This is a genomic window from Zongyangia hominis (assembly GCF_014385095.1).
In the GTDB taxonomy this organism is placed as follows: domain Bacteria; phylum Bacillota; class Clostridia; order Oscillospirales; family Ruminococcaceae; genus Zongyangia; species Zongyangia hominis.
Genome location: NZ_JACRTC010000001.1, coordinates 230,687 through 288,357 on the forward strand (window position 1 = coordinate 230,687; position 57,671 = coordinate 288,357).

At 57.9% G+C, this 57,671-nt stretch carries 50 protein-coding genes (2 of these 50 running past the window's edge); 33 read left to right on the top strand and 17 right to left on the bottom strand.

Features of this window, described 5'->3' with window-relative positions; all coding sequences use genetic code 11:
- On the bottom strand, positions 1-392 hold the 5' end (the start) of the coding sequence (locus H8709_RS01000) for an exonuclease SbcCD subunit D (RefSeq protein WP_262396511.1). It extends 808 nt beyond the left edge of the window; 392 of the gene's 1,200 nt are visible here — the first part of the coding sequence; it begins with the start codon at positions 390-392; the stop codon falls past the left edge of the window.
- A 270-nt stretch (positions 393-662) separates the two neighbouring features.
- Here H8709_RS01000 and H8709_RS01005 point away from each other — a divergent pair, with 270 nt between their 5' ends.
- From H8709_RS01005 to H8709_RS01015, 3 genes are all read left to right on the top strand, one after another.
- Positions 663-3,377: a cation-translocating P-type ATPase gene (locus tag H8709_RS01005; RefSeq protein ID WP_262396512.1), complete on the top strand. Its 2,715-nt coding sequence runs from the start codon at positions 663-665 to the stop codon at positions 3,375-3,377.
- 117 nt (positions 3,378-3,494) lie between these two features.
- Positions 3,495-3,782, top strand: a complete 288-nt coding sequence (locus H8709_RS01010) for an autorepressor SdpR family transcription factor (RefSeq protein WP_262396513.1) — start codon at positions 3,495-3,497, stop codon at positions 3,780-3,782.
- Complete coding sequence (locus tag H8709_RS01015) at positions 3,766-4,422, top strand: SdpI family protein (RefSeq protein ID WP_262396514.1); 657 nt, start codon at positions 3,766-3,768, stop codon at positions 4,420-4,422. The genes H8709_RS01010 and H8709_RS01015 overlap by 17 nt, the downstream gene beginning before the upstream one ends.
- 163 nt (positions 4,423-4,585) lie before the next feature.
- Here H8709_RS01015 and H8709_RS01020 read toward each other — a convergent pair whose 3' ends face one another.
- The 3 genes from H8709_RS01020 to H8709_RS01030 all read right to left on the bottom strand — a co-directional run bounded on the left by H8709_RS01020 (position 4,586) and on the right by H8709_RS01030 (position 6,773).
- Positions 4,586-5,998, bottom strand: a complete 1,413-nt coding sequence (locus tag H8709_RS01020) for a spore germination protein (RefSeq protein ID WP_392391636.1) — start codon at positions 5,996-5,998, stop codon at positions 4,586-4,588.
- A gap of 120 nt (positions 5,999-6,118) precedes the next feature.
- Entirely contained in the window at positions 6,119-6,571 is a 453-nt protein-coding gene (locus tag H8709_RS01025) for a hypothetical protein (protein WP_262396515.1), read from the bottom strand.
- Position 6,572: 1 nt separating this feature from the next.
- Entirely contained in the window at positions 6,573-6,773 is a 201-nt protein-coding gene (locus tag H8709_RS01030; RefSeq protein ID WP_262396516.1) for a helix-turn-helix transcriptional regulator, read from the bottom strand.
- A gap of 136 nt (positions 6,774-6,909) precedes the next feature.
- Here H8709_RS01030 and H8709_RS01035 point away from each other — a divergent pair, with 136 nt between their 5' ends.
- From H8709_RS01035 to H8709_RS01055, 5 genes are all read left to right on the top strand, one after another.
- Positions 6,910-8,043 carry a DUF362 domain-containing protein gene (locus H8709_RS01035; protein ID WP_392391637.1) on the top strand — a complete coding sequence of 378 codons (1,134 nt, stop codon included), beginning with the start codon at positions 6,910-6,912 and terminating at the stop codon, positions 8,041-8,043.
- Positions 8,044-8,045: 2 nt separating this feature from the next.
- Positions 8,046-9,212, top strand: coding sequence for a phosphopentomutase (locus tag H8709_RS01040; protein ID WP_262396517.1), 1,167 nt, complete (start codon positions 8,046-8,048; stop codon positions 9,210-9,212).
- A gap of 282 nt (positions 9,213-9,494) precedes the next feature.
- A complete protein-coding gene (locus H8709_RS01045; RefSeq protein ID WP_262396518.1) occupies positions 9,495-9,908 on the top strand; it encodes a cytidine deaminase in 414 nt (137 codons plus the stop codon).
- 13 nt (positions 9,909-9,921) lie between these two features.
- Positions 9,922-11,244, top strand: coding sequence for a pyrimidine-nucleoside phosphorylase (locus tag H8709_RS01050; protein WP_262396519.1), 1,323 nt, complete (start codon positions 9,922-9,924; stop codon positions 11,242-11,244).
- A gap of 35 nt (positions 11,245-11,279) precedes the next feature.
- Positions 11,280-11,927, top strand: a complete 648-nt coding sequence (locus H8709_RS01055; protein WP_262396520.1) for a GNAT family N-acetyltransferase — start codon at positions 11,280-11,282, stop codon at positions 11,925-11,927.
- A 396-nt stretch (positions 11,928-12,323) separates the two neighbouring features.
- Here H8709_RS01055 and H8709_RS01060 read toward each other — a convergent pair whose 3' ends face one another.
- The 3 genes from H8709_RS01060 to H8709_RS01070 all read right to left on the bottom strand — a co-directional run bounded on the left by H8709_RS01060 (position 12,324) and on the right by H8709_RS01070 (position 15,824).
- Positions 12,324-12,881, bottom strand: coding sequence for a DUF4364 family protein (locus tag H8709_RS01060; protein ID WP_262396978.1), 558 nt, complete (start codon positions 12,879-12,881; stop codon positions 12,324-12,326).
- A 197-nt stretch (positions 12,882-13,078) separates the two neighbouring features.
- Entirely contained in the window at positions 13,079-15,301 is a 2,223-nt protein-coding gene (locus tag H8709_RS01065) for a beta-propeller domain-containing protein (RefSeq protein WP_262396521.1), read from the bottom strand.
- Positions 15,273-15,824, bottom strand: a complete 552-nt coding sequence (locus H8709_RS01070) for an RNA polymerase sigma factor (protein WP_262396522.1) — start codon at positions 15,822-15,824, stop codon at positions 15,273-15,275. The genes H8709_RS01065 and H8709_RS01070 overlap by 29 nt, the downstream gene beginning before the upstream one ends.
- 44 nt (positions 15,825-15,868) lie before the next feature.
- Here H8709_RS01070 and H8709_RS01075 point away from each other — a divergent pair, with 44 nt between their 5' ends.
- Positions 15,869-16,369: a hypothetical protein gene (locus H8709_RS01075; protein ID WP_262396523.1), complete on the top strand. Its 501-nt coding sequence runs from the start codon at positions 15,869-15,871 to the stop codon at positions 16,367-16,369.
- 56 nt (positions 16,370-16,425) lie between these two features.
- Here H8709_RS01075 and H8709_RS01080 read toward each other — a convergent pair whose 3' ends face one another.
- The 3 genes from H8709_RS01080 to H8709_RS01090 all read right to left on the bottom strand — a co-directional run bounded on the left by H8709_RS01080 (position 16,426) and on the right by H8709_RS01090 (position 19,716).
- A complete protein-coding gene (locus H8709_RS01080; RefSeq protein ID WP_262396524.1) occupies positions 16,426-17,598 on the bottom strand; it encodes a serine/threonine-protein phosphatase in 1,173 nt (390 codons plus the stop codon).
- Between the two features lie 102 nt (positions 17,599-17,700).
- Positions 17,701-19,401: a [Fe-Fe] hydrogenase large subunit C-terminal domain-containing protein gene (locus H8709_RS01085; RefSeq protein WP_262396525.1), complete on the bottom strand. Its 1,701-nt coding sequence runs from the start codon at positions 19,399-19,401 to the stop codon at positions 17,701-17,703.
- 39 nt (positions 19,402-19,440) lie between these two features.
- Positions 19,441-19,716 (bottom strand): (2Fe-2S) ferredoxin domain-containing protein, encoded by a 276-nt coding sequence (locus H8709_RS01090; RefSeq protein WP_262396526.1) that lies wholly within the window; start codon positions 19,714-19,716, stop codon positions 19,441-19,443.
- 384 nt (positions 19,717-20,100) lie between these two features.
- On the opposite strand from H8709_RS01090, the gene H8709_RS01095 reads away from it, so the two are divergent.
- The 11 genes from H8709_RS01095 (at position 20,101) to folD (ending at position 38,891) form a co-directional block, all read left to right on the top strand.
- Positions 20,101-20,376, top strand: a complete 276-nt coding sequence (locus H8709_RS01095; RefSeq protein ID WP_262396527.1) for a (2Fe-2S) ferredoxin domain-containing protein — start codon at positions 20,101-20,103, stop codon at positions 20,374-20,376.
- Positions 20,377-21,876, top strand: coding sequence for a 4Fe-4S dicluster domain-containing protein (locus H8709_RS01100; protein WP_262396528.1), 1,500 nt, complete (start codon positions 20,377-20,379; stop codon positions 21,874-21,876).
- Between the two features lie 444 nt (positions 21,877-22,320).
- A complete protein-coding gene (gene potA, locus H8709_RS01105) occupies positions 22,321-23,373 on the top strand; it encodes a spermidine/putrescine ABC transporter ATP-binding protein (RefSeq protein WP_262396529.1) in 1,053 nt (350 codons plus the stop codon).
- Positions 23,370-24,185 (top strand): ABC transporter permease, encoded by an 816-nt coding sequence (locus H8709_RS01110; RefSeq protein ID WP_262396530.1) that lies wholly within the window; start codon positions 23,370-23,372, stop codon positions 24,183-24,185. Before potA ends, H8709_RS01110 begins: the two co-directional genes overlap by 4 nt.
- Positions 24,182-24,985, top strand: coding sequence for an ABC transporter permease (locus tag H8709_RS01115; protein ID WP_262396531.1), 804 nt, complete (start codon positions 24,182-24,184; stop codon positions 24,983-24,985). Before H8709_RS01110 ends, H8709_RS01115 begins: the two co-directional genes overlap by 4 nt.
- Entirely contained in the window at positions 24,982-26,196 is a 1,215-nt protein-coding gene (locus H8709_RS01120) for an ABC transporter substrate-binding protein (RefSeq protein WP_262396532.1), read from the top strand. The genes H8709_RS01115 and H8709_RS01120 overlap by 4 nt, the downstream gene beginning before the upstream one ends.
- Positions 26,197-26,508: 312 nt before the next feature.
- The gene (locus tag H8709_RS01125) at positions 26,509-34,059 is read left to right on the top strand and encodes a GH36-type glycosyl hydrolase domain-containing protein (RefSeq protein WP_262396533.1); all 7,551 of its coding nucleotides are present in this window, start codon (positions 26,509-26,511) and stop codon (positions 34,057-34,059) included.
- 111 nt (positions 34,060-34,170) lie between these two features.
- Positions 34,171-35,460 carry an EF-P 5-aminopentanol modification-associated protein YfmF gene (gene yfmF, locus H8709_RS01130; RefSeq protein WP_262396534.1) on the top strand — a complete coding sequence of 430 codons (1,290 nt, stop codon included), beginning with the start codon at positions 34,171-34,173 and terminating at the stop codon, positions 35,458-35,460.
- Positions 35,453-36,736 carry an EF-P 5-aminopentanol modification-associated protein YfmH gene (yfmH, locus tag H8709_RS01135; RefSeq protein WP_262396535.1) on the top strand — a complete coding sequence of 428 codons (1,284 nt, stop codon included), beginning with the start codon at positions 35,453-35,455 and terminating at the stop codon, positions 36,734-36,736. Before yfmF ends, yfmH begins: the two co-directional genes overlap by 8 nt.
- Before the next feature lie 183 nt (positions 36,737-36,919).
- Complete coding sequence (lgt, locus tag H8709_RS01140; protein WP_262396536.1) at positions 36,920-38,038, top strand: prolipoprotein diacylglyceryl transferase; 1,119 nt, start codon at positions 36,920-36,922, stop codon at positions 38,036-38,038.
- Positions 38,028-38,891 carry a bifunctional methylenetetrahydrofolate dehydrogenase/methenyltetrahydrofolate cyclohydrolase FolD gene (gene folD / locus H8709_RS01145; RefSeq protein ID WP_262396537.1) on the top strand — a complete coding sequence of 288 codons (864 nt, stop codon included), beginning with the start codon at positions 38,028-38,030 and terminating at the stop codon, positions 38,889-38,891. The genes lgt and folD overlap by 11 nt, the downstream gene beginning before the upstream one ends.
- A 56-nt stretch (positions 38,892-38,947) precedes the next feature.
- On the opposite strand, the gene H8709_RS01150 is transcribed toward folD, so the two are convergent.
- Positions 38,948-39,610: a hypothetical protein gene (locus H8709_RS01150; RefSeq protein WP_262396538.1), complete on the bottom strand. Its 663-nt coding sequence runs from the start codon at positions 39,608-39,610 to the stop codon at positions 38,948-38,950.
- Positions 39,611-39,952: 342 nt separating this feature from the next.
- Here H8709_RS01150 and rplU point away from each other — a divergent pair, with 342 nt between their 5' ends.
- From rplU to H8709_RS01190, 8 genes are all read left to right on the top strand, one after another.
- Positions 39,953-40,264 carry a 50S ribosomal protein L21 gene (rplU, locus tag H8709_RS01155; protein WP_262396539.1) on the top strand — a complete coding sequence of 104 codons (312 nt, stop codon included), beginning with the start codon at positions 39,953-39,955 and terminating at the stop codon, positions 40,262-40,264.
- 3 nt (positions 40,265-40,267) lie between these two features.
- A complete protein-coding gene (locus tag H8709_RS01160) occupies positions 40,268-40,582 on the top strand; it encodes a ribosomal-processing cysteine protease Prp (protein WP_262396540.1) in 315 nt (104 codons plus the stop codon).
- 4 nt (positions 40,583-40,586) lie between these two features.
- The gene (gene rpmA / locus H8709_RS01165; RefSeq protein ID WP_262396541.1) at positions 40,587-40,871 is read left to right on the top strand and encodes a 50S ribosomal protein L27; all 285 of its coding nucleotides are present in this window, start codon (positions 40,587-40,589) and stop codon (positions 40,869-40,871) included.
- A gap of 290 nt (positions 40,872-41,161) precedes the next feature.
- Positions 41,162-42,433, top strand: a complete 1,272-nt coding sequence (gene obgE / locus H8709_RS01170; protein WP_262396979.1) for a GTPase ObgE — start codon at positions 41,162-41,164, stop codon at positions 42,431-42,433.
- A 39-nt stretch (positions 42,434-42,472) separates the two neighbouring features.
- Positions 42,473-42,868, top strand: coding sequence for a Mini-ribonuclease 3 (locus H8709_RS01175; protein ID WP_262396542.1), 396 nt, complete (start codon positions 42,473-42,475; stop codon positions 42,866-42,868).
- 27 nt (positions 42,869-42,895) lie between these two features.
- Positions 42,896-43,768, top strand: a complete 873-nt coding sequence (locus tag H8709_RS01180; RefSeq protein ID WP_262396543.1) for a YitT family protein — start codon at positions 42,896-42,898, stop codon at positions 43,766-43,768.
- Between the two features lie 303 nt (positions 43,769-44,071).
- Positions 44,072-45,211 carry a glycerate kinase family protein gene (locus H8709_RS01185; RefSeq protein ID WP_262396544.1) on the top strand — a complete coding sequence of 380 codons (1,140 nt, stop codon included), beginning with the start codon at positions 44,072-44,074 and terminating at the stop codon, positions 45,209-45,211.
- Positions 45,208-45,510: a DUF3795 domain-containing protein gene (locus H8709_RS01190; protein ID WP_262396545.1), complete on the top strand. Its 303-nt coding sequence runs from the start codon at positions 45,208-45,210 to the stop codon at positions 45,508-45,510. Before H8709_RS01185 ends, H8709_RS01190 begins: the two co-directional genes overlap by 4 nt.
- A 62-nt stretch (positions 45,511-45,572) precedes the next feature.
- Here H8709_RS01190 and H8709_RS01195 read toward each other — a convergent pair whose 3' ends face one another.
- The 5 genes from H8709_RS01195 to H8709_RS01215 all read right to left on the bottom strand — a co-directional run bounded on the left by H8709_RS01195 (position 45,573) and on the right by H8709_RS01215 (position 50,133).
- Positions 45,573-46,781, bottom strand: a complete 1,209-nt coding sequence (locus H8709_RS01195) for an MFS transporter (protein ID WP_262396546.1) — start codon at positions 46,779-46,781, stop codon at positions 45,573-45,575.
- Positions 46,768-47,865: an ROK family protein gene (locus H8709_RS01200; protein WP_262396547.1), complete on the bottom strand. Its 1,098-nt coding sequence runs from the start codon at positions 47,863-47,865 to the stop codon at positions 46,768-46,770. The genes H8709_RS01195 and H8709_RS01200 overlap by 14 nt, the downstream gene beginning before the upstream one ends.
- A 14-nt stretch (positions 47,866-47,879) precedes the next feature.
- Positions 47,880-48,743: a PHP domain-containing protein gene (locus H8709_RS01205; protein WP_262396548.1), complete on the bottom strand. Its 864-nt coding sequence runs from the start codon at positions 48,741-48,743 to the stop codon at positions 47,880-47,882.
- 432 nt (positions 48,744-49,175) lie between these two features.
- Positions 49,176-49,547, bottom strand: a complete 372-nt coding sequence (locus tag H8709_RS01210) for a VOC family protein (RefSeq protein WP_262396549.1) — start codon at positions 49,545-49,547, stop codon at positions 49,176-49,178.
- Positions 49,548-49,806: 259 nt separating this feature from the next.
- The gene (locus tag H8709_RS01215; RefSeq protein ID WP_262396550.1) at positions 49,807-50,133 is read right to left on the bottom strand and encodes a hypothetical protein; all 327 of its coding nucleotides are present in this window, start codon (positions 50,131-50,133) and stop codon (positions 49,807-49,809) included.
- A 194-nt stretch (positions 50,134-50,327) separates the two neighbouring features.
- Here H8709_RS01215 and H8709_RS01220 point away from each other — a divergent pair, with 194 nt between their 5' ends.
- Complete coding sequence (locus tag H8709_RS01220; RefSeq protein ID WP_262396551.1) at positions 50,328-52,541, top strand: transglycosylase domain-containing protein; 2,214 nt, start codon at positions 50,328-50,330, stop codon at positions 52,539-52,541.
- A gap of 335 nt (positions 52,542-52,876) precedes the next feature.
- On the opposite strand, the gene ytvI is transcribed toward H8709_RS01220, so the two are convergent.
- A complete protein-coding gene (ytvI, locus tag H8709_RS01225) occupies positions 52,877-53,953 on the bottom strand; it encodes a sporulation integral membrane protein YtvI (RefSeq protein WP_262396552.1) in 1,077 nt (358 codons plus the stop codon).
- Positions 53,954-54,388: 435 nt separating this feature from the next.
- On the opposite strand from ytvI, the gene H8709_RS01230 reads away from it, so the two are divergent.
- The 4 genes in view from H8709_RS01230 to H8709_RS01245 are tightly spaced (at most 59 nt apart) and all read left to right on the top strand, a layout consistent with a single transcriptional unit that may run on beyond the window.
- Positions 54,389-54,832 (top strand): ACT domain-containing protein, encoded by a 444-nt coding sequence (locus tag H8709_RS01230; protein ID WP_262396553.1) that lies wholly within the window; start codon positions 54,389-54,391, stop codon positions 54,830-54,832.
- A 21-nt stretch (positions 54,833-54,853) separates the two neighbouring features.
- Positions 54,854-56,095 carry a homoserine dehydrogenase gene (locus H8709_RS01235; RefSeq protein ID WP_262396554.1) on the top strand — a complete coding sequence of 414 codons (1,242 nt, stop codon included), beginning with the start codon at positions 54,854-54,856 and terminating at the stop codon, positions 56,093-56,095.
- Positions 56,096-56,154: 59 nt separating this feature from the next.
- Entirely contained in the window at positions 56,155-57,048 is an 894-nt protein-coding gene (thrB, locus tag H8709_RS01240; protein WP_262396555.1) for a homoserine kinase, read from the top strand.
- Positions 57,049-57,065: 17 nt separating this feature from the next.
- Positions 57,066-57,671, top strand: partial view of an aspartate kinase gene (locus H8709_RS01245; RefSeq protein ID WP_262396556.1) — the 5' portion only. 603 nt of this gene lie beyond the right edge of the window; 606 of the gene's 1,209 nt are visible here — the first part of the coding sequence; it begins with the start codon at positions 57,066-57,068; the stop codon falls past the right edge of the window.

The following is a 57,671-nucleotide window of genomic DNA, read 5'->3' on the forward strand; positions in this document are numbered from 1 at the left end:
GGAATGAGCCAGAAATGGACCTCCCCATAGGCGTCGGGCAAGGTGATTTGGCGGATTTTGGAGGAAAAGATGGACTCCATATAGAGCCCCTGGGACTCGTAGAGGCGGCTGGCGAAGGCCAGGCGCTTGCCCCCATCGTGGTTGCCGGAGATGGCGATGACGGGCAGGTGCAGCTGCATGGTCAGGGTGCTGAGAAAATCGTCCAGCAGCACCACCGCCTCGCTGGGTGGGATGGAACGGTCGTAGAGGTCCCCCGCGATAACGACGGCGTCCACCTTTTCCCGCACGGCGATATCGCAGATGCGCCCGAGGATATAGGACTGGTCCTCCAAGAGGTTAAAATCGTTGAGGTTTTTTCCGATGTGAAGATCTGATGTATGTAAAATGCGCAAGGAGCGTCTCCTTTCTAAAAGACAATCTGTCCCAAGCGGTTTCCCGGCGGAATCATTATTCTGCTTCTTATTTTATCCTGTTTGTCCGCCCCGCGCAAGGAGTTTCCAAAGGGGCGCGGACAAAGCGGACATATTTGTCCGGCGGGGCGAATAAAATGGGACTGGCAGTAAATGCTCAAAGCCCTATGGGGGAGACTCCGGACGACGGCTCACCGCGCGGGCCGCCGCCTGTAAAAATATCTGCGGGCGCGGAGAAAAGGACGGCGTGAGATGAGAAAAAGAATGGAAAGCGGCGGAGAAATGCTTCCGGCGGCGGGCCTTTCCCAGGTACAGGCCCAAAACCGCCTGGAGGAGTTTGGGGAGAACGTACTCACAGGGGGAAAGAAGATCAAGGCCTCCCATATCTTTGCCGCCCAGTTTAAGGATGTCATGGTCATGATTCTGCTTGTCAGCACGGTACTGTCGGTGCTGATGGGGGAGGTGACCGAGGCCATCACCATCATTGTCATTGTGCTCTTAAACGCGCTCCTCGGTTTCTTCCAGGAGTTTCGGACCGAGAAGACGCTCGATAAGCTCAAAAATATGGCGGCGCCGGGAGCCACCGTGCTGCGCGACGGCGTGCCGGTCATGATCCCCGCCTCCCAGGTGGTGCGGGACGACGTGGTGCTCCTCAAGGCCGGGGACCGGGTGCCCGCCGACGCGGTCATTTTGGAGGCAAGCTCCCTGTACAGCGACGAATCCTTGCTCAGCGGCGAATCGGTGGAGGTGGAAAAAATCCCCTGTACCGATCTGTCCCTGCCGCCGGAGCTTCACCGCAGCGACATGGTCTATATGGGCACCGTCATCACCAAAGGCCGGGGCCGTGCGATGGTGGTCTCCACCGGCATGCAAAGCGAGATGGGACACATCGCCGGCATGCTTAGCGAAATCGAACCCGAGCCCACCCCGCTGCAAAAGAAGCTGGATGTGATGGGTAAATATATCGCCATCGGATGTCTGGTGATCTGCGCCGTGGTGGCGGCGACCGGTATCCTGCGGGGGGAGCCGGTCTTTGACATGGTTGTCACCGGCATCTCCCTGGCCGTAGCGGCCGTGCCTGAGGGCCTGCCCGCCATCGTCACCATCGCCCTGGCTCTCTCGGTGTCACGGATGCTCAAGCGCAACGCCTTAGTGCGCAAGCTCCACGCCGTGGAGACCCTGGGTTGCGCCGATGTCATCTGTTCGGACAAAACCGGGACCCTAACCGAAAACAAAATGACCGCCACCCACCTCTACACCACCGAGGGGATGATCGAGGTCACCGGCAGCGGCTATGAAAAGGGCGGCGAATTCCTCATGGGAGGAAGGCGGGTCAACGTCACCGCCATGACCGATGTCCAGATGCTCCTGCACATCGCCGTCGGCTGCAACAACGCCTCCATTTACACCGACGACCCGAGAGAGCCCCGGAACCGATCCTTTAACCCCTCCCGGGACGTTTGGCAGACGGCGGGGGAGGCCACCGAGACGGCGCTGCTCATCCTGGCGGCCAAGGCGGGGGTCTTCAAGGAGGACGAGGAGCGGGAGTACCGGCGCATCGACGAAATCCCCTTTGACTCCACCCGCAAGTGTATGTCGGTGATCGTTTCCAGCCGCAGCGGGGATACCCAGCTCTTTTGCAAGGGAGCCCCCGACGTGGTGCTAGAAAAATGCGGCTACTACTCCACCAACGGACGGACCCTGCCGCTGACTTCCGCCATGAAGCAGGAGTTCCTCAGGCAGAATGAGGAGATGGGCCGGCAGGCCCTGCGGGTGTTGGGCTTTGCTTACAAGACCTGCCGGGGCTCCGACCGCGCGGAGCAGAATTTGGTCTTTTGCGGCCTCACCGGCATGATCGATCCACCCCGGCAGGAGGCCTACGACGCGGTCCTTCGCTGCCGTCAGGCGGGCATCCGGCCGGTGATGATCACGGGCGACCACATCATCACCGCCTCTGCCATCGCAAGGAAGCTCAAAATCCTCACGGGGGACGGCATCGCCATGACGGGCGCGGAGATCGACGGGATGGACGACCGGGAATTTGAGCGCATTGTAGGCCGGGTGAGCGTCTTTGCCCGGGTGACGCCGGGGCATAAACTGAGAATCGTGCGGGCGCTTAAGAAAAACGGCCATGTGGTGGCCATGACCGGCGACGGCGTCAACGACGCCCCGGCCATCAAGGAGGCGGACATCGGCGTGGCCATGGGGATGAACGGCACCGACGTGACCAAGGAGGCCTCCTCCATTATCCTCATGGACGACAACTTCGCCACCCTGGTGGCCGCCGTGGAACAGGGCCGGGTCATCTACGACAACATCCGCAAATTTATCCGGTATCTGCTCTCCAGCAACATCGGCGAGGTGCTGACCATGTTCATCGGCATGCTCATGGGGATGCCGGTCATCCTGCTGCCCATTCAGATCCTGCTTATTAACCTGGTCACCGACGGCCTGCCCGCCATCGCTCTGGGCCTGGAGGGGGCCCAGGAGAACGTCATGCGCCGCAAGCCCCGCTCCGCCCGGGAGGGCATCTTTGCTGGCGGGCTTTTGGGGCTCATCATCTTCCGGGGGTGTCTCATCGCCCTGGCGACCTTGGGCTGCTTTGTCACCTTCTTTAACCTGACTGGAAACTTGGCCATCGCCCGCACCGGCGCGTTTTTGACCCTGGTGCTGGCCCAGCTCATCCATGTCTTTGAGTGCAAGAGTGAACAGAAGAGCCTGTTTCGTATCAACATCTTTGACAACTGGAAGCTCATCTTCGCCGTGCTCATTTCCGCGGCCATCGTGTTTTTGTCCATCTATCATCCATGGGGCCAGTTTATCTTCCGCACCATCCCCCTTTCCTTTATGCAGCTGATGATCGTGTCCGCCTTCTGCATCGCCGGCCCCCTGATTTCCAGTATCATTTACAGCTTTTCCTTCCGCAAAAAGGAGGAATTCGTCGTCACAGCCGAGATGCCCGAATAAGAACATCGTATAGGCAAGAGGTATTTAGAAATTTTTCTAAATACCTCTTGCTTTTTGTTGACTCCTATGATATTATCTATTTAGAAAATTTTCTAAATACTACGGGGAGGTAGATCCATGGGTTTTGCCGAGACATTCAAAGCGTTGTCCGACCCGGTGCGGCGGGACATTCTGGTGCTGCTTTCTCGGGAGGGAAAGATGGCGGCGGGGGAGATCTCCTCTCATTTTGAGATGACCGGGGCCACCATCTCCTACCACCTGTCCCAACTCAAAAAGGCGGGGCTCATCTTTGAGAGCAAATACAAAAACTTTGTCTACTATCAGCTCAACACCTCCGTATTTGAGGAGGTCATGCTCTGGCTCAGCCAGTTTAAAGGAGACGATCACCATGAAAAAAATGAATAGGCAGCTTCTCATTTCCCTTTTGCTTTGTCTGGTGCCCTTTGGAATGGGCCTGGCGTTTTATGAAAGGCTTCCTGAGCAGATCGCGATTCATTTTGGCGTCAACAACATGCCCAACAGCTTTGCTTCCAAGCCCTTCGCGCTCTTTGCCATTCCTGCCTTTTTGCTGGTCATCCATTTGATCGTCTGGTTCCAACTGGAAAACGACCCCAAGCGGCAGAACTATGCAAAATCGCTCCGGGGCCTGTCCTGTTGGCTGGTGCCGGTGATCTCCGTGGTCATGCAGACGGGTATCATCACTTATGCCATGGGCGTGCCCTTCTCTATGGGTTTTTATATCTCGTTGGGGCTGGGGGTGCTGCTGATGGTGCTGGGCAACTACCTGCCCAAATGCCGTCAAAATTATACCATGGGCATCCGCCTTCCCTGGACGCTGCACAGTGAGGAAAACTGGAACCGGACCCACCGGCTGGCGGGCTGGACCTGGCTGGGGGGCGGAGCGCTGTTGGTGGTCAACGCCTTTCTAAACCTTCCCTGGGTGGGGTTGGCCATCGTCCTGTTCATCGTCCTGATTCCGGCCGTATATTCCTACCTGCTTTCCCGAAAGCTGGGGAAGGATGGCGGAGACAAAGCCGCGGGATAAAAAGCGCGCAGCCCATCAAATAGTCGTGGCTTTTAGCCCTTAAAGAGCGGGCTGCGGCACCCGTACACAAAAGCCGCCGGGAATCAATGACGGCCACGAATGCCGAAAAAGCCGCCGCATCGAAAGATGCGGCGGCTTTTTCATCCAGCAACGGGCGCGCGGCTTACAGATGGTAGCCGCCCCGCAAGCGGTTGCGGATGAACAGCTTTTTGAAGGCCTTCCAGTGGAAGGGAAACAGGGGATAGAGATAACTCTTACCCGAGATGGTTTTATTGAGGGAGATGGCCAAGAGAAGGATGACAATGCCGGCGATATAACCGTAAAGGTCGAAGAAGAAGGTCAGCACCAGGGCCAGCATTCGCATGAATTTGAGGGCATAGCCCAACTCGAAGCTGGGCTGGGAGTAGCTGGCAATGGAGACAAAGGCCATGTAAAGCAGCGGCTCCTTATTAAACCAGCCCGAAGAGACGGCAAAGTCGCCCAGCACGATGGCGGCCACCACGCTCAAAGCGGTGGTGAGCATGCTGGGGGTGTTGAGGGCCGCCAGCCGCAACCCATCAATGGCAAACTCCAAGATGAGCAGCTGTACGATGAAGGGAACATAGATGGGGTCGGTGGGCAGGGTGAAGGTCAGCCACTCGGGCAACCACTGGGGATTTTGCATAAAGAGGAGGAAGGTGGGGGTGATGAGGAAGGTGAGGGCCGCCACCATCAACCGGGACAGGCGCAGGTAGGTGCCGGTGATGGGCGGGAAGTAGTAGTCGTCGGCCTCCTCCACAATGTCGAACAAAGAGGTGGGCAAAATCATACAGGCGGGAGAATTGTCCACCAGCACCACAATATTCCCCTCTAAAACCGAGGCGGCGGCGGTGTCGGGGCGCTCGGAGTACTTGAACTTGGGGAAGGGGTTGTACCACTTGTGGGGATAGAGGCACTCGGCCAGGCTCTGCTGGTTCATGGTCAGGGAATCAACCTGGATGGCCTGGATGCGGCGCTTGAGCTCGGCTAAGAAATCCGGGTCGCAGCGCCCGTCCATGGAGCAGACCACCACGTCGGTCTTGGAGGCCGTCCCCACCGAAAAGATTTCCATGGAGAGCTTGGGGTCCCGGATGCGGCGGCGGATGAGGGCGGTGTTGAAGACCAGCGTCTCCACAAAGCCGTCCCGGGAGCCCCGGAGGACTTTGTCCTGCTCGGGCTCGTCCACCCCGCGGGTGGGATAGGTGCGGATGTCCATGGCGATGCACTGGTCGTAGCCGTCGATGAACAGGCAAAGCTGGCCCGAGAGGATATTGGTTATAATTTTATCCACATCGCCCTCCAGCCCAACTTCCACATAGGGGACAAAGTCCTTGCAGAAGCCGTGGGAATCCTCGGGCAGATCCTCCGGGGTGATGGCGTAATAAAACTCCATCACCTTTTCCATGACCTCGTCCTTGACAAAGCCGTCCACAAAGAACATGCAGGACCGCCGCCCGCCCACCGTGATAATCCGGCGGATGATGTCGAAGTTTTTGTCGGCGTTCATGGCGCTTTTTAACAGGTCGATGGTCTCGTCGATATGGGTACTAATCCGCATCGTTTTCCCTCCCAGGTCGTAGATAAGAATATTCTGCCACCCGGAGGACGAAAATATTTACACGCGGAGAAAAAAGCCGTGGACTCCTTTCGAGTCCACGGCTTTTTTGCGGGAAGTACGCTACATCTTATGCCGCACGATCAGATAGCTGACGGCAAAGATGAGGATGGCCACCCAGAGACAGACAACCAGGGTGATGAGGACGGTAAAGTTGAGCACGGCAAAGATGATGCTGGCAAAGGTCATCCCCATGGCCAGGATGAGGAAGGTCCATTTGCAGGCTTTATCGATGATCGCCTGGCTGCGCTCATCGTTTTCTTTGATCTCAAATTCTTTGAGGCGCTTGGGGTCGCGCAGGGCGATGAGCGCCTGAACGAGCAAAAACAGTCCCACCAGTACCATGCTGCCGCCACCGCCCACCATAAAGCCGGTGCCGAAATCAGCTTGGGAAGATTCGGCGAAGGGGTGGAAGGTAAAATAGAGTCCTATGGCCAGAATGATGGCGCCGATGATGATGGCGGCGATGGAATATAGGATGCGGTATCTGATGTTTTTCGATTGTTTGATGAGCATGTTACATTTCCTCCTCAAAAATAAAAACCTCTTCAATCTGTTTACCAAAAGTCTTGGCAATTTTATGGGCCAGCAAAATGGAGGGGTTATACTTCCCGTTTTCCAAAGAAATGATGGTCTGCCGGGAGGTTTCCACCATCGCCGCCAGCTGCTGCTGGGTCAGCCCCTTTTCTTCCCGCAGCGCCGCAATTTTATTTTTCAAGCAATCATCCCTTCGTTTTTTGATGTGTAAAGTTAACTTTACATTCATTATAGCCACCCACCCCATGAATGTCAAGTGCGCTTTACATTTTTGCTAAATTTTTTCTGGCTTGAAAAAAGAGGGGCAACCGGCTACAATGGGGATAGAAAAGGGGGCGTTTACTTTGGACAGGGAGGACATTTTTGTCATCTATGGAAAAAAGCCGAAAGCCATGGCGCGGGAACTTTTGGAAAGGGCCGGCGTCGCGGATGAGATACCCGAGGGCGCCAGCATCGGGCTCAAGCCCAACTTGGTGGTCTCCAAGAGCGCGGAGAGCGGGGCGACTACCTCGCCGGAAATCGTGGAGGCGCTCATCGAATATCTAAAAGAACACGGCTTTGGGGATATTACCATCATGGAAAGCTCCTGGGTGGGGGACGACACCCGCAGGGCCTATCGAGTGTGTGGGTATGAGGAGATTTCCAAGCGCTATGGGGTGCCGCTATTGGACCTCAAACGGGATAAGGCCATCTTTCATGAGGCGGGGGGCCTCAAAATCGAGTACTGCGACACGCCCTTCCGGGTGGATTACCTGATCAATCTGCCGGTACTCAAGGGCCACTGCCAGACGGCCATGACCTGCGCGCTCAAAAACATGAAGGGGTGCATCACCGACCGGGAGAAGCGCCGTTTTCACACCCTGGGGCTGCATAAGCCCATCGCGTGCCTGAACAAGGTGCGGGCCGCGGACCTGGTGTTGGTGGACGGCATGCGGGGGGACTTGGACTTTGAGGAGGGCGGCAATCCGGTGCAGATGAACCGGATGTTGCTTTGTAAGGACAGCGTCCTGATTGACGCCTATGTGGCCCAGATCATGGGATACGATCTCGAAGAGATCCCCTACATCACCCTGGCGGCCGAGCTGGGCGTGGGAAGCCTGGACGTGGAAAGCGCCAACATCGTGGAAATGAACCGGGATGAAAGCGGCGTCTCCCTCACTTCCTCCCGCCGGGCAAGGGCGCTGGCAAAGTATATCGACGAGAGCGACGCCTGCTCGGCCTGTTACGGCAGCCTCATCCACGCTTTGGCCCGGTTGGAAGACCGGGGTATGCTGCGGGGCATCCGGGGCAAAATTCATATAGGACAGGGCTTCAAAGGAAAGGAGCCCGGCGGCATGGGCGTGGGCGTGTGCGCCAAAGGATGCGAAAAGTGCGTCCCGGGCTGTCCACCCAAGGCCATCGACATTGTCAGAATGTTGGAGGAAAGTATTTCTTCCGGCGGAAAGAGGTAAGGATGCGCGTATTTTTGATCGTTCTGGACAGCATGGGGATTGGCGAAATGCCCGACGCGGCGGCCTATGGGGACGCCGGGAGCAACACACTGGGCACCATCCGCCGATCGGAAAAGTTTTCCACCCCCCATTTGCGGCGTTTGGGGCTCTTCTCCATCGACGGGGTCGCCCCGTTGAAAGAGGAAGAGCCCTTGACCGGGGCTTTTGCCCGGCTGGGGGAGTCCTCCAAGGGAAAGGATACCACCACCGGCCACTGGGAGATGATGGGGATCATTTCCCCCAAAGCCATGCCCACCTATCCCGAGGGCTTCCCGCCGGAAATACTCGCGGAACTCGAGCGGAAATGGGGCCGGGGTATCCTCTGCAACCGCCCCTATTCCGGCACCCAGGTCATCCGGGACTATGGGGAGGAGCACCTGCGTACCGGCAAGCTCATTGTCTATACCTCGGCGGACAGCGTCTTGCAGATCGCGGCCCACGAGGACCTCATCCCGGTGGAGGAACTTTATGAGTATTGCCGGACGGCCCGGGAGGTGATGCAGGGGGAGCACGGCGTGGGAAGGATTATCGCCCGGCCCTTCACCGGGAAAGCGCCCGACTTTGCGCGCACCTCCAGGCGGCACGATTTTTCCCTTCTGCCGCCCCGTCCGACGGCCCTGGATGCGCTCAAAGCAGCTGGGAAGGACGTCATCGCGGTGGGGAAGATTAACGACATCTTCGCCGGACAGGGCGTCACCGAGGCGATTCCCACTTCCGGCAACGACGACGGTATGAGAGTGACCCTGGACATCGCGCGGCATCGGGACTTTGACGGGCTCTGTTTTGTCAACCTCGTGGATTTCGATATGCTCTACGGCCACCGCAACGACATTAGCGGCTATGCCGCCGCCCTGTCGTCCTTTGACCGCCAGCTCAGAGAACTGCTCCCCCTTTTGTCGGGGGAGGATCTGCTGATGATCACGGCCGACCACGGCTGTGACCCGGGAACCGACAGCACCGACCACTCCCGGGAGTATGTCCCGCTGCTCCTTTTTGGGGAGCGGGTCAAGCCGGGGGTGAATCTGGGCACCCGTGAAACCTTCGCGGACATTGGAAAGACGGTGCTCGACGCCTTGGGGGTGCAAAACGACCAGCCCGGCGTCTCCCTGTGGGAACGCGTCCGGCGATAAAAAGAGCTGCTTGCGGAGTGCAGCGCATGGCGCGGAGCCCCCGCATCAGGTTTGATCGCGAAGACATGAGAAGCGGCCTTTAGGGTTTGACGCACGAGGGGCGGAGCGCTCAGCGCGGATGCCCAGCGCATCGGATTTTTATATACAGTCACGGGCGGTGTTCCTGCCGCCATCAAAATCGGCCTGCCGCGGCCTTTGAGAAACAGCGGCGGCCACGGAGCCACGGAGGGGAAACGGGATCGACGTCCTCCCCAAAGCCCGCGGCGATGGGTGGAGGTCATTATGTATCGCACGGAACTGATTCACGAAGCGCTCAAAGCCAGAGAAAACGCATACTGTCCCTATTCCCACTATGCGGTGGGGGCGGCCCTGCTCGGCAAGAGCGGCAGCGTCTATCGCGGTTGCAACGTGGAAAACGCCTCCTATGGCGCGGCCAACTGTGCCGAGCGCACAGCGGTTTATTCCGCGGTAGCGGCTGGCGAAAAGAAGTTTGTGGCCATCGCCATTGTGGGAGGCCTCGAAGGGGCGCAGCCGCCTTTCTCTCAGTTTGCCTTCCCCTGCGGCGTCTGCCGCCAGGTGCTCTGGGAGCTGGGCGGGGAGAAGCTGCTGGTCATTGTGGCCCGTGATGAGGACAATTATCAGGAATACACCTTGGGCGAGCTTTTGCCCGAAGCCTTCGGTCCGGAAAAGTTGTAAAGGAGGAGAAGCCATGCGGATGGTGGATTTGATCGCCAAAAAGCGGGACGGCGGGACCCACTCCCGGGAGGAATTGCGCTTCATCGTCGACGGATTTACCGGCGGGGATATCCCGGATTATCAGATGTCCGCCTTTTTGATGAGCGTCTTTTATAAGGGAATGGAGGACGGGGAAACCGCCGCCCTCACCCAGCTCATGGCCCAGTCGGGTGAGATGGTGGATCTCAGTAGCATCGAAGGGGTCAAGGTGGATAAACATTCCACCGGCGGCGTGGGGGATAAAACCACCCTGATCGCCGCGCCCATTGCCGCCGCCTGCGGGGTGAAGATCGCCAAGATGAGCGGCCGGGGGTTGGGGTTTACCGGCGGCACGGTGGATAAGCTGGAATCCATCCCCGGCTTTCGCACCGAGCTGCCCCGGCAGGAATTTTTGGAGATTGTAAAGAAGACGGGTATCTGCGTCATCGGGCAGTCGGGCAATCTGGCCCCGGCGGATAAGAAGATCTACGCCCTGCGGGATGTGACCGCCACGGTGGACAGCATCCCCCTCATTGCGGCAAGCATTATGAGCAAGAAGATCGCCGCCGGCAACGACTGCATCCTGTTGGACGTCAAGACGGGAAGCGGCGCCTTCATGAAGGAGATGGAGGACGCGGTAAAGCTGGCGGACATCATGGTCCGCATTGGCGAAAAGGCGGGGCGGCGGACCATGGCGCTCATCACCAATATGGACATACCGCTGGGCCGCGCCATCGGCAACGTGTCGGAAGTGCGGGAGGCGGTGGAGACGCTCCGCGGCCGTGGGCCCGCTGATTTAAGCGCCGTCTGCCGGGAGCTGGCCGCCAATATGATCGCTCTGGCCGGCGGCGGTGAGATCGAGCGCTGCCGGGAGCTGGCGGCAAAGGCGATGGAAGACGGCTCCGCCTTCCAGAAGCTGCGGGAGATGGTGAAAGCCCAGGGCGGAGACGTATCCGTCATCGACGACCCGGAAAGTTTTCCGAAAGCGGGCATTGCCCACGAGGTGCTCGCGCCGCAGGATGGTTACCTCAGCGCTATGGACGCGGCCCAGTGCGGTATCGCTTCCATGCTGCTGGGAGCGGGCCGGGCCACAAAGGAGAGCGTTATCGACCACAGCGCGGGCATTGAACTTGTCAAAAAGACAGGGGAGCCTGTCAAAAAGGGAGAGGTCATCGCGAGGTTCATGACCAACGACGAAAGCGCGATAGCTGGGGCGGAGGAAACCTATGGGAACGCCCTGTCCTTCTCGGCGGAGCCGCCCGTACAGGAAAAGCTCATCATCGCCCGGGTGACTCGGGACGGCGTCAGCTATTTTTAGAAAATCTCAAGATTTTACGAGGAAGGACTGAAATATTGGAAATAGAACTGAGAACAGAACGGCCGGAGGACTACCGTGAGACGGAAAACGTCACGCGGGAGGCCTTTTGGAATCATTTTGTACCGGGGTGCTGTGAGCATTACCTGCTCCACATCATGCGGGACTGTCCGGCATTTCTGCCCGAACTCGATATTGTGGCCGTCTACGATGGCAGCATCGTCGGGAATGTGATCTGCACAAAATCCGTCGTCAAGGGAGATGACGGAAAGGAGTACGAGGTATTGGGCCTGGGACCCATTTCCGTATTACCGGCGTATCAGGGCAAGGGCATCGGCGGGAAATTGATCGCCCGTGTCCAGGAATTGGCGCGGGAAAGGGGCGATCGGGGCATTTTCCTCTATGGCGACCCGGATTATTACGGACGCCATGGCTTTACCGCCGCCGAGCGCTTCGGGATTCGGACGTCGGACGATTATTTCGCCGATGCCTTGCAGGGATGCGAGCTGTATGAAGGGGCACTCTCGGACATGCGGGGGCGCTATGTGGAGGACGCGGTTTTTGGAATTGATCCCGCCGCCGTCGATTTGTTCGACCGGCAGTTTCCTCCCAAGGAAAAGGTGAGCGGTACTCCCTCCCAAAAGCGGTTTACTGAAATTGCCGCCCGGCGCAAAAACGCAAAATAGAGCGGAAGACCAAATTTGAGTTTTGCAAACCAAGCGGGAAACAAAAAGGACGGCTTTTTAAGCCGTCCTTTTTTGCTTTTTCGTGATCCGTTTGGAGCACGCCTATTTTTTTCGCCTTCCGTGCCCCCAGCCGCAAAGGCAATTTCATGGTTTTCCCAATGCGCAGGGCATCCGCGCGGTGCGATCTGTCAAAAGAGCCAATGCACTTTGCGTCCGCATATGCATTCTACCTGAAGATGGCGCTTACCGCAACTTTTGCCATTATTTGATGGTCGTTCCAATGCAGGGCATCCGCGCGGTGTGTAAAAAAACAATGTACAAGGCGTCCCCATGTCGACGTTTTGCCCCTCAAGCGCAAAAAAAGCCGCGTAAGCGGCTTTTTTGGTGGGAAGGCGTTTAGGTCAACGCCTCCAAAACACTGCGGTAGAGAATTTCCGGGTCGTCCAGAAAACGGTCCCGAATTTGATGAGCCTGTTCCTTGGTCGGTACAAAGAGAGAAACCCGCAATAGATCCGAGCCGATGTCCTGCATGACGCAGGAAACAAGAAAGCCGTCCGCGACTTGCTCGATCTCCGCTTTGTTCTGAGCGTGGAGCTTGGCCTTTTTTTGCAGCTGCAATGCGTTATTCACCGCCTTTTCTCGCACGGAAAGGGGCAGTGATTTTTCAAATTCCCGGGCCGTTTGCGCGCCCTTGGGCAGCAACCGGTAATACTCCCCTTCGGGGCGCATCTCCTCAATTACTTCCATGTGGCCGTTGTTAAGCAGTTCTCCCACCGCCTCGGCAAACTGGAAGTAATTGACCAAGCCATTCCCGGTGAGCACCTCGTTCATCTGCGCTTTAGATAAGGGCTCCTTGAGAGCTTCAAGGAGGCAGCAGATCAATATCTTAATCTCATAATCCTCATGCAACCCGCCCGGCACCACACCGTCGATATTTACTCCGGTAAAGTCCATCACTGTCACCTGCCTTCGCTTAAAAAAGTATTCGTTTCCCCTTTTCCATCAGTTGTAAAAGGGAAAATCAGAGGTTTGTCGTCCACTTTTATTTTACACGATTATGGTACAAAAAGAAAGGGGAAAACCTGACAAAAGAGGACCGGGACAGGATGACTCCTGTCCCGGTCCGGGGGGCTCTATGGGAAGTAATGGATTTAAGCTAGCGCAATCTCTTTGACGTCCTTGCCGTCGGAGAGGCTGGTGGACTTGGCTTTCAAGTCAGAGAGGGTGTAGATGTAATCCCCTTTGTAAACGCCGCGATGGATAGTCAGGGCGCTGTCCATCTCCTGCTCCAGATTTTTCTGGGCTTCTTCGCTTTGGTGGGTGATGCGGCCCGCTTCTTCCAGCTTGCTGCCGGTGACCTGGAAAAGGACATAGCCGTTAAAGCTGTTTTCATAGCGGGATTCATAATATCCGCGCCCGGGCGTCGCATTCTTCGTCAGGGTGACGGGGATACCGATCAGCCCCTTTTCCTCATAGAAGAGAAACGCCTTGTGATCATTCATCAGCTCGCTGTAACTCCCGCAGTCGCCGAGAACGACACTCGTCACTTCTTTGGGGTCCGCTTTGTCGGAGACGTCGAAGAGGGAGAGCTTGATGCCGCCGGTGACGGTAAAGGTACTGCCGTAGCCGTCGTTTACCTCCTTGGTGTCATAGCCAACGCCCACCAATAGGTTTTCAGAGACCGGGTGCAGGTAGCTGGAAAATCCGGGGATTTTGAGTTCTCCCAGGATCTGGGGCTTGGCGGGGTCGGAGAGGTCGACAGCGAACAATGGGTCCACCTGCTTGAAGGTGACCAGATACGCGCTTTCCCCCATGAATCGGACCGATTTGAGCTCTTCGCCCTGGGCCATGTTTTCCAGATAGGAGACAAGCTCTAAGTTCTCGTCGAGGACGTAAAGGTTATTAGAGCGGCGGTCCTTGCGACCGTCAAAGAGATTGGTGGCAATGCGGAAATAGCCGTCATATTCGTCCATGGAAAACTGGTTGAGGATAGAACCCTTGACCCGTCCCGAGGCGGTCATGACGATGTTGAGCCCCGAAAGCTCCAATTTATAGACGTTGGAATAGGAAATCTGAGCTGCATCATCGAAGGTGTCGCAGACCAGGTACATGCTGTTTGTCGATACATACATCTGGCTGGAACTGCCCAGGATGGCCCGGGTGTTGACAGCGCCGCCGGGTTCGCGCACATTCACGGCCGAGACGATGTTGTAGCAGGCGCTCTCCACAGTGGGCAGCAGATAGATGCTGTCTGCAGACAATAGCGCTCCCGACGCCTGGGTGCTGTCGGTGACGGCGGGGACATAGTCGGCGGGCTGGAGCTGGTCGACGGTTTTTTCAAGCGGCAGATACTGCTGAGAAACCAGATATAGCATACCGTCGATCATCCGGGCATCCTGATAGTCGCCGTCCTGGGTGATGACCCGTTCCACCGCGGGCACGGCGGGGTCGGAGACATCGTAGAAAGTGGCTTTGACCGTGCTCTGCACAGTGTCGGCGGAGTCGGAAAGCATCTTGCGCTGACGGTCCAAGGAGGTGTTGGAAGAGGAGAGAACCACCAGGTTGCTGCCCTCCAGAAACATGTCGAGAGTGTAGCAAAACTCTTTGTCCTTGATCGTGCTCACCTGTTCCATGCCGCCGTTTTCTTCCATCTTGACGATGTTGACGGTGTCGGAGTTGGAGTAGTAGATATAATTGCCGTCGGTTTTGACGATGTCCGCCTCGACGACGCCGTCCACCTGATTGTTGGTCTGGTCGCCGGTGTCATTAGTTCCGGCGGTGCCCGGGTTATATTTTTGGGAGGAATCTACCGTGTTTTCCCCGGCTGCCGGACTGCTTTCCTGGCCGCCGGTGCCCGGCTGGGGCCCGCCGCCAGCCGTGGGAGGATTGACCTTGTTGCCATTTTCGTCGTAGATGATACCTTGGCCTAAGGTGACGTTTCGCTGGGCAATGGGAGCCAGAGCTTTCGCGACATCGTCGTAACTGGCGGCCTGCATATCGGTGAGCTCTCGTGCGGAGAGATTGTTCTCGGCCTCTAGGCTTTCGGGCATCATATCGGAGGCCACGGCCGCGCAGCTCGAGGAGGACGCGCCTCCCGTCATATTCTGGCCACTTGATTTTGCCATCCCTAAATGCATCCCTGCAAAGAGGGAGACGGTGACCACACAGCCGAGGACCAACACGAGGCAGGCGGCTGCGGCGATGTATTTCTGGATGGGGAATTGGCGCTGCGGGGCGTGTAACTTCTTTTTCATGTTGTCGGGGGAGATGCTTTCGGGGACAGGAATGCCGCCGCTGATCTCCTGCAGGAGTTCTTGGAGACGCAAAGTGTCCTGCTCCTCAAAATTATCGTTTGAGTGACTCAATATACTCACCCCTCTCTATGGATTTCTTCAGCTTTTCCAGGCACCGGTGGAGCTTGGAAGAGACTGTGCCCTGGGGCATCTTCATGATCTCCGCGATTTCGCGGATTTTATAGCCCTGGATGACGCTAAGCGCAACAATGGTGCGCTCGTTGCAGCTCAGGCCGCCCAGAGCGCTAAGGAGGACCAACTTATCATCGCTGTCCTGGCTGTAGGTGAGGGTGTCGTCGGTCAGCGCAAAGTCCTCCAGGTTCATCTGATTGCGCAGCTTGTAGTTGAGGGCAATTCTCCGGTTACATCGGGCGTGCAGGATTTTGAAAATCCAAGCTTTAAAAGCCGACGGCTCCTTGAGTCTGCGGATGCCCCGAAAGGCCTCTAGAAAGGTCTCGGATACCGCATCCTCCGCGTCGGTCCGGCTGCCCAGCACAAAAAGGGCAGTCTTGTACAGGTCGGTGTAGACCTGCTCATAAAGCTGTGTGAACGCGTCGCTGTCTCCTGATCTTGCCTCCTCGACGATCCGTACGTCAATCGTCATGGTTGTTCCACCGCCTTCCGGAAAGGGTGTCCATCTCTTTAGTGGTGAGTTTCGTCCAGTTTCTTGCATATCTCCAAAGTTTTTTCATGGAGCGGATAAAAAGCCGCAGGCAGTTTTTGGCGCAGGAAGGGCGAAGCGCGAAGAGCGCGAGCCCCGCGCATCAGGTTTTTATGGCGAAGCCGCAAAAAGGGCCGCAGGTTCTTTTTTGCGCAAGTTGGGCGGAGCGCGAAGAGCGCGAATGCCCTGCGCATCAGGTTTTTATGGCAAAGCCGCAAAAAGGGCCGCAGGTTCTTTTTTGCGCAAGTTGGGCGAAGCGCGAAGAGCGCGAATGCCCTGCGCATCAGGTTTTTATGGCAAAGCCGCAAAAAGGGCCGCAGGTTCTTTTTTGCGCAAGTTGGGCGGAGCGCGAAGAGCGCGAATGCCCTGCGCATCAGGTTTTTATGGCAAAGCCGCAAAAAGGGCCGCAGGCTCTTTTTTGCGCAAGTTGGGCGGAGCGCGAAGAGCGCGAATGCCCTGCGCATCAGGTTTTTATGGCAAAGCCATAAAAACAGAGCAGCGCATCGCTTGTCCCGGATGCGCTGCTAAAAAGTCGAAGAAAAATTTAGAAGTACTCCACCGTCACCTTTTTGCCGGTGCGCTCGAGCTCGGCGGCCAGCTCCTTGATGAGATTGAGCTTGAGCCCCAAAGAGACGGGCATGCCCGGATTCTGATGGGCGGGGTTGAGGGCGCGGCCCACCAAAAAGCGCACCTCGGTGGCGTCCTCCAAGAGGAGCTTGGTGATGCGGCTGGCGCCGTCCTTTTTACTCAGGGTGTAGCTTTCTAAGCTGTCGGCCCCGGCGTCGTTGATGCCCTTGATGATGTCTAAAGCCTTGCCCAGGGTGAGGACGCCCTCGGTGACTAGGTCCACGCCGGGGAGGGTGGCGATGGGCGGCACGGCGGGGTTCTCGTAGTCGATCTGGACCTTGAGCTCCCGGCCGGTGACACGGCTGACAATTTGGGAGGTGGTGCCGCCGCAGACCACCTTGAGGCCTCGGGAATACATGAGCTTATCCACGACGATTTTATCCATCTCGCCGTTGACCGGCGGCCCCACCATGACGGTGGCTGGGCGGCTGGGCTTGAGGGCCAGGGCGCAGACGGTGGAGTCGTCGCCGCACTTTTGCATATAGAGGGTATTGACGGCGGCCAGGAGCTTTTTGGTGATGACCCGGGGAGACATATTGGGCTCCAAGTTTTCCACTACATAGTTAACGATATTGTCATACTGCCACCCCAGATCCAGCAGCCTGCCCACGCCCGCGTGGACCACGCCGTCGGAGAAGGTGATGATCATGTCCGAGCTCTCCGCCTCGAAGTGGCTGACGTGGATGGTCTTGCCCCCGATTTCCACCGTCTCCCGGGGGATGGGGGTCAGTTGGTTGCGGTGGAAATAGAGTAGGTCCGGGTTATCGAACTCGGCGGTGTAGACCTTGCCGTCCCGCCCCACCTTGATGATGGTGAAGGTGGAGTAGGCAAGGCCCCGTTCGCTGCACACCGGCAGGGTGCTGGCGATGGTTTCCAGCGTCTCCTCCAATTGGGCGCCGCTGGCAAACATGGTGGCGATGATCTTGCTGGTCAGGGTGGAGAGGATATTGGCCTTGACGCCGCTGCCCAGCCCGTCGGCCAGCACGGCGAGAAAATAGTCGTCCGCGCGGACGAATTCCACCTTGTCCCCGCACAGCTCCTCGCCGTATTTATGTAAGCTTTCATATACGGCATCGATATATAGTTCCATGATGAACCTCCATTATTATAAGACTCCCGCGGGAGCGGTAATGGCGCCTTTTCCTCGCGTCACGATGGAAAAGCGGCGCAAAAGGGTTGCGGCAAAAAGCCGTTAGAGCTTGGAGAGTTCTGTCATGGATTTTTTCAGATTGGTCAGCGCCACCTTGGTTTCCGCCGTCGTCTCGCCCAAAAGGCTGGCGATTTCCTGCGCCACCCGCATCTGCTTGACGATGACGTTCTGGGCGATGTCCACCGTGGAGTCGCGCAGGGATTCGAGCTGCTGCTTGTGCTGCTCTTCGTCGGTGATGTCCTTGACAAAGACCAGGTACATGCCGTGCTCCTTGATGTAGAGGATGGTCTGTTCCACCGTTTTGTCCGATTCGTCCACACGGACCTTTTTGGTGACGGCCTTCTCCTCCCGCTTAGCGGTGTCGAAGTCCATCTCCCCGTAGAAGGCGGGGATGGGCAACCCGATGGAATCGGCCCGGGTGATCTGATAGATGTCCTCGGCCATGGGGTTTAAATCCTGGACGTTGAGGTCCTCATCCAGGGCGATGATGGCGTTGGGGGAATACTCGGTGACGGTGTTGGAGATATTCTCCGCCCGCTCCCGGAAGAAGGGCAGGCACATATTGATATCCGCCTTGCCCTGGAAGACGGCCACCGCTTTTTCCCGGCACGAGTGGTAGCCGCAGCTGCCGCAGTTGAGTTCGTCCTCGGGGGTGAGCTTGCCGATTTTAGCGAGGATGGCCCGGATTTCTTCCTCGGTGGGAACGTCCTTTTGGACGGAGCGGTTGGTGAAAACTCGGGGATGGGGAAATTCGATGGAGGCGGTGGGCGCCGGGTTTTCGTCCTGGGGCATGGGATCGTCGTCGATCATGGTCTCGGTGACCAGGAGGCTGCGCTGTCCCATGCGCATCACCGGCCCGCCGATGCAGCCGCCGGGGCAGATGTTGGCTTCCACAAAGAGGCCCTCCACTTGGCCGTCCCGGATGGCGTCAAACATCTCCATGCACCGGTCCACGCCGTCCACGGCAATGGGGCGGTAGTGATTAAATTTTTCCTCCGGGATGGTCTTGAGAATGCCGGTGGTCTTGGGATAGAGGCGGGAAACAGGGTTGCAAACTCCGGCGGCCTCCGGGTCCCCCTCCTCCAGGGAGACGCCCTGGGCGTCCATCCACTTCTGGATGCCGCCGAAGGTGAGGGCGTAGTTGACAAATCCGCCGGCCAAGGGATCAGAGGCCTCGTTTTTCTTGGAGAGGCAGGGCCCGATGAAGGCCACCTTGATGTCGCCGTAGGTCTCCCGCATAAGCTTGGCGTGAGCCATCATGGGGGAGGAGACGGGGGCTAGGTTCTTAATGAGCTCCGGGTAATACCGCTCGATGAGCATGACGACGGAGGAACAGGCCGTGGCGATGATGTTTTTCATTTGGCCGTTTTCCATGAGATTGGCGTATTCCCGGCTGGTCTCGTTGGCGCCGATGGCGGTTTCCTCCACCCCCGCGAAGCCCAGCTTCTTGAGGGCCGCCGAGAGCTTAGAGAAGTCGTCGGTGCCGAAGAAGCCCGGCCAGGAGGGGGCCACCGTGGCGTAAACCCGCTTGCCCTGGGCGATGAGCTCCTGGACGTGATGGTGGTCGCTTTTGATGAATTTGGCGTTCTGGGGGCAGCACTGGACGCAGTTGCCGCACAGGATACACTCGTCGTCGATGATGGTGGCCTTGCCGTTTTTAAAGGCGATGGCCTTGACCGGGCACTCCCGGATGCATTTATAGCAGTTGTGGCAGTTGCCGATATTCAGTTCAATGACTCCCATATTTTGCTTCTCCTTTGCTTTTTAGCTTTGACGGGGATTTTACTGGCCGGATTTCTGGGCCTCAGCCAGGGGGAAGATGTGCTCATAAAAGACCGATTCAGCGTTGACAAACCCCACGTTGTCCACGGGTTTGTCGTCCACCATCACCGAAATGCCGGTCAGGCACCGGCCCATGCAGAAGGAGGCCTTGAGCTCCACGAAATCCTCCAATTGATTTTTCTTGATAAGCTCCTGGAAGGTCTTGATAACCTGATAGGACCCCTTCATGTGGCAGGAACTGCCCACACAGACGCTGACAACCATGTTATTTTCCATCCTTTCGGCGTTTTTGGGAAAAACAGCTTTTCTTAGGGAAAGCTGTAAATTGTTAAAAATAAAACAAGTTGCTATTTATATCAGTATACATGAAAAAGGGGGCGTAGCACAAGGTGAGAAACGCATAAAAAGGAGGGAAAATCTTTGGCGGATTCGGTCGGAATGGAAAAGGCGGGCAAGACTGTACAAAGCTGGACGCCTTCTCTGGAACATAATGCCGAAGTTGTTAGGAAGGGCATGGAAACTCGCGTTCTTACCTTGACATGCCGGCGTTTCATACGATATAATGAAATCGTTAAAATATAGACAAAATCGGGGAGGGGCCTTTGTGCACTTTACCCGTGGGTTTGTTGGAGGAATAAGGAAAGGTGGCGCTTTGCCCGCATGAAAAGACTGATCGTTGAAGTGTGCGTATGTCCAGAATGTGTGATGATGGGAGCGATGGACATCATCGAGGCCATTGAGAGCCTCAAAAAGCTCAAAACCCAGCTGCGGCTCAATACCCAGGTGCAGGTTATCACCAAAAGCTGCATTGGGGAGCCCAAGCATGGGGACGATTCCCCCGTGGTCGTCATCAACGGGGACCGGCTCGTCTGCGCCAACAGCCAGACGGTCATGGAGAAGATCATTTCATTAAAAGCGAAGGATGTGAAGCATTAAGTGCGTGGAATCTATACCCCGGTAACCAAGCTGCGGCGTCAGGTTTTTGCCCAGATCGCCGAATTTGCTTACCGCAATGAAGAGTATGCAGCGTTTGAGGAAATTCCCTATAAGATCATCAAGGGGGAAGTGGCGACCTATCGCGACAGCATCTTCAAGGAGCGCGCCATCATCGGCGAGCGGTTGCGCCTGGCCATGGGGCTTTCCCTGCGCAAGGTGGACGAGCACATGCCGGTGGCCAAGGGCATCGAGGAGTGCGCCAAGCCCGAGAAGTATTACGAGCCGCCGCTTGTCAACGTCATCCCCTTCGCCTGTAACGCCTGCCCCGAGACTTCCCTGATGGTCACCGACAACTGCCGCGGCTGCCTGGCCCACCCCTGCGTCAGCGTCTGCCCGGTCAAGGCGGTGTCCTTTGAAAACGGGAAGTCCCACATCGACCAGGACAAATGTGTGCGCTGCGGCCGGTGCAAGGATGTCTGCCCCTACAGCGCCATTGTCAAATACGAGCGTCCCTGCGCCGCGGCTTGCGGTGTGGACGCCATTGAGAGCGACTACCTGGGACGGGCCAAGATCAACTATGATAAATGCGTCTCCTGCGGCATGTGCATCGTCAACTGCCCCTTCGGCGCCATCGCGGACAAGTCCCAGATCTATCAGCTCATCCGCGCCATCATGGACGGCCAGGAGGTCGTCGCGGAGATCGCGCCCGCTTTCGTGGGCCAGTTCGGCCCCTTGGCGACTCCGGATAAAGTTAAGGATGCACTCAAAGAACTGGGCTTCTCGGCCGTCTATGAGGTGGCCATCGGCGCTGACATCGGCGCCATGGCGGAGGCCGACCACTATGTCAACCACGTGGGCAAGGATCTGCCGTTTTTGGCGACCTCCTGCTGCCCCTCCTGGTCGGTCATGGCCAAGAACAATTTCCCGGATCTGGCCGGCTGCGTCTCCGAGGCGCTGACGCCCATGGTGGCTACCGCCCGGATCATCAAAAAGGAGCACCCCGACGCCAAGGTGGTCTTCATCGGGCCCTGCGCGGCCAAGAAGCTGGAGGCTTCCCGCCGCAGCGTGCGCAGCGACGTGGACTTCGTCATCACCTTTGAGGAGCTCATGGGCATGTTTGTCGCCAAGGGCATTGACTTCGGCAGCGTGGATACCGAGCCCATGGACGACGCCACCGGCGCCGGCCGCGGTTATGCGGTGGCGGGCGGCGTGGCGGACGCCATCGCAAACTGCATCAAGGAGAAATATCCCGATGTGGAAGTGAAGGTGGACCGGGCGGAGGGTCTTCGCAACTGTAAGAAGATGCTCCAGATCGCCAAGGCCGGCAAGCGCAACGGCTATCTGCTCGAGGGCATGGCCTGTCCGGGCGGCTGTGTGGGCGGCGCGGGCACCGTCATCCCCATTAACAAAGCGTCGGCCGCCGTCAAGAGCTTCCAGACCAAGGCAGGCTCCTCCATCGCCTACGACAGCAAATACGCCGACGAAAAAATCGAAGAATAATTCGCTCTCTCATCGAGCGCGGAGCGCCCCCGGACCCGGTCCGGGGGCGCTCATTTTTTTGCGGTGGGGAGTATTTCTTTTAAAAAAGATGAAAAAATGAGGAGGAAAGAGCATTCGAGAGAAAATCGGAGCAAAGGCGGCAGAAAAACAGAAAAATTCGCGAAAAACAGCGGATAAAATCGGGATTTCGCGAGAAATTCGCGGAAAAACATTGACATTTCAATATAATGTGCTATATTGGTAATCGTTGTTTTTGGCATCTAAAAAACACAAAAGAAAACTGGTGCGCAAGGTACCGCCTAAAACGGGCCGCCGGAAAGGAAAACGGCGGCAACGATAGATCAAAGCCTTTTGCGGGAAGCGGCTACAAGCGCACTGGGGTTCGCACGGCGAGAGGGGACTCGCGTACGTGTAAACTAAAAATCCGCAAAGGGGGATGCCCAAATGGGGGAAAATTGTATCGTCAGCCTCAAAGACATTGTCGTGGACTTTGACGGAGAAGTAGTGCTCGACGGAATCAACCTTGACATTCATGACAAGGAGTTCGTCACGCTGCTCGGTCCGTCAGGTTGCGGGAAAACCACTACGCTGCGCATTATCGGCGGCTTTGTGGAGCCCGCGTCCGGCGATGTCTTTTTTGATGGCAAAAGAATCAACGAGATGCCGCCCTACAAACGGCCGCTCAACACGGTGTTTCAGCGCTATGCGCTGTTCCCGCACTTAAACGTCTTTGAAAACATCGCCTTCGGACTGCGCCTGCAAAAGGTTCCGGAAAAGGAAGTGGCCCAGCGGGTGGCCGAAATGCTGGAGCTTGTCAACCTCAAGGGCTTTGACAAGCGGGGCGTCAATCAGCTCTCCGGCGGCCAGCAGCAGCGCGTCGCCATCGCCAGGGCTTTAGTCAACCATCCAAGGCTGCTCCTCCTCGACGAGCCGCTGGGAGCGCTGGACCTCAAACTGCGCAAGGGGATGCAGATCGAGCTCAAACGCATCCAACAGAGCCTTGACATCACCTTTGTCTACGTCACCCACGACCAGGAGGAAGCGCTGACCATGAGCGACACGGTGGTCGTCATGAAGGACGGCCACATCCAGCAGATCGGCACGCCGCAGGACATCTACAACGAGCCGAAAAACGCCTTTGTCGCCGACTTCATCGGGGAGAGCAACATCCTCGACGGCGTGATGCACAAGGACTTTGTGGTGGAGTTTGCCGGGCGCAAATTCGACTGCGTGGATAAGGGCTTTGAAAAGATGGAAAATGTGGACGTGGTCATCCGCCCGGAGGACATCAAGGTGGTGCCCGCCATCGCCGGACAGCTTTCCGGCCGGGTGGAATCGGTCATCTTTAAGGGCGTCCACTATGAAATGGTGGTGGAGAGCGCCGGGTTTTCCTGGATTATCCACTCCACCCAGTCCCAGGAGCCGGGATCTTCCATCGGTATGAATATCGACCCGTTTGATATCCATATCATGCACAAAATGGAGGAAGAGCGATGAAAACAAAAGCAGCTTCCTTGCCCTATGCGGTTTGGACCTTCATTTTTATTGTCGTTCCGCTGGCGATGGTGGCCTATTTTGCTTTCATCGACGAAGCGGGACATTTTACCCTGGAAAACGTGTCCAGCGTGGGGCAGTATACCCCGGTGTTGGCCCGTTCCATCTGGCTGGCGGCCATCGCCACCGTCATCTGCCTGGTGATCGCCTATCCGCTGTCCTACCTTCTCTCCCGGATGCATGTCGGCCGGCAGAAGGTCTTCCTCATGCTGGTCATGCTGCCCATGTGGATGAATTTTTTGCTGCGCACCTACGCCTGGATGACCCTGCTCGAAAGGAACGGCCTCATCAACCGCTTTTTCGCCCTCTTTGGCCTGGGGCCCTTCGAGATGATCAATACCCAGGGGGCCGTGGTGCTGGGCATGGTGTATAACTACCTGCCCTTTATGATTTTGCCGTTATACTCCATCATGGTAAAGATCGACAACCGCACCATCGAGGCGGCCCAGGACCTGGGCGCCAACTCCTACCACGTCTTTTCTAAAGTGGTGCTCCCCTTGAGCGTGCCCGGTATCACCACCGGCATCACCATGGTCTTTGTCCCGGCGGTGAGCACTTTCATCATTTCCCGGATGCTGGGCGGCGGCGGAAACTTGCTCATCGGCGACTTAATCGACCTGCAATTTTTGGGCAACGCCTACAACCCCAACCTGGGGGCGGCCATCTCCCTGGTGCTGATGGTGCTCATTCTGCTTTGCATGAGCATCATGAACCAGTTTGATAACGACGAGGGAATGGAGGGCGCGTTGCTATGAAAAAGAGAAAGTGGCTTTCCAACACCTACATCGGTCTCATCTTTGCCTTTTTGTACCTGCCTATCGGCGTCTTGATCGCCTATTCCTTTAACGAGTCCAAGAGCCGGGCGGTCTTTACGGGATTTACCTTCGACTGGTATGCGAAGCTCTTCCACAACGACGTCATCATCCAGTCCCTCATCAACACCCTCATCATCGCCGTGGTTTCCTCCATCGTGGCCACCATCATCGGAACGGCGGCCGCCGTGGGTATCAACTCCATGAACAAGTGGATGAAGTCGGCCATGATGAATTTGACCTATCTGCCCATCATCAACCCCGAGATCGTTACGGGCGTTTCGATGATGCTGCTCTTTGTCTTTTTAAAGCTCCAGTTTGGCTTTACCACCCTGATTATCGCCCATATCACCTTCAGCCTCCCCTATGTCATCCTCAATGTTCTGCCAAAGCTCAGGCAGATGGACAAGTTTGTCTATGAGGCGGCGCTGGATTTGGGGTGCACGCCGCTGCTGGCTTTCCGCAAGGTGATCTTCCCGGAGATATTGCCCGGCGTCATTTCGGGCATGCTCATGGCGTTCACCTTCTCTTTGGATGACTTTGTCATCAGCTACTTCACCACCGGCCCCACCTCCCAGACCCTGCCGGTGACCATCTTCTCCATGACCAGACGCAAAGTCAGCCCGGAGATCAACGCTTTGTCCACCATTATCTTCATCGTAGTGCTGGCAACCCTCCTCATCGTCAACTTCAAGGACCTGCGAAAGCAAAAGAAGGTCCAGCGGTCGGAGGTGGGCGTATGAAAAAATTGACCGCGGCGCTGCTTGCCGCTTTGCTGCTCCTCCTTTTCGCCGTCCCGGCCTTTGCCGAAATCGAGGTGGAGGATGAAAGCTACTACCAGAAATTCAAAGGGCAGGGTATTTCCATCAACGTCTACAACTGGGGCGAGTATATTTCCGACGGCGCCGAAGAGGGGACCATCAACGTCAACAAGGAGTTTGAGGACCTCACCGGCATCAAGGTCAACTACTCCACCTTCGCCTCCAACGAGGAGCTGTACGCCAAGCTCAAAAGCGGCGGCGCCAACTACGACATCATCATCCCCTCCGACTACATGATCGGCCGGATGATCAAGGAAAATATGCTCGAGCCCCTCAATTTCGAGAATATTCCCGCTTTCAAAAACATCAGCTCTCAGTTTGTTAACCCCATCTATGACCCGGACAACGCCTACTCGGTGCCCTACACCTGGGGCACGGTGGGCATCATTTACAACACCACCATGGTCGACGGCGACGTGGACAGCTGGGACATCCTATGGGACGCCCGCTACATGGGGGACATTTTGATGTTCGCCAATTCCCGGGACGCCTTCGCCATCGCGCAAAAGCGGCTGGGCTACTCCTTTAACACCGGGAACCCGGACGAGTTGGAGAAGGCAGCCGAGAGCCTCAAGGAGCAAAAGCCCTTGGTGCAGGCCTATGTCATGGACGAAATCTTCGATAAGATGCAGGCGGGGGAGGCGGCCTTGGCCCCCTATTACGCTGGGGACGCCATCACCATGATCGCCGACAACCCCGACCTCGCCTTCGCCGTACCCCGGGAGGGTACCAACCGGTTTGTGGACGCCATCTGCATCCCCAAGGGGAGCCAGCAGCAAGAGGCGGCGGAGATGTATATCAACTTCCTCTGTGAGCCGGAGGTGGGCCTTGCCAACTGCGAATATATCGGTTACTCCACCCCCAACGACGCGGCCATGGAGCTGCTTGACGACGAGATGAGGAATAATCCCATCGCCTATCCCTCCGAAGAGGTGCTCCAGAATACCGAGACCTTCCTCAGCTTGGATGACGACGCCAACAAGCTGATGGACAAACTCTGGACCGACATCATGAGCACCAACGAAGGGACCAATCAGTGGCTCATCCCGGTCTTCTTAGTGCTGTGTATCGTGGCTTCCATCACCATCAACGTGGTGCGTCGCATCCGCAAAAAGCGGGACAGTATGTATTAAGTGTAAAAAACAGCCGCACATTTGTGCGGTTGTTTTTTTATCGAGAGTGCGGTGTCCGGAGGCCAGAGAGAGCGGCGCTATAATAGGATGCTGTGGTGACAAAAGGCGTACCATATCCGCCGTCCCTGTAGTGGCCATCGCTTTTTTTGGCTGCATTTTGGCCCAGAGTCCTCCCGTTTCCCAGCCCCGCCGCCTGATTTTTTTCAGGCGGCGGGGCTTTTTGTGTGGCGGCGAAATTTTCCACCGCTGAATGAAATCGGTGGAAAATGGAAAACTACCCATGAATACCTAGGGGGAAAGGATGAACCTGTGATGCAAAGGGATCGGTCCACGCCATCGGGTGGACATCAGGAGAAAAAGCGGGGGAGCTGCCGGAAGCTCATGCGGCGATTGAGGGAAAACCGGGCGGCGATGAAGGCCGCCTTTGTCCGGATTCAGTCGTCCGACAGCGAAATCGAGGGGGCCGAGCGGTGGCTCTACGACAATTTTTACATCATCGAACGGGAGAGCAAGAACTGCCTGCGGGCGCTGGCGGGACTGCGCCGCCTGCCCTTGGGGGAGGACGGACTGCCGGTGATCTTTACCCTTCTTTCCTCCCAGGTGACGGCTCCCCAGAAGACTCTGGAGGAGGGTATGCTCCTTTCCCTTCTCGAGCAGGCGCAGAAGGACGCGCCCTTTTGCTGGGAGGAGCTGTGCGCCGTCAAATCTCTTTTGCAGGCGTCGGCCCTGCTTCTGTGTGCCGACGGGGTGGCCCGGGAACGGGAGGAGGATCTCAGTTATGGGGTGCGGCTCCTCATCTCGCTGGAGGGCGTCAATTTCCGGCATCTGAGCGCCGCCGTCAGCCGGGTGGCGGCGCTCTATGAGCGGGATCCGGCGGGCGTTTACCCCAAGATGGACGAGGAATCGAGGGAGGAATACTGCCGTCTGACGGCGCTCCTCGCCCGCCGGCGGGGGATGGACGAAGTCACGCTGGCCGAAGAAATCCTCCTCGAAGCCCAGCGGGCCGTCAAGGAAAACGGGAGAAGGGAGCCGGGCCGGAAAGAAGGCGGGGAGGACGCCGGCCGCGGGGAAAAAAGCAAAGAGACCTCCGCGTTCGACGAAGAGGAGACTTTTTTCCGCGCCATGGGGGAAAAGCGGGCCCATGTGGGCTGGTATCTCCTCCACGACAACGTCCTCACCCGGAAGTGGAAACTGCGGGGTATTTTGCTTCTTGCAGGCGCGGCGGGAATCAGCCTGGGCCTTTCGCTCGGGCTCAGTTTTTGGATGGGAAGCGGCTGGCTCTGGCTGCTGCTTTTGTTGCCGGTGTGGGAAGTGGTGAAGACCTGCTTAGAGCCCCTCCTCATGCGGGGAGTGGAGGCGGCGTTTCTGCCCCGGATGGAGCTGCCCGGCGGCGTGCCAAAAGCGGCGCGGACCTTGGTGGTCATTTCCACCCTGCTCCCCTCAGCCGGGGACATAGGACAGTGGGAGGAAAGGCTTAAGAAGATGGCCCACGCCGCCGGGCAGGGGGACATCGGATTTCTCCTGCTATGCGACTACAAGGTGGCCCCCTATCCGGAGGACCCCGTGGACGCCTCCCGTAAAAGGGCGGCGGAGCAGATGATGGGCCGCCTCAACGCCGAGCAGGGGGAGCGTTTTTTCCTCTTTTTGCGGCCCCGCCGCTTTAGTAAGACCCAAAACATGTATAGCGGCTGGGAGCGCAAGCGGGGCGCGATCACCGAGCTTGTACGGCTCATCAAAACCGGGGAGGACGGCGGCGGCTTCTTGGTGGGGGACAAAGCCTGGCTGCGGGGGACGAAATATCTGCTGGCCCTGGACGCGGACACGGGGCTCACCTTTGACTGCGTGCCCATGCTGGTGGCCGCGGCCGAGCACCCCTTTTGCCGGCCCGTCGTCGACCCCCGCCACCGGGTGGTGGCCGAGGGCTTCGGCATCCTGGCCCCCCGCATCGTCAATGCCCTCCCCGACGGGAAGCGGACCCCCTTTTCCGCCGTCATGGCCGGGTCGGCGGGCATCACGCCCTACGAAAAGCGGGCGGGAGAAGTCTATCAGGACCTGTTCGGTTCCTCCCTCTTCTGCGGCAAGGGGCTTATTGAGGTAAACGCCTTTTCCGTCGTGCTCGAGGACCGGTGGGAGGAAAACCGGATTCTCAGCCACGACATATTGGAGGGCGGGTACCTTCGTACCGCCTTAGTCAGCGACGTGGAGCTCACCGACGGCTTCCCCGCCTCCATGGGCGGCTGGATGCTCCGGCTCCACCGCTGGATCCGGGGGGACTGGCAGAACCTACCCTTTTTGGGGCGGGTGCTCCACAAGGGGGAAGAAACGGAAAAAAATCCCCTGTCGATGCTCAGCCGCTGCCAGCTCTTTGACAACCTGCGCCGGAGTCTGACGCCGGTGCTTTCCTATGCCTGCGTCCTGGCATCCCCCTTCTTTGCAAGACCGGCAGCCGCCCTGCTCGCGGCGGCGGGGGTGCTGGGAGTCATCTTTCCCTTCCTGCTGGGAGCCGTGCGTGCGGTCGTCTCCGGCGGGGCGTTCATGCTCTGCCGCCGCTACTACGGCGACGCCCTCCCCGACGCGGGGGAGCGGCTCATGCAGGCGCTCTTTGCTCTGGTGATGCTCCCCAAACAGGCCCTCGTCTCCCTGGACGCCTGTCTGCGGGCGCTCTACCGGCGCTTTCTCTCCCATAAAAACCTCTTGGAGTGGCAGACCGCGGCCCAGAGCGAGCAGGGCCGGGGCGGCTTCTGGCGGACCTTGGCGGGGTTTTGGTTGGTGATCCTACTGAGCGTTCCTCTGCTCTTTGCCCCCTACGGCTTCGTCCGGATTTTGGGGCTTATTTTCCTCTCTTCGCCTTTAGTGGCCTTCTTTACCGCGCGCAAATCCCGGGGGAAAAAGCCGGCTTTCAGCGGCGCGCAGCGGGAAAAGCTCTTGGGGTACTGCGCCAGAATGTGGCGGTTTTATGAGGAGCTGTGCGGGGAGGAGGACCACTTTCTGCCCCCGGACAACATCCAGATGGCCCCCATGCAGATGGTGGCCCACCGCACCAGCCCCACCAACATCGGGCTGATGATGCTCAGCACCCTGGCCGCCCGGGACCTGGGGCTCATTGACACGGGAACCATGGCGGGAAAGCTCTGCCGCGCCATGGGCTCGGTGGAACAGATGAAGAAATACCGGGGCAATCTCTATAACTGGTACGACACCCGCACCTTGGAGCCCCTTTCCCCCCGCTTTGTGTCCAGCGTGGACAGCGGCAATCTTTTGTGCTTTCTCATCTCCCTCAAGGAGGGGCTGCGGGAATATGCGGGGGAGGACGGGCGTATCGAGTCCCTCATTTCCCGGATGGAGAAGTGTGTCCGGGGGGCGGACCTGGCCGTCTTTTATGACAAAAACCGGGACCTTTTCCGGGTGGGCTACGATGCGGAGGGGGAGAAGCTGGGGGAATCCTGCTACGATTTTCTCATGAGCGAGGCGCGGATGCTCAGTTACTACGCGGTGGCCGCCCGGCAAGTACCCAAGCGCCACTGGGGAAGACTCAGCCGCGCCATGTCTCGGCTGGGGTCCTACGCGGGACCGGTCTCCTGGACCGGGACCATGTTCGAGTACTTTATGCCCCATCTGGTGCTGCCCGCCTACGAAGGGTCCCTCTTAAGCGAGGGACTGCGCTACGCCATCCACTGCCAGCGCCGCCGGGTGCGGGGCCTGGCCACGCCGTGGGGCATCTCAGAGAGCGGATACTACCGCTTTGACAACCAAATGGTCTACCAGTACAAGGCCCACGGCGTCCAGAAGCTGGGCGTCAAGCGGGACCTGGATAAGGAACTGGTCGTTTCCCCCTATTCCACCTTTTTGGCGCTGCCCTTCTGCCCCCAGACGGCCATGAAGAACCTGGACCGTCTGTCGTCTTTGGGGCTCATGGGGAAATACGGCTTTTATGAGGCCGTCGATTTTACCAAGGCGCGCATCGGCAACCAGAGCATGGCGGTGGTGCGCTCCTTTATGGCCCACCACGTGGGCATGAGCATCGTCGCGTCCGTTAACGCTCTGATGGACAACCGCTTTGTCCGGCGCTTTCTCCGGGACGGGGAGATGAGCGGATGCGACGCCATCCTCCGGGAGAAGGTCCACCGGGACACGGTGATGCTCGGGCTGATGAACGGGCGGGACGGACCCCGCAAAAGGGAAGAGCCAAAACCATACAGGGAGGAATATGTTTTGATGCAGCCGCAAAACCCGAGAGCGCAGCTGCTCTCCAACACCGAGCTCAGCGGCGTCTACACCGATCTGGGCGCGGGACACCTGGACTATCACGGCATGAACGCCACCCGGAAGAGCCGAGATCTTTTGCGGGGGCCGGAGGGGTGCTATGCGCTGCTCTCGTCGGGCGGGAAGACCATGAGCCTGACCCCCGCGCCCTACTACGACCCAAGCGTCGACTACCACACCGCTTTTTCGGACACCAGCGTCGCTTACCACGGGGCGGCACAGGGCTTAGAAACGTCGATGGAGTGCGCCGTTCACGGGAGCCTTAGCGCGGAGCTCAGGCAGATCATCGTGCGCAACACCGGCTCCCAAAAAAGAAACGTGTCCCTGCTTCTCTATTTTGAGCCGGTGATGGCGCCCGAACGGGACTACACCGCCCATCCGGCCTTTTCCAAGCTCTTTGTGGAGGGGGAGCTCTGTGGGGACAAGGACATCCTCCTCTTCCATCGCCGGGGCGCTCAAAAGGAGATGGCGCTGGCCGCCGGGTTCTTAGATAAGGAACAGGAGTTTTCCTATGAACTGAAAAAAGACGCCCTCTTTGATTCCCGGCTGGGGATGGAGAGCCTCAAAAACTTCCCCAAGAAAGAGTTTCACGGCGGCACCGGGGTGCCCGACTGTGTCTGCGCCGTGCGCCTTTCCTTTCCCCTTCCTCCCAAAGGGAAAAAGGAATTGACCTTCCTCACCTGCGTGGGGGAGGACCGGGAGGCCGCCCTCTCCGCCATGGCGCGGCTGCGGCGGATGCCCAGAGAGGAAGTGGAGAAGGTGGCCAAGAACCCGGAGAGCATGGAAAGCGCCGTGGGCCGCTGCCGCAGCGAGGTGCTGAGTCATCTCAACTACCCCCAATATGACTGCCGGGAGAATATGGAGGCCCTCCGGGAGAACACCCTGGGCCAGCAGGGGCTTTGGAGGCTCGGCATCTCGGGGGATTTGCCGGTGGTGCTCCTGCCCATGTACAGCGCCGGGGACGGGGAGCGGCTGCGGGTCTATTTGGAGGCCCAGCAGTCCCTTAGGCTGGGCGGACAATTATTTGACCTGGCCGTGTGCTACGACAGCCGGGAAAACGGGCAGGAGCACTGTGAGAAGCTGGCCCGGCGGATGCTTACCCAGTGCGGGAGCGAACCGTATCTCGGCGCGCCGGGGGGCGTTTTCCTCGTCGACCGGGCGGATATTTCCCCCGAGACGGTCACTTTGCTGGAAGCGGCGGCCTGCCACATCGCGCCCAAGTCCATGGCCCGGATGAGCCGTCCTCTGCGGGGATTCAGACCCATGGCCGTGGAGAGGAGCGCACCCAGAAATACGGCCCCCGCGGCGGGACTGCGGGTGGAAGGAGGCACCTTTGTGGAAGAAAAATTCTATGTGGATAAGCGCTCCCCCCTCCCGTACAGCCACGCCCTGTGCAATCCCACCTTCGGCACCCTGCTCTCCGACAGCGCGTTGGGCTTTAGCTGGGCTGTCAATTCAAGAGAATGCCGCCTGACCCCCTGGCAAAACGACAGCGCCCGGGACAACCGGGGGGAGGCGCTGCTGCTGCGCTGTTCGGGCCGGGAATATGATCTATTAAACGGCGCCCAGGCGGTGTTCGAGGCGGGGAGGGCCTCCTACTATGGGGTGTGCGGGGATGTAAACACCGAAATTACGGTGAGCGTACCGGCGCGGGGAAGCGTCAAGCACATCGACGTCACGCTGGAAAACCGCTCCAACCGGGATTTGCATATCGAAGCGGCCTACTACACCGAGCCGGTGCTGGGAGTGCTGCGGGATCAGAGCAAATATATCCAAGGGGAAGTGAAGGGCCGCACCCTCTTACTCCACAACCCCTATAATACGGCGGTCCCCTCCTATGCCGCCCTCGCTTCCAGCGAGCCGGCGGAGTTCCTCTTCGACCGGGCAGCCTTTTGGAGCGGGGAGTGGGGGAGCGAATCGGCTCTCCCCAACCCCGACCCCTGCGCGGCGGTGATCGTCAAAAAGAAGCTGCCGCCCCGACGGGCCCGGCATATCCGCTTTATCCTCTCCTTCGCACAGCGGGGAAGCGCCGCGGAGAAGCTCTTGGAGCTTCCCAATCTCCCGGCCTACACGCCGCCCAATCGGGTGGCGCTCATGGGCCCGGACCAAGCGCTGGACACCCTATTTACCCACTGGCTTCCCTGGCAGGTCTACTCCGTCCGGGTGGCGGGACGCTGCGCCTTCTATCAAAATTCCGGCGCCTACGGCTTCCGCGACCAGCTCCAGGACGTGGGCGGCCTCTGCCTTTTGGACCCGCAGACGGCCCGGCGGCACATCATCCGCGCGTCGGCGGTCCAGTTTCGGGAAGGGGACGTGCTCCACTGGTGGCACAACCTGCCCCAAAACGCCGGGGGACTGCGGGGCGTGCGGACCCGGTACAGCGACGACCTGGTCTGGCTGCCCTATGTGGCCAGCGAGTACTGGGAGACCACGGGGGACGACAGCCTCTGGTCGGTGCCCACCGCCTTTTTGGAGGGGGATGTGCTGGCCGACGGGGAACAGGAGCGGTATATGCAGGTGGCCCGGGGGAAGGAGCGGGTCAGCGTCTATGAGCATTGCGCCCGGGCCATCGACCGGGCCTATCAGCCGGGGAAGCTGGGCCTGCCCAAAATCGGGGGCGGGGACTGGAACGACGGCTACAACAAGGTGGGCGCTTCCGGCGCGGGACAAAGCGTGTGGCTGGCCTTATTCTTGTCCATGACCATGGAGCGCTTCCTTCCCGTCTGTAGAAAAATGGGGGACGGTGAGCGGGCCGAGCGGTACGAGGGGTGGATTGACGCCCTCAAACGGGCGGTGGACGGACACTGCTACCAGGACGGCTACTACCTGCGGGCCTTCTATGACGACGGGACCCCCATGGGAGCTAAGGAAAACGACGAGTGCCGCATCGACTCCCTGCCCCAGAGCTTCTCTGTTTTGGCGGGACTGCCGGACAAAGGACGGCAGCGCAGCGCCATGGACGCGGCCTGGGGGGAACTGGTGGACGAGGACTACGGCATCATCCGCCTCTTCACCCCGCCCTTCCACGAGAGCAGCCAGGAGCCGGGCTACGTCAAAAACTACCCCCGGGGCATCCGGGAAAACGGCGGCCAGTACACCCACGGGGCCATGTGGTTTGCCATGGCGGCCCTGCGCATGGGGGACGCCGGCAGAGGGGAGTCCCTCGTAAGGATGCTAAACCCCATCCATCGCTGTGAGGGCCCAAAGCTTGCAAGTGCCTACAAGCTCGAGCCCTACGCCATCGCGGCCGACATCTATACCAACGACAACTGTTACGGCCGGGGCGGATGGAGCATGTACACGGGCGCCGCGTCCTGGTACTACCGGGTCATTCTGCGGGAACTGCTGGGGCTTCATTTTAAGGGCGGAAGCCTGATTATCTCCCCGGTTCTGCCCGAGAGCTGGCCGGGATTCACCGCACAGGTGCGCCTATCTGGAAAAGATTTTGTCATCCAGGTCAGGCGAGGAGAACGGGATGAAAATCGAGGCATCCCCATTCCCCTTGCTTCCATCGGGGAAAGACTCTCTGTCACCCTGGGGGAGCGCCCCGGGGCGGATGTCCGGGGACAGGTGGGAGAGATGGGGGTTCCGCTCTCATGAACAAAGAGTGAACGGAGAAGAAAGCGATTGATTAACGATGGAAAAAATAGTATGATAGTAAGGAAAACGCGGGCGGGACTTGTCCGCAATCCAACCGGAGGAGAGAGACAGATGGACCAAACGCTTAACAGGACCAAACTCCTAGACCAAGTGTATTTTAACGCGATACGCGATGAAAAGTTTAAATCCAACCGCATTTCCATTCATCTTCTGACCACCCTCAGTGAGGATACCGCCGCCCAGAACGCGGTGGTGCCCGCCATCCTGCGCAAGGGCTACGCGGGATGCCCCGACTTTACCGAACTCAACCGAAAGCTCGCCCGCCTCTATGGCGCAATGCTGGACGCGGACGTGCGCAAGATCGGGGACTACCAGATCATCAATCTGTCCATCCAGAGCCTGGATGACCGCTTCACCATGGAAAACGAGGCGGTGGTCAAGGAGTGCTGCGAGCTGCTGTGCGGGCTGCTGCTCGACCCCAAGACGGTGGACGGGGCCTTTGATCCCACCGATGTGGAGCTGGAAAAGAAGTACCTTATCGCCTCCATCCAGGCGGAGATCAACGAAAAGCGCAGCTATGCCATCAACCGCTGCCTGGAAATCATGTGCGCCGGGTCCCCGGCGGGCATCGGGCGCTACGGCAGCGAGGCAAAGGCGCAGGAAATCACTCCCCAGAGCGCCTTTGCCGCCTATGAGCGGCTCATCCGTTCGTCCCAGATCGAGATCATCTTCTGCGGCTCCGGCGACCCGGCTCCGGCCAAGGAACTCTTCCAGACGGCCTTTGCCAAAGTGGAGCGGGCGCCCCAGGCGCTTCCCGAAATGGAGATGCTTCCCGCCTCTGAGAAAGTCAAGCGGGAAACCGACGAATTGGACGTCACCCAGGCCAAGATGGTCTTGGGCTTTACCGCCGACGTCGGTCGCGACCGGGCGGCTTTGGCCGCCGCGCGGATGATGGTGGCCGTCTATGGCGGCACGCCGTTTTCGAGGCTCTTCCTCAACGTGCGGGAGAAGCTGAGCCTCTGCTACTACTGCGCCGCCCGTTTTGACCGGGCCAAGGGCACCATGATGGTGGACTGCGGCATCGAGGACCAGAACCGGCAAAAGGCCTACGACGAAATCCTCCGCCAGCTCGACGTGATGAAGGAGGGCGGCTTCACCGACGAGGAATTCGACGCGGCGAAGCTGAGCATGCAAAACTCTTTTGAAAATATCGGCGATTCCCTGGCGGGGCTGGAAAGCTGGTATCTCGGCCAGATCATCACTGGGGAATACCGCTCCCCCAAGGAAGAAACCGAGCAGATTCTGGCTGTCAGCCGGGAAGCGGTGGTGGCCGCCGCCCAGAAGGTCCGGCTGGACACCGTGTATTATCTCACCGGCAAGGGAGGCAGCGACCATGAGTAACCGTCAGATTGTCAAAAACGCCCGTCTGGGCGAATCCTATACCAAGATCGAGCACACAAGCGGGCTGACCCTGCTGCTCTATCCGCTGGAGGGCTATTCCAGCGCCTACGCCCTGTTCGGCACCGACTTCGGTTCCATCAACAGCACCTTTAAAACCGCGCCCGACGCGCCTTTTTCTACGGTTCCGGCGGGCATCGCCCACTTTCTGGAGCACAAGATGTTTGAGAAGGAGGACGGCGACGCCTTTGCCAAATACGCCAAGACCGGCGCGTCGGCCAACGCTTTCACCTCCTTTGACAAGACTTGTTACCTTTTTTCCTGCTCCCAGAACTTCGAGGCGTCCCTGGAAATCCTTCTGGACCTGGTGACGAGACCCTACTTCACCCAGGAGTCGGTGGAGAAGGAGCAGGGCATCATCGGCCAGGAAATCCGCATGTACGACGACAGCCCCGATTGGCGGGTGCTCTTTAATATGCTCGAGAGTCTGTACAAAAACCACCCGGTCAAAATCGACATCGCCGGGACGGTGGAGTCCATCGCCGAGATTACGGCGGACACCTTGTACAGCTGTTACAACACCTTCTATAACCTGCGCAATATGGTGCTGGCCATCGCGGGCAACTTCGACATCGATACCGTGCTGCGTTGCTGCGACAAGATTCTCAAACCCGCGCCCGACTTCCAAGTCGAAAACGCGCCGGTGGACGAGCCGAGAGACATCTTAGAAAAGCGCCATGTGCAGAAACTGGACGTGGCCACGCCTCTTTTCAGCATTGGCTTTAAGGAAGAGCCCGACGACGCGGCGCATTTCATGCGGGGCGATTTGCTCAGTGAAATTATCCTGGACGCGGTGGCGGGGGAGAGCTCCAAAACCTACCGGGAACTCTATGACGCGGGTCTCATCAACCAGACCTTCGGCACCGAGGTGTTCTCGGGGGACGGGTATCTGACCTCCATCTTCGCCGGCGAATCGGAGGACCCGGACGAGGTCTATAAGCGCCTGTGTGCGGCCATCGCCGCCATGAAGGAGACGGGGCTTCCCAAAGAGGACTTCGAGAGAAGCAAGCGGTGCGTCTACGGCCGGTATGTTCGGGCGTTTGAGAGCGTGGAGGTGCTGTGCAGCGCCATGATCACCGCCCATTTCGGCGGCTGCGGCATCTACGACATCGTGGAGATGATCGCGGACATGACCTATGAAGAGGCGGCCGCCCGCTTTGCGCAGATGCTCTGCGAGGAGTACGGCACCATCTCCATCGTCAACACCACCGGAGAATAGGCGGGAGGCTGGGACAAAGCGCTTGTGCAGAAGCCCTTCGCGCGAAGACGCCGGCGCTTCCACAGCCATAGGCTTACCGGCAGCACCTGAGGGCAGGGCCAACAGGCGCGGAGAAGCAATAGAACGTATTCATTTGTGTTACAGCGCGGGAAATTTCCCGCGCGAAGGAAAGGAGCTGTACATATGCAGCAGATCGTGGACTTCCCGGGACTGGGGCTGCACTTTTCATTTAACAGCGTCGCATTTCACATCGGCAATCTGGCGGTGTACTGGTATGGCATCCTCATCGCTGTAGGCTTTCTGCTGGCGGTGGTCTATGTGGCCTACCGCTGCAAGAAATTCGGCCTGGACTTAGACCGTCTCATTGATGTCATCATCTTCGGCCTCATCGGCGGGGTCGTGTTCGCCCGGCTCTTTTACGTCATTTTCTCCTGGGACCAGTACAAGAATAACCTCTTGGACATCTTTAAGACCTGGGAGGGCGGTATGGCCATCTACGGCGGCCTCATCGGCGCCGTGCTCATCGGCGCCATTGCCTGTAAGGTGCGCAAGGTTAAATTCCTGCCCACCCTGGACGTGGTGTCCCTGGGCTTCCTTATTGGCCAAGGCATCGGGCGCTGGGGCAACTTCATCAATGTGGAGGCCTTCGGCGGCAACACCACCCTTCCCTGGGGCATGACCAGCCCCACCATCGAGAGCTATCTCACCCAGCATATGGATACATTGACGGCCCAGGGCATGGCGGTGGACCCCACCGGTATGGTCCATCCCTGCTTCCTCTATGAATCGCTGTGGTGTATCCTGGGTTTTGTACTGCTCCATTTTTATGTCAAGCACCGCCGGTTTGACGGCGAGGTGTTCCTCTTTTACAGCATGTGGTACGGCGCGGGCCGCTTCGTTATCGAAGGGCTGCGCACCGACAGCCTGATGCTGGGCCGGCTTCGAGTTTCCCAGCTGCTGGCAGCCGTCTTTGTGCTGGCGGCCCTGGCCGTTTGGATTTATGTCCGCTACCGGCTTAAAAAGAACGGCGTCCCCAAGGGCGAAAACCTCTATGCCAATTCATCAGAATCCAAATTCATTCTGGCTCACGGCTATAAAGAATACAAAGCGCTCCTCAAAAAAGCGGGTCCCGAAGCGGCGGCCATCGGCGTGATTTTCTCCGAAGACGGGGAGGACGCTTTGGAACCTGAGACGGCAAAAAAGACCCCGGCCGCCGAAGAAGCAGCGGCGCCGGACGAGAATAAAGAAGAAACATCAGAGAAGGAAGAGGACACAGAGGAGGACAACAAAGATGGCGAATAGTGCGGTAATCATCGACGGAAAAGCGGTATCCAAACAGACGCGGGACAACATTGCCGTGGAGACGGCCAAACTCAAGGCGGAGACCGGCGTGACGCCGGGCTTGGCGGTGGTCATCGTCGGCGACGACTCCGCTTCGAGAGTGTATGTCAACAACAAAAAGAAGGCCTGCGCCGAGGTGGGCTTTTACTCCGAGGAGCACGCCCTTCCGGCCGAGACGACCCAAGAGGAGCTGGTGGCGCTGGTCAAGGAATTAAACACCCGCGAGGAGATCGACGGCATCCTGGTGCAACTGCCCTTACCCAAGCATATCGACGAGAAGGCGGTCATCGAGGCCATTTCCCCGAAAAAGGACGTGGACGCCTTCCACGAACAGAACGTGGGCAAGATCATGATCGGCAATTACAGCTTCCTGCCCTGCACCCCCGCCGGTATCGTGGAGCTCATCGACTCCATCGGCGTGGACGTCACCGGCAAGGAATGTGTGGTCATTGGCCGCTCCAACATCGTGGGCAAGCCCATGGCCATGCTGATGCTGCATAAAAACGCCACGGTCACCATCTGCCACTCCCGCACGAGGGACCTGCCGGAGGTCTGCCGCCGGGCGGACATCCTCATCGCGGCGGTGGGCATCGCCAAGTTCGTCAAGGCGGACATGGTCAAGCCCGGCGCGGTGGTCATCGACGTGGGCATGGACCGGGACGAAAACGGCAAGCTGTGCGGCGACGTGGACTTTGACGCGGTCAAAGAGGTGGCGGGCTACCTGACCCCGGTGCCCGGCGGCGTGGGCCCCATGACCATTTCCATGCTGATGAAAAACACCCTCACCTCCGCCAAAGAGCGGGCGGGCAGGTAATAAAGAAAACAAAAGGAGCGGAGACATTCGTTGTCTCCGCTCCTCCTGGGTTGATGCTAGTAGCACTTCTTGCAGGGGGTAAAGCCCAGACTTTCGGCCTCTTCCACGGTGACTTGCCTGGGGCCGTCCATGCCGCTGCAATTGGGATTGGAGTGATATTTTGTACCGCCATTTGTTGGAATCCAGACCATTCCGCTCTGGGGCGCTTCGGCGGGCGGCAGGGTGTAACTCGATTTTGTGCCGCCTCCCTGTGCGGGAGTGGGAGTTTGGGCAGCGCCGCCGCCGGATTTTGGCTGGGAAGAGGAAGAAACCGTCTGCGCGGACGGGGTGGCAGCCGCCTTTGTGGTCGTTGTCGCGGACGTAGAGCTGGTGGTGACCGGCGTGGTCGTAGTAGAAGTAACCGGCGTGGTTGTTTTGACGGGAGCCGTCATCCGTTTTGGAGTGGTCGTCACCGTCCGCGTTTGTTTTGGCTGGCTCTCGCTTTGGGACATGGACTGCGCGGTGATGCGGTCGGCGTTAACCGGCGCTTTCCCCGGGGTGAAACAGCTGATGAGCACGGTGAGAAACACAAATCCAAAGAAAGCGGACGCTGTGGATTTTAGGATTTTACCCCCTTTGCCATACTTCCAGGTTAGGTAAATGCCCACCGGAGCAAAGAGAAACAGCATCAAAACGACAAACCACGTGCGCTGATATAGGGGCGTCGGATAGCTGGACATGTCACATCCTCCTCTAATGTCGATACTTGTCGATATTTGCTACAATAAAATAGGAAATAGTTAGTAATTCTATTCTTATTATAGCAATATGTCGGAAATATGCAATTCTATGAATGGTAAAAATCGTCTCAAGATCACGGCTCTGTTTACAATTGCTCACAATAGCGAAAAACGGAGCGCCATTTTTTCATTTTCCCTGGATTTATGCGGAAAAATGAGGGAGGACTCTTGACTTGGGGACGAAGATTTGGTATCATATGTAATGCCGCTTACTCTGGGCAGATAAGAGGGACGTGTCCCCGCCTATGCAGTAGCGAGACTAAAGAAAGAGGCTTATCACCTATGTACGCAATTATTGAAACAGGCGGAAAACAGTATCGCGTCAGCGAAGGCGATGTTGTTTTCATCGAGAAGCTGCAAGCGGATGCCGACGCAGTTGTCGAGTTTGACAAAGTGTGCGCGGTCGGCAAGGACGACGGCATTGTTGTAGGAACTCCGACCGTGGAAGGCGCTAAAGTGACCGCAAAGGTCCTCAAGAACGGAAAAGGCAAGAAAGTCACCGTTTTCACCTATCGTTCCAAGAAGGATTCCAAGCGCAAAATGGGCCACAGACAGCCTTACACAAAAGTTGAGATTCAGTCCATCAACGCATAGTCGATGGTCAAGGCAGATTTTGCCGAGCGCGAGGGAATGCTCGTGGCGTTTGATGTCTCCGGACACGCTGGTTTTGCCGGCGCGGGGGAGGACATCGTCTGCGCGGGGGTTTCTTCCACCCTCCAAATGACCGCCAATGGGATCACCGAGGTTCTCGGGCTCGATGCCACGGTCACGGTGGAGGACAATCGGATTCAACTGAAGCTCAAGGCTCCCGAGAAGCGGGCGGATGATTTCCTGCGGGCGTTTTTGCTCCAGCTCACCCTCTTGTCGGAAGCGTATCCCCACACAATCAAGATCAATGTTTCGGAGGTGTAACACAATGCTGAAAATCAGCCTGCAATTTTTTGCTCATAAAAAGGGTGTTGGTTCTACCAAGAACGGCCGTGATTCCGAGTCCAAAAGACTGGGCGTAAAACGCGGCGACGGTCAGTATGTACTGGCTGGCAATATTCTGGTCCGCCAGAGAGGCACCCATATCCACGCTGGTGAGAATGTTGGCCGCGGCAGCGACGATACGCTGTTTGCCACCGTTAACGGTAAGGTCAAATTCGAGCGCCTGGGCCGCGACCGCAAAAAGGTCAGCGTTTATCCCGTAGAGGCATAAGTTCACAGCTGTGAGAACGCAAAAAATCCCGGGCATTGGCTCGGGATTTTTTTATTGCTATGCAATAAAAACCGCTGCGCGGGAGTAGGTGCGCTGCGCGCTCCGCTCCTGGTGCTCGGAAAGTGGCCGCATTTTTATTGCTTTGCCCGGACGGGCTGTTTTCTTGGACGCTGTGCTTGTATGACGGGCGGTTTGGGTGGTACAATAAAGAAAAGACGTAAAATCCGCACTGCTCCCGTGCACGGTGCGGCTGTCTCCACACAATGCGCGGAGAAATGGCAGTGAAGAGCATGTTTATAGACAAGGTAAAAATCAAAGTGAAGGCCGGGGACGGCGGCAACGGCGCCGTCTCTTTCCACAGAGAAAAGTATGTGGCGGCGGGCGGCCCCGACGGCGGCGACGGTGGCCGGGGCGGCGACGTGGTCTTCCAGGTGGACACCAATCTCTCCACCCTGGTGGACTTTAAATACAAAAAGAACTATACGGCGCAAAACGGGGAGCCCGGTTCCAAAAAGCGCTGCACCGGCAAGAGCGCGCCGCCGCTCATCATCAGGGTGCCGCTGGGTACCATCGTCAAGGAGGCAAACTCCGGGCGGATTATGGCCGATCTCTCCGATCCAGAGCCGGTTGTCATCGCCAAGGGCGGCAAGGGGGGCTGGGGCAACCAGCACTTCGCCACCCCCACCCGGCAGATTCCCCGCTTTTCGAAGCCCGGTATGCCGGGGGAGACCTTTGAACTGACTTTGGAACTGAAACTCCTGGCCGACGTGGGCCTTATCGGCTTCCCCAACGTGGGAAAATCCTCCCTTATCTCGGTGGTCAGCGAGGCCAAGCCCCAAATTGCCAACTACCACTTCACCACCCTGACCCCGGTGCTGGGCGTTGTGCGGGTGGCGGAAGAAAAGTCCTTTGTCATGGCTGACATCCCCGGCCTCATCGAGGGCGCCAGCGAGGGCGTGGGCCTGGGCCATGAGTTTTTGCGCCATGTGGAGCGCTGCCGCCTCAACGTCCATCTGGTGGATGTCTCGGGAATGGAGGGGCGCGACCCCATCGACGACTTCGAGAAGATTAACTTAGAGCTGCGCAACTTCGACGAGGAGCTGTCACAGCGCCCCCAGATTGTGGCTGCCAACAAATGCGACTTAGCTTCCCCCGAGCAGGTGGCGGCCTTCCGTGCCTACATTGAGGGCAAGGGTCTGCCCTTCTTCGCCATCTCGGCGGCCACCCGACAGGGCGTGGACGAGCTCATCGATTCTGTGGCGGCCCAGCTCGACAAGCTGCCCCCCATCCTGCGCTACGAGCCGGAGCCGCTACCGGTGGAGCTGACCAGTCCCATGAGTCGGGACAAGTATGAAGTCCGCAAACGGGAGGGCATCTATGAGGTGGAAGCCGAATGGCTCATCCCCATCCTATCCACCGTCAATATGGAGGACTACGAGTCCCTCCAATACTTCCAGCGGGTGCTGCGGGAAAGCGGCATCATCGATAAGCTGGAGGAGCTGGGTATCCAGGAGGGGGACACCGTCAGCATTTACGACCTAGAATTCGACTACATCCGCTAGCAAAGGAGAATGGATACGTTAGACTTATTATCGACACAAATGAATCCCAAGCAGCTCGGTCCCATCAACCTGGCCTTTATCGGCGACGCGGTCTATGAGCTGATGGTCCGGGAGCGGCTGCTCGCCCGGTCCCCCACGGCCCCCGTCCATCAGCTCCACCATCGGACGGTATCCCGGGTGCGGGCCTCGGCCCAGTCGCTGGGCTATGAGCTCATCGAGCCCCTACTCACCGAAGAGGAGATGAGTCTTCTCAAACGGGGAAGAAACAGCCATTCCTCCACCGTGCCCAAAAACGCCGACCCCTGCGCGTACCGGCGGGCCACCGGGGTGGAGACGCTCTTCGGCTACCTCTATCTCAAAGGAGACCTTGCGCGTATCGAGGAGCTGTTTGCCGTGATTTTTGAAGGACTGGACGCCCAAGAAGTGGAAAAATAGCCGCCGCCGGAAAGGGAGGGGAAGGATATGCATGCCATATTGAGCAGCAGGAACAAAAAGGTCAATTTTGTCATCGACATCTGCGGAGACATCATCGGCACCTTCCTCTACGCCATCGCGGTACACATGTTTACCGCCCCCAACCAGATTGCGCCGGGCGGCGTGACCGGCCTTGCCACTCTGACGAACTTTTTGACGGGTTTTCCCATCGGCCTCATTTCCTTTCTCATCAACGTGCCGCTTTTATTGTTGGGATTTAAATTTATTGGACGCAAGTTCACCCTACGAACCTTGCTGACCGTCGCCCTTTCCACAGTGATGATCGACGTGGTGGTCCGGGACTTCCCCACCTTTACCGGGGATATGCTTATGGCTGCTCTAGCGGGCGGCGTCATCATGGGCATCGGCCTCGGCATCATCTTTATGCGGGGCTCCACCACCGGCGGCACCGACATCGTGGCCCGCCTCTTGCAGCGCAAATGGCCCCACATGCAGATGGGGCGGCTCATGCTGATCATCGACTGCGTGGTGCTGCTCATCGCGGCGGCCGTCTATCGGAATATGGAGTCGGCCCTCTACGGCGCGGTGTGTATCTTCGCAAGTTCCCTGATGATCGACGGCGTCCTCTACGGCACCGACAAAGGAAAGATGGCCATGGTGGTGTCGGATACCCCCGATCAGGTATCCAAGGCCATTTTGGACGGCCTCGACCGGGGCGTGACCCTCTTGGAGGGAGAGGGGGCCTACACGGGGGACCCGAAGAAGATCATCATGTGCGCGGTGCGCCCCAATCAGTTTTATAAGCTCAAACAGATCGCCCTGGAGGCCGACCCCAACGCCTTCATCATCGCCTTGGATACCTCCGAGGTGTTCGGCGAGGGTTTTAAGCGGGAAAAATAGAAGAGATAAAAACCAGCCGTCTTATAACGGCTGGTTTTTTTTGCGCGTGGGGGCGGGAGCGCTGGAGCGCGAAACGCCTGCGCATCGGGCCGACCGACGTAAGGCGGGCGGACGCCAGCCGTCTTATGACGGCTGGTTTTTTTTGCGCGTGGGGCGGGAGCGCTGGAGCGCGAAACGCCTGCGCATCGGGCGCATGGCGGAAGAAGCGGCCTCTTTCATTTGCCGGAATCAAGGGGATTCCTTTACAAACGAGGGCCCTTGCTTTACAATAGAAAGAAAAATGATGGGAAAGGGCGAAGGACCGTGCAGAAAATTGTGCTGATTCCCGACTCCTTTAAAGGGACCATGAGTTCCATGGAAATCTGCGCCCTGATGGAAAAGGCCATCCGGCGGCATTTCCCTCACGCCGAGGTCCTCTCCATCCCAGTGGCCGATGGGGGAGAGGGCAGCGTGGACTGCTTCCTGGCAGCCATGGGAGGAAAGCGGGTGCCGGTGCGGGTCAAGGGCCCCTATGGGGAGGACTGCGACGCCTTCTATGGCCAGGTGGCCGAGGACACGGCCATCGTGGAAATGGCCGCCTGCGCGGGCCTGCCGCTGGTGGGGGAGCGGAAAAATCCGGAAGAGACCACCACCTACGGAGTGGGCCAGCTCATCGGCCGGGCCGTCGGCGACGGATGCCGGAAGATTGTGGTGGGTCTCGGCGGCAGCGCCACCAACGACGGCGGCTGCGGAGCGGCCGCCGCCCTGGGTGCGAAGTTCCTCAATGACCGGGGAGAGGCTTTCGTCCCGGTGGGCGGCACCCTCACCGAGATCGCGTCCATCGACGCCGCCCCCCTGCGCCGGACTCTCGCGGGGGTGGAAATCGTCACCATGTGCGACATCGACAATCCCCTGTGCGGGGAGCAGGGGGCCGCGGCCGTCTTCGGCCCCCAAAAGGGGGCGGACCCCGCCATGGTCGAGCGTCTGGACGGGGGGCTTTCCCATCTCGCCCGGATAGCCGCCCGGGACCTGGGTGTGGAAATGCTGCATCTCCCCGGCGCGGGTGCGGCCGGTGGCATGGGCGGCGGGATGGCGGCCTTCTTTGGCTCGCCGCTTCGCATGGGCATTGAGACGGTGCTGGACACGGTGCGCTTCGAGGAGATTGCCGCCGGGGCGGGCCTCATCCTCACCGGAGAAGGGAAGATCGACGGACAGAGCCTGCGGGGCAAGGTGGTCATCGGTGTGGCCCGGCGCGCCAAGACCATGGGGATTCCGGTGGCGGCCATTGTCGGGGACATCGGGGACGATGTGGAGCGGTCCTATGCCATGGGCGTCTCTGGCATATTCAGCATCAACCGGATCGCCGCACCTTTTAAAGAGCTCCAAACCAGGTGCCGGGAAGATCTATATCGGACTGTGGACAATTTGATGGGCTTTATCGCCCGGATGGAGGAAAGAAAATGAAGCATACAGGTTACTGTGGGCTGGATTGTACCGCCTGTCCGCTCTTTATCGCGAAACAAACGGGGGATGTGGCGCTCATGGAGCGGACGGCCCGGGAATATTCCACCGAGGCCTGTACCTTTTCGGCGGGGGACATGATCTGCGGCGGCTGCCGGTCGGACGAGGTCAGCGAAAAGATGTGTCAGGGATGCGGGATGCGAAGCTGCGCCCGGGAAAAGAACGCCGATTCCTGCGCCGCCTGCCCGCAATACCCCTGCGCCGTCACCGACCAGTACATGGCGCAGGCGGAGTCCTGTTAGGAAAGCACGCAAAAAGGACCTGTGGATATTCCACAGGTCCTTTTTTTGCTGTCGATGGATTCTCATTGGGCGGCAGGAAGTTCTGCGTCTTCTGTCTGGGCCTTGGCTTTGCGTTCCAGGAGCTCGTTAATAAAGAAATTGACGCCCAGCAATACCACCACCACGGGGAAGAAGAGTTCCAGAGTGATGTGGGAGAGGAAGACGCCGAGCCCCGAGGCGAGCAGGGAGCCGCCCAGACAGGCGGCGCCTACCTGGTAGCCGATGAGCTTGTCGCTGGTGGCCTTGTCAAAGCGGGCCGGCGTCTCGTGCATCAGACAGGGGTAGACTGGGCCGATACCGACGCCGATCATACTGATGCCCACCATGGCGCCCCAGGAGGCGGGGACAAACCAGAGGACCAGTCCGCCCGCCACGGCCAGGACGAGGCCCAGCCGGATCATCCGCATGTTGCCCATCCGGTTGACCACAATGCCACAGAGGAAGCGCCCCACCATGATGGCGCCGTAATAGAGGGTGACGCAGAGCCCGGCAATGGCCACCGGCAGGGCGCGGGATTCCACCAGGACGCTGTTGAGCCACACGCCGATGGTAAATTCCATGCCCGCGTAGATAAAGAAGAGGAACACGGCCAGGGAGGGGGCAAACTTCCCGAACACCCGGGCTTTGGGGCGCGCCTCGTTGCTTTCGCCTTCCGCCTTGACGGGGCGGTCCTGCCAAAGCTTTATAAGGACGCTCACAAGCAGGATGGCGGCCAGGGTTAACTGCATGGCCGAGACGGTCCGGTAGCCGCCCCGCCAGGTGCGGCCGCTCGTCACCGCCTGGGACATGATGACCGGGCCGATGGAGGCCCCCATGCCCCAAAAACAGTGGAGCCAATTCATGTGGCGGGAGCTGTAATGGTCGGCCACATACCGATTGAGTCCCGAGTCCACCGCGCCTTGTCCGAAGCCCAGGGGCACGGTACACAGGATGAGCCAGCCAAAACCGGGGGAGAGGGAGTAGCCCAAGAGCCCCAGCCCGGTCATGAGACAGCTCAAAAAGGTGACGGTCCCGGTGCCGAGGCGGCGCAGGACCCAGCCGCTCAGAATGCTGGATAAAGCGGACATGCACAGCAGCAGGGTGGTGAGGACGCCCACACTTTCCAGCGGCAGGCCCATGTCGCCGCGGATGGAGGGCCAAGCTACACCCAGGAGGCCGTCGGGCAGGCCGAGGCTGATAAAGGAAAGATAGATGATGGTGATGAGAAACAGCGGTTTTTTATCGAATTTCAAGGTCGTTCCCCTTTCCGCCCCTGGGGGCGCTGGATGATGGTCCGGCCGCGGGCCGGAAGGGCAGGAGTGGCAGGAGCATACGGGAGGTCAGATAGGAAAGTCCCGACAGATAGTCCTCCCGGCAGGCATCGGAGTAGACAATGTCCGGCAGCATCCGGGCGGGAATGAGCTCCTTGGTCTTTTGGAGGATCTGCGAAAAGTCCACGTCATAGCGGTGGAAAAGGTCGCCGCCGATGACGATGAGGGCGGGGTTCGCAACGCAGTTGACCGCCGCCACGGCCTGGGCGATGTGCCCGGCCCGCTCCCCGTCGCCGGCAGCCCCCGCAATGGCGGCGTCCAGGGTTTTCCCGCCGCCCATGGGGAGAAAGCCCAGCTCTCCGGCGAAGTTTTTGTCGCCCCGCACCACCTTGCCGTCAGCGATGACGCCGGCGCCGGTGCAGCTGACGTTAAAATGGATGTAGGCCATGTTGACCTGCTCCGGCGAGCAGCCGGGGTGGCTTTGGCTATAGCGGCGGCAAAAACCCAGCGCGATGGCGTTGAGGTCGTTTTCCAATAGGACGGGAAGCCCCAAGGCCGCCCGCATTCGTTCTCCGATATCATTGATGACCCAGTGATCGCAGTCGCTGACGAGGAAGCCGCCCTCCTCCACGATGCCGGGCACGCCCAGCCCCACGGCGGTCACCTGCCGCTCTTCCCGGCACCAGAGGGCGAAGTCCAGCGCTTCCTCTTCGGTGCGGCTGGGGGAGAGGGCTTTTTCCCCCTCCTCTAGCGTCTCGCCCATCAGGGAAGCGATGCGGTAGTGGAGCTGCTCCCGGTCCAGATAACACAGGAGCATCCGGTTGCGATGGGGGGAGAGGGCATACCGCTGGGGCCGCCGTCCGCCGCTGGATTCATCCAGCGCGCTCTCCACAATCTCCCCGAGCTCCACGAGTTCTTCGAGTAGGGTACGCACGGTGGTCACGCTCATCCGGGTGTGGCTGGCGATCTCCCCCCGGGTGGCGCTCCCTAAGGAGAGCAGGGTGTGGTAAATGAGCTCCATGTTCATTTTTTTGATGAGTTCCGGCTTTCCCGGCTGTGATTGCATCCCAATTTCCCCCTTTATTTACGAGCCGACCGCAGGCGGTCGAGCACTTCGTCCTCACTGCCCCGGCAGTCCGCCGATCCCAGCCGGATGCTGGGCTTGGTCTTCCCGTGAAAATCACTGCCACAGGTGGCGATGCCGCCCAATTTTTCACACCAGACGCGATAAAATTCCGTCTGCTCCGGGGTGTGGTAGCTGCTGTAAACCTCCATCCCGCACACGTCCTCCTTAAAGACGCTCTCCATGAGAGGCACGCGCTCCTTGAGGTTGTTGCCGGGGTGGGCGAGAATGGGCACGCCGCCGGTGCGGCGGATGAGGGCGCAGGCCTCCCGGAGGCTCTGGTAGGTGACGGGGGAGAAGAAGGGTTTGCCCTGGGCGCAGTGGTCCCAGTAAAAATTGACGAAGGGGTTGTCGCTGCGTTCACCGCCCGGATAATAGGGGGCCATGAGGGGTGGCTGACGATCTTGGTCCACGGCCAGGGCGGCCTCGGCGATCATCTCGCTGGTGACCACGCCGTTGCGCGACAGAGAGCGGGCGAAGTCTTCGTCAAACTTAATGCCCGCCGCACGGACAAGCCTCATCCGTTTTTGACAGGCGGCCCGGTCCTGTGCCAACAGATTTTCCTCCACCGGGCCGTACTCCCTTTCGTCGGGCTCGATGAAGTAGCCCAGCAGATGGAAGTTGACCCCGTCGTGGGTGCAGTCGAGCTCCACCGCCGGGATGAGCTCCAATTGCTCCTCCTGGGCAGCGCGAAGCCCCGCCGCTATCCCGCTGACACAGTTGTGGTCGGCGATGGCCGCCGTCCGTAGCCCGGCCTTTTTGCAAAGGGCCATCAGCTCCTCCGGTGTATACTGCCCGTCGTCGCTATAAAGAGAATGCATATGCAAATCGAGTGTCCCCATTCACTTGCTCCTTCCTTCTTTTAACAGAAACTTTTATAAGTTTACAACAAAAGTATAGCCGAAGAGGAAATCTTTGTCAAGACGAAAATGGGGGAGGTTGCTAAGGCGCGAAGGGCATATCTTTTGAAAGGAAGCGCACCCCTGAGGGCAGGGTATTTTCTTTATGGCGGTAAATGCGGCGAGGCGGGGACGAAATGCTGATCCAATAGGTGATCCGGCATAGTACCAGCTCCCGGTTTGAGCTGACGGCGGCGCATGGACGGTGTTGGCGCTGACGCCTGAGGATTCAGGTGACAGCGCTTGCCGCACGACAGTATTTCGGATGTCTTGCGCTTGGGGAAAGGGGGCAGGCGGCGGGTGTTTCCTCTTTCGGCAACAAAAAAGGCCGCCCCTAGGCGGCCTTATGCGTTTCTATTTTTTTGCCGGAAGGATTTCCAGCCAATAGCCGTCGGGATCGGAGATAAAATAGATTCCCATGGCGGCGTTTTCATAGCAGATACAGCCCATCTGTTTGTGCAGTTCATGGGCCGCGTCGAAGTCATCGGCGGTGAAAGCCAGATGGAATTCGTTGTCGCCCAGGTCGTAGGGATTGGTGCGGTCCCGCAGCCAGGTCAGCTCCAACATATGGCCGGATGCGCCATCGGTCAGATAGACGAGAATAAAGCTGCCGTCCTTGGCCTCTTTTCTGCGGCACTCGGTGAGTCCCAGCGCTTGGCTGTAAAAGTCCAGGCTCTGCTGCAAATCCATGACATTGATATTGTTATGGGCAAAGGTAAAGCTCATTGTCTTTCTCCTTACTTTAACTCCACAAGTGAAGAGGTCACTTGCTGTGGTTCCTCTATTATAGCGGAAACCAAAGGCGAATACAATGAAAGAACGGTTAAACTTTCGGCAATATGCTGTAACTATTTTGTCTAATTTTGTGAATATTTCCCTACGTAATTATGAAGGCTTTTTTAAGATTTTTGCCAATCCATTGACATTCCTGACAATTCGTCATAAAATCCGTTAAACAAGGGGAGAAAGGCGCATACTAAAATGGTCAGCTGATGTAATCCTCAATTAGACGGCCCAGCTCCTCGGAATCCCGTACATACACCCCGCTCTTTAACTCTTTGACGTCAAATTCCGGCAGATTCTTGGTATAGACGTTAAAGACGATGTCCGGCGTCACGCTGTTTGCCTCAAAGACGGCCAGTTTGCCGCCGTAATCCTTGAGCACATATTGGTAATCGCCCACCGGGACGGACGACTCCGCCACCAGAGCCTGCTCGTCGGCCCCTGCCTGGCCGGTAAAGAACGCGGCCGCGAAGGCCGCTGTTATTAAGACCATCAGGACACAGCCGATATATGCAAATGTTTTACCCATGAAAACACACCTCCGGATTTGCTGCGCGGGCATGAGGCGCAGACAAGCATTGTTTAACCATAGTGTTGACATTCCCACCCGCCGCTATGCGCCGGAGAATGAGAAATATTCCAAGGCTTTTTCTAAAATTCGTTAACATATTCCAGTCACTTTATGATATAATGATATGGTTACTAAGGAGGCGAGTCCAGCCTATGAAAGAAAACCGCAAGAAAACTACTCCGGCGCCGGAGAAAAAAACAAGCTCTCCCGCTGTCAGGGGAATCAAACGGGTTTTTTCCATGATCGGCAAGGTGCTGGCAACCTGCTTTTTCATCTTGGTCATCACCGGCTGTGTTGTAGGCACCGTGCTCACTGTTCACGTGATGGATTATGTGGACAAGGATGTAGTCGTCGATCTGCGCTCGCTCAAGCTCGATTCCACGACCATCCTCTACGCCAATAATGCCGAGGGACAGCCCTATGAGCTCAAGCGCTTGCAAAGCCCGGACAACAGTATCTGGGTGGGCATCGATAAAATCCCGCAGGACATGCAGTATGCTGCCATCGCGGCCGAGGACGCCCGGTTTTTGAAGCATGAGGGCGTGGACTGGAAGCGGACCATGGGCGCCTTTGTCAACATGTTCATCAAAATCTATCCCACCAAACAGGGCGGTTCCACCATCACCCAGCAGTTAATTAAAAATGTGACGGGAGATAATGAGGTGCGTGTCGACCGCAAGGTGCGGGAAATCTTTAACGCGCTCAACCTGGAAAAGGAATACTCCAAACAGGAAATTATGGAGGCCTACCTCAACGTGATACCGCTGGGCAACGGTGTCAAGGGCGTGCAGGCGGCGGCCAACCTCTATTTCGGTAAAGACGTCAAGGATCTGTCCCTGGCCGAGTGCGCCTCCATTGTGGCCATCACCCAGTATCCGGAGCTGAGAAATCCGTTTAAGAATCCGGAGGAGAACAAAATCCGTCAGGAATATGTGCTGGATCAGATGTTGGAACTGGGCTTTATTGATCAGAAACGGCACGACGAGGCCATCAAGGAAGAGCTCACCTTCCGCAAAGAGGAATATATTGAGGAGCAAAACGAGATTCAGAGCTACTTTGTGGACTATGTCATCGATGAGGTGCTCCACGACCTGATGGAACAAAAGGGCTACGAGAAATCCTACGCCACCCAAATGCTCTATAAAGGCGGTTACCGCATCTATACAACGGTGGATGAGAGTCTGCAAAAATCGGTGGAGGCAAGCTATCTGGACGACGCCACTTTCCCAGGTGTGCGCAATCCCGAGCCGCCTCAGTCCTCCTTTACTCTGCTCGACTACAACGGCGCCATCAAAGCGCTGGTGGGCGGACGGGGAGAAAAGACCGGCGACCGGGTCCTCAACCGCTGCACTGGTATCACCCGTTCCAACGGTTCTACTATGAAGCCCATTTCGGTTTACGGACTGGCCATTGAAAAGAACCTGGTGACTTGGTCTACCATGATCGACTCGACCCAGCATACCTACACCGAATACGACAACTGGACCCCCATCAACTACGATAGCTACTACGGCGATGAAAACGGCCATGTTTCCACGGCCGAGGCCATTCGCCGTTCCACCAATACGGCGGCCATCAATGTCTGTAATCAGTTAGGGCCGCGGACCTGCTTTGACTTTTTGAAGAACAAGCTCAATATGTATAGCCTGGTGGACAGCCGGGAGGTCGGCGGAAAAATTTACACCGATATCTCCCTCTCCTGCATGAGCTTGGGAAGCCTCACCGACGGCGTATCCCCGCTGGAGCTGGCCGGCGCGTTCCAGATTTATGGTAACGGCGGCCTCTTCACCCCGACCCATTCCTACACCAAGGTCCTCGACAGCGACGGCAATGTGGTGCTGGAAAACAAGGAGAATCCCACCCGTGTCCTCAGCGAAGAGACGGCCGTCATTGTCAACAAGATGATGCAGGGCGTTGTCTCCGGGGCCCATGGCACCGGTTATAACGCGAAATTAAACGGCGTCACAGTGGCCGGTAAGACCGGTACCACCACTGACGATAAAGACCAGTGGTTTGTGGGCCTGACCCCCGAGTATGTGGGCGTGGTTTGGATGGGCTACGACATCCAGCAAAAAATCTCTTACAGCGTGTATCCCCCTCCCCTGGTGTGGAAAAACGTCATGGGCAAAATCTATGAAAACCGTTCTTCCGGTTCTTTCCCGGAGAGCACCAAGGTGGTTGCCAAGGAGTTCTGCACCGTGTCCGGCGACCTGGCCACCGAGAACTGCCCCTCCACCGAGACGGGCTACTATAAAGCCAGCAACATTCCAGGCACCTGTATCGAGCATCTGTTGCCTCAGGATAACATCGACGAAAACGGCATTGATCATGATACCGGAAAGCCCTGGTGGAAAACGGACGATTAAGCCCACAGAGAGAAATAGCGATGTTGTTGATTGGATAATTGATTGATATTGATAAAAAATAGCCGCGAAAGCGGCTATTTTTTTTGCGCAAAGGGGCGGAGCGCGAGAAGCGCGGATGGCCAGCGCATTTATGATATGGTGAAACCATATCAATAGCCGCGAAAGCGGCTATTTTTTTTGCGCAAAGGGGCGGAGCGCGAAAAGCGCGGGAGCCCAGCGCATTCATGATATGGTGAAGCCATAGCAGTTTTTATGCTGCGACAATAAAAAAGCAGCGTTTTTCATCACGCTGCTTTTATTTTATGCAGTTTTTCATGGAAGGGTGAGCCCCCAAGCTAGTGCTGATAGAGCTTGAGGTGTTCCTTGTCGCACAGCCATTTGAGGAGGATGGCCAGGATAGGCATGAGGATCATTCCCAACACCCCCATGGTCTTGAGACCGAAATAGATGGCCACCAGGGAGAGGACCGGATGCAGGCCGATCTGGTCGCCGACGATTTTGGGCTCGATGATATTGCGGATGACGGTGACGATGAGATAGATGACCGAGAGCCCCAGAGCCAGCTGATAGTCCTGCCGGATGAGCTCCACGATGATCCAGGGCACCATGATGCCCCCGGTGCCGATGACGGGCAAAAGGTCCAGCAGGGCGATGAGGGCCGCCAGAGGAATGGCGTAGTCTAAACGGATGATGAGAAAGCCCACCGAGAGCTCGGCAAAAGTGATAAACATGAGGATAAGATAGGCCTTGATCATTTTGAGCACCGTGTGGACAAGAAAGTCTTTGATGTCGAAGAGCAAGGTGCGGTGGCGCTCGGGAATCTGCCGTGCCAGGAAGCTGACGATGTTTAAATAGTCCATGCTGATAAAGAAGGTGGCGACGATGGAGAAACCCAGGGTCACCAGCATGGAGGGCACATCCTTGACGATTTCGGTGATGGTGGCCGCGGCGGAGGCGGAAAGGCTCAGGATGATGGACTCAAAACTCTCGGAGATGGCGGTGAGCAGGCGTAAGGTGGCGTCGGCGGCGGAGGGGAAGAGCTTTGCCATTCCGTTTAAGAGCAGGTCGCTGATTTTGCCTACCGCCGGCCCCAGGCTGGAGGAGTATATTTCCGGGAACTGAGCGAAAAGATCGCCGGCTTCCACCAGCAGACGGGTGCCGGCAAACCAGAGCAGGACGCCAAGCAGGGAGAAGACGAGCAGGATGGAGAGGATGGCGCAGAACTTTTTGGGAAAGGGGAGACGCTTACTGAGAAACTCGATGACGGGCTTTAAACAGAAGGCGATGAGCAGTCCGATTATGAAGGGAAGAAACCATACAAAGACGTAGTTGACACAAAAATAGATCACCACAAAAACAGTGATGAAGAAAAGGGTGTTGATGATAAAATTGACGCGGCTTTGATGATCCAAAAACGTCACTCCAAACGGCGGCCTTCGCAAAGATCATGCGAAAGACGGAAATTCTCTGGGAAAGAAATACATAGAAATGATATTATTGTAACCAGTCGCCGGGGGAAGATGCGCCAAACGGGAAGCTTGTTTTCCTGAGAAAGACAGAAAATCAGGAAGCACTTATTCCCAAAGACAGAATTTTTTCTCCAGTCGGGTCTCACTTTCCTGTGAAAATTAGACAAGGGAAAGACGATATGTTTTAAGAAACTATTGAAATCATTCATCAACGTGAGAAAATGGAAGAATAAAGAAGGAGGGGAAAGGTAATCCAGAAAATTTTAGTTTATTCGGCAATAAACCGAACATTTTGTGGATATTTGCCCTTGTGAAAAGTCTGCCAACCGTGTATAGTGTATTTATTCGCGAAACAGGCGTATTTGGGAGGTGGACTTTTTGGATCATACTACGCAGTATCTTTTGGTGGATACCAAAGTTCTGCCGGAGATCTTTTCTAAGGTGGTAGAGGCCAAACATCTGCTGGCCTCGGGTAAAGCGAAAAATTCCTCGGAGGCCGCCCGGATGATGGGCATTTCCCGCAGCGCCTTCTATAAATATAAAGACAGCGTATATCCATATACCAGCAATGTTTCAGAAAATATCATCACCATCTACGCGGCGCTGCTCGATGAACCCGGAGTCCTCTCCCGGTTTTTGAGCGAGCTGTACCAGGTGGGCGCCAATGTACTGACGATCAATCAAAACATTCCGGTGGACTCTGTCGCGCCGGTTTCCATCTCTGTGAGCCTGGAAGGGCTGACCATCAGCCGGGAGGAGCTCTTTCAGAACCTCAGGCAGGTGGAAGGCGTGGCCGAGGTCCGCAGGGTATCGGGTCAATAAAAGAAAGATGAGGTGCCAGTTATGTTCCAGATTGCGTTGATGGGCCACGGTGTGGTCGGTTCCGGTGTGGCGGAGGTTTTCTATAAAAACCGCAAGAGCATCGAAAAAAGAGCGGGGCAGGAAATGGAGATCAAGTACATCTTGGACCTCCGGGATTTCCCGGGCCTTGCGTACAGCGACAAATTTATCAAGGATTTTGAGACCATTGTGAACGATGACGAGGTCAAGGTGGTAGCGGAGGTCATGGGCGGCCTGCACCCGGCGTTTGAATTTGTCAAGCGCTGCCTGGAAGCGGGCAAGAGCGTGGTGACTTCCAACAAGGAGCTGGTGGCCGCCAAAGGCGCGGAGCTGTTGGCCATCGCCAAGGCGAAAAACGTCAACTTCCTCTTTGAAGCCAGTGTCGGCGGCGGTATCCCCATCATCCGGCCCCTCCACCAGTGCCTGGCCGCCAATGAGATCGACGAGATCGCCGGCATCCTCAACGGCACCACCAACTTTATCCTGACCAAGATGATTAGAGAGGGCATGGCCTTCTCCGACGCGCTGAAGCTGGCTCAGGAGCTGGGCTACGCCGAAAAGGATCCCACAGCCGACGTGGAGGGCATCGACGCCTGCCGCAAGATCTGCATCCTGGCGTCCATCGCCTTTGGAAAGCACATCTATCCCGAGCATGTGTACACTGAGGGCATCTCTAAGATCACCCTGGAGGACGTGTCCTACGCCGAGGCATGGGGCGGCGTCATTAAACTCATCGGCCGGGCCAAGCGGGACGAGAACGGCAAGGTGACCATCATGGTCAGCCCCGCCTTTGTCTCCGGGGAAAGCCAGCTCGCCAGCGTCAGCGACGTCTTCAACGGCATCCTGGTCCGGGGCGACGCCACCGGCGACGTGGTCTTCTACGGCAAGGGCGCCGGAAAGCTGCCCACCGCCTCCGCAGTTGTGGCCGACGTCATCGACTGCGTCAAGAACTGGGGCATCTTCAAAGCGCCGTTCTGGGTGGCGGAAGAGGACGACGCGGTCCTCGATTACAAGGACACCGAGATCGCCTTCTATCTGCGGGTGCGGTGCGACGAAGCCGACAAGGCGCTAAACAAAGCGAAGGAGCTCTTCGGCGAAGTTACCCCGCTGCGCGTGCCGTCGCTCACCGGCGAGGTGGGATTTGTCACCGGTATCATCGGGGAGGAGCAGGCGCAGAAGGCTGCTAAAGCCATGGAAAGCGCGGGCTATCCGGTCCTCGGCAAGGTGCGGGTGCTCGATTACTAAGGCAGAACTTATGAGGGGAAGACAGAGAATCCAACACGAGATAAAAGCAGGTGAACCGATTGATACAAGTCAGAATACCAGCCACCAGCGCGAACATCGGCTCTGGTTTTGACAGCTTGGGGCTGGCGCTGAACCTATACAATTACATTTATATGGAGCAGATCGACGGGATAGAGATAAAATCCAGAGATCACACCCAGGTCCCCACGGGGGAAAACAATTTAATCTACAAAACCGCCAAGCATTTGTTTGAAATCTGCGGAAAACCCTTTACCGGGCTTCACATTGAGCAAGAAAACAACATACCTATGACAAGAGGGCTCGGCTCGAGCTCCGCGTGCATCGTGGGAGGACTTTTCGGCGCCAATACGTTGATGGGCAATCCCTTGAGCCGGGAGGAGCTGGTCAATTTTGCCGCGGTGATGGAGGGCCATCCCGACAACTCCACCCCAGCCATTCTGGGGGGATTGGTCACCGCTGTCATCGACGACGGCAAGGTCTACTGCGTCAAGCAGGAAATTACCGAAAAGCTGCGCTTTTTTACCTTTATTCCCGACTTTGAGATGAGCACCGAGATGGCCCGGGCGGCCTTGCCCAAGGTCATCGACCACCGGGACGGCGTCTTCAACCTTTCCCGAGCGGCCCTGATGTCGGTCTCCCTTTACAGCGGCAATTTCCAGAACCTGAAGATCGCGGCCCAGGATAAGCTCCACCAGCCCTACCGGTTGGGACTCATCCAGGATGGAGACAAGGTCTTTGACCTGGCCTACGAGCTGGGTGCCTACGCCGCCTATATCAGCGGCGCCGGTTCGACGCTGATGGCCATTGTGGATGAGGCGCAGGCGGACACATTTGAAAAAGAGGCCCGGGCGGCGCTCGACCGGATGGGACACGCGAGCTGGGAGTTAAAAAAGCTGATGATCGACAACCTGGGTACACAGGTTTCAGTGTAATTGATGGAGGGAATGCAATGAGTCTGATTGTACAAAAATTCGGCGGCAGCTCGGTTGCCAATGCCGAAAGGGTCTTCAATGTGGCCAGAATTGTGACGGACACCTATCAAAAGGGAAACAACGTCATCGTCGTCGTCTCCGCTCAGGGCGACACCACCGACGATCTGATTGAGAAAGCCAAGGAAATTAACGAAAACGCGTCCACGCGGGAGATGGATATGCTACTGGCGTGCGGCGAGCAGATTTCCATTTCGCTGCTGGCCATGGCCATCGAGAAGATCGGCTGTCCGGTAGTCTCCCTGACCGGCTGGCAGGCGGGCTTCGTCACCGACTCCAACCACGGCATGGCCCGCATCCGCCGCATCAACAAGGAGCGGATTGAAAACGAGTTCGCCAAGAAAAACATCGTCATTGTGGCGGGTTTCCAGGGGCTCAACCGGTACGATGATATCACCACCCTGGGCCGGGGCGGCTCGGACACCAGCGCCGTGGCGTTGGCCGCGGCCATGCACGCGGACCTGTGCCAGATCTACACCGACGTGGATGGCGTTTATACCGCCGACCCGCGGATCGTCAAGCACGCCCAGAAGCTGACGGAAATCTCCTTTGACGAGATGCTGGAG

Excerpts from the sequence above, each read along its gene's own strand:
- H8709_RS01080 (WP_262396524.1), bottom strand. The coding sequence starts at position 17,598 with ATGGAACTATATATCGATGCCGTATATGAAAGCTTACATAAATACGGC.
- rpmA (WP_262396541.1), top strand. The coding sequence starts at position 40,587 with ATGCTGAAAATCAGCCTGCAATTTTTTGCTCATAAAAAGGGTGTTGGT.
- H8709_RS01220 (WP_262396551.1), top strand. The coding sequence starts at position 50,328 with ATGAAAGAAAACCGCAAGAAAACTACTCCGGCGCCGGAGAAAAAAACA.
- H8709_RS01200 (WP_262396547.1), bottom strand. The coding sequence starts at position 47,865 with ATGCAATCACAGCCGGGAAAGCCGGAACTCATCAAAAAAATGAACATG.
- lgt (WP_262396536.1), top strand. The coding sequence starts at position 36,920 with ATGCAGCAGATCGTGGACTTCCCGGGACTGGGGCTGCACTTTTCATTT.
- H8709_RS01050 (WP_262396519.1), top strand. The coding sequence starts at position 9,922 with ATGCGGATGGTGGATTTGATCGCCAAAAAGCGGGACGGCGGGACCCAC.
- H8709_RS01040 (WP_262396517.1), top strand. The coding sequence starts at position 8,046 with ATGCGCGTATTTTTGATCGTTCTGGACAGCATGGGGATTGGCGAAATG.
- H8709_RS01005 (WP_262396512.1), top strand. The coding sequence starts at position 663 with ATGAGAAAAAGAATGGAAAGCGGCGGAGAAATGCTTCCGGCGGCGGGC.
- H8709_RS01180 (WP_262396543.1), top strand. The coding sequence starts at position 42,896 with ATGCATGCCATATTGAGCAGCAGGAACAAAAAGGTCAATTTTGTCATC.
- obgE (WP_262396979.1), top strand. The coding sequence starts at position 41,162 with ATGTTTATAGACAAGGTAAAAATCAAAGTGAAGGCCGGGGACGGCGGC.
- H8709_RS01015 (WP_262396514.1), top strand. The coding sequence starts at position 3,766 with ATGAAAAAAATGAATAGGCAGCTTCTCATTTCCCTTTTGCTTTGTCTG.
- H8709_RS01215 (WP_262396550.1), bottom strand. The coding sequence starts at position 50,133 with ATGGGTAAAACATTTGCATATATCGGCTGTGTCCTGATGGTCTTAATA.
- H8709_RS01150 (WP_262396538.1), bottom strand. The coding sequence starts at position 39,610 with ATGTCCAGCTATCCGACGCCCCTATATCAGCGCACGTGGTTTGTCGTT.
- yfmF (WP_262396534.1), top strand. The coding sequence starts at position 34,171 with ATGGACCAAACGCTTAACAGGACCAAACTCCTAGACCAAGTGTATTTT.
- H8709_RS01160 (WP_262396540.1), top strand. The coding sequence starts at position 40,268 with ATGGTCAAGGCAGATTTTGCCGAGCGCGAGGGAATGCTCGTGGCGTTT.
- H8709_RS01175 (WP_262396542.1), top strand. The coding sequence starts at position 42,473 with ATGAATCCCAAGCAGCTCGGTCCCATCAACCTGGCCTTTATCGGCGAC.
- yfmH (WP_262396535.1), top strand. The coding sequence starts at position 35,453 with ATGAGTAACCGTCAGATTGTCAAAAACGCCCGTCTGGGCGAATCCTAT.
- H8709_RS01090 (WP_262396526.1), bottom strand. The coding sequence starts at position 19,716 with ATGGAAAATAACATGGTTGTCAGCGTCTGTGTGGGCAGTTCCTGCCAC.
- H8709_RS01190 (WP_262396545.1), top strand. The coding sequence starts at position 45,208 with ATGAAGCATACAGGTTACTGTGGGCTGGATTGTACCGCCTGTCCGCTC.
- H8709_RS01020 (WP_392391636.1), bottom strand. The coding sequence starts at position 5,998 with ATGCGGATTAGTACCCATATCGACGAGACCATCGACCTGTTAAAAAGC.
- rplU (WP_262396539.1), top strand. The coding sequence starts at position 39,953 with ATGTACGCAATTATTGAAACAGGCGGAAAACAGTATCGCGTCAGCGAA.
- H8709_RS01085 (WP_262396525.1), bottom strand. The coding sequence starts at position 19,401 with ATGGGAGTCATTGAACTGAATATCGGCAACTGCCACAACTGCTATAAA.
- H8709_RS01205 (WP_262396548.1), bottom strand. The coding sequence starts at position 48,743 with ATGCATTCTCTTTATAGCGACGACGGGCAGTATACACCGGAGGAGCTG.
- H8709_RS01045 (WP_262396518.1), top strand. The coding sequence starts at position 9,495 with ATGTATCGCACGGAACTGATTCACGAAGCGCTCAAAGCCAGAGAAAAC.
- H8709_RS01035 (WP_392391637.1), top strand. The coding sequence starts at position 6,910 with ATGGGGATAGAAAAGGGGGCGTTTACTTTGGACAGGGAGGACATTTTT.
- H8709_RS01125 (WP_262396533.1), top strand. The coding sequence starts at position 26,509 with ATGCAAAGGGATCGGTCCACGCCATCGGGTGGACATCAGGAGAAAAAG.
- H8709_RS01235 (WP_262396554.1), top strand. The coding sequence starts at position 54,854 with ATGTTCCAGATTGCGTTGATGGGCCACGGTGTGGTCGGTTCCGGTGTG.
- H8709_RS01120 (WP_262396532.1), top strand. The coding sequence starts at position 24,982 with ATGAAAAAATTGACCGCGGCGCTGCTTGCCGCTTTGCTGCTCCTCCTT.
- H8709_RS01210 (WP_262396549.1), bottom strand. The coding sequence starts at position 49,547 with ATGAGCTTTACCTTTGCCCATAACAATATCAATGTCATGGATTTGCAG.
- H8709_RS01070 (WP_262396522.1), bottom strand. The coding sequence starts at position 15,824 with ATGACGATTGACGTACGGATCGTCGAGGAGGCAAGATCAGGAGACAGC.
- H8709_RS01060 (WP_262396978.1), bottom strand. The coding sequence starts at position 12,881 with ATGGACTTTACCGGAGTAAATATCGACGGTGTGGTGCCGGGCGGGTTG.
- H8709_RS01010 (WP_262396513.1), top strand. The coding sequence starts at position 3,495 with ATGGGTTTTGCCGAGACATTCAAAGCGTTGTCCGACCCGGTGCGGCGG.
- folD (WP_262396537.1), top strand. The coding sequence starts at position 38,028 with ATGGCGAATAGTGCGGTAATCATCGACGGAAAAGCGGTATCCAAACAG.
- H8709_RS01095 (WP_262396527.1), top strand. The coding sequence starts at position 20,101 with ATGAAAAGACTGATCGTTGAAGTGTGCGTATGTCCAGAATGTGTGATG.
- H8709_RS01110 (WP_262396530.1), top strand. The coding sequence starts at position 23,370 with ATGAAAACAAAAGCAGCTTCCTTGCCCTATGCGGTTTGGACCTTCATT.
- H8709_RS01025 (WP_262396515.1), bottom strand. The coding sequence starts at position 6,571 with ATGCTCATCAAACAATCGAAAAACATCAGATACCGCATCCTATATTCC.
- H8709_RS01115 (WP_262396531.1), top strand. The coding sequence starts at position 24,182 with ATGAAAAAGAGAAAGTGGCTTTCCAACACCTACATCGGTCTCATCTTT.
- potA (WP_262396529.1), top strand. The coding sequence starts at position 22,321 with ATGGGGGAAAATTGTATCGTCAGCCTCAAAGACATTGTCGTGGACTTT.